Source organism: Exiguobacterium sp. SH0S7, from assembly GCF_004337195.1.
In the GTDB taxonomy this organism is placed as follows: Bacteria; Bacillota; Bacilli; order Exiguobacteriales; family Exiguobacteriaceae; genus Exiguobacterium; species Exiguobacterium aurantiacum_A.
Map to the genome: position 1 here is coordinate 1 of NZ_SJVA01000011.1, position 53,685 is coordinate 53,685.

Annotated in this window: 48 protein-coding genes, 2 pseudogenes and 1 riboswitch; of the genes and pseudogenes, 17 read left to right on the plus strand and 33 right to left on the minus strand. The window is 53.8% G+C overall.

From position 1 onward, the window contains the following. Positions 1-195 precede the first annotated feature (195 nt). From EVJ22_RS12715 to gatC, 7 genes are all read right to left on the minus strand, one after another. Positions 196-1,029: a DUF4839 domain-containing protein gene (locus EVJ22_RS12715; protein WP_158625531.1), complete on the minus strand. Its 834-nt coding sequence runs from the start codon at positions 1,027-1,029 to the stop codon at positions 196-198. A 373-nt stretch (positions 1,030-1,402) separates the two neighbouring features. Further along, positions 1,403-1,924: a DM13 domain-containing protein gene (locus tag EVJ22_RS12720; RefSeq protein ID WP_233589708.1), complete on the minus strand. Its 522-nt coding sequence runs from the start codon at positions 1,922-1,924 to the stop codon at positions 1,403-1,405. 177 nt (positions 1,925-2,101) lie between these two features. Beyond that, positions 2,102-3,463 carry a 23S rRNA (uracil(1939)-C(5))-methyltransferase RlmD gene (rlmD, locus tag EVJ22_RS12725; RefSeq protein WP_131444039.1) on the minus strand — a complete coding sequence of 454 codons (1,362 nt, stop codon included), beginning with the start codon at positions 3,461-3,463 and terminating at the stop codon, positions 2,102-2,104. Positions 3,464-3,559: 96 nt separating this feature from the next. Next, positions 3,560-4,561 (minus strand): diacylglycerol kinase, encoded by a 1,002-nt coding sequence (locus EVJ22_RS12730; RefSeq protein ID WP_071398068.1) that lies wholly within the window; start codon positions 4,559-4,561, stop codon positions 3,560-3,562. Positions 4,562-4,623: 62 nt separating this feature from the next. After that, entirely contained in the window at positions 4,624-6,054 is a 1,431-nt protein-coding gene (gene gatB, locus EVJ22_RS12735) for an Asp-tRNA(Asn)/Glu-tRNA(Gln) amidotransferase subunit GatB (protein WP_131444040.1), read from the minus strand. Between the two features lie 11 nt (positions 6,055-6,065). Next, the gene (gatA, locus tag EVJ22_RS12740; RefSeq protein ID WP_131444041.1) at positions 6,066-7,508 is read right to left on the minus strand and encodes an Asp-tRNA(Asn)/Glu-tRNA(Gln) amidotransferase subunit GatA; all 1,443 of its coding nucleotides are present in this window, start codon (positions 7,506-7,508) and stop codon (positions 6,066-6,068) included. A gap of 11 nt (positions 7,509-7,519) precedes the next feature. Continuing rightward, on the minus strand, positions 7,520-7,810 hold the full coding sequence (gatC, locus tag EVJ22_RS12745) for an Asp-tRNA(Asn)/Glu-tRNA(Gln) amidotransferase subunit GatC (RefSeq protein WP_016509877.1): 291 nt from the start codon (positions 7,808-7,810) through the stop codon (positions 7,520-7,522). A 215-nt stretch (positions 7,811-8,025) separates the two neighbouring features. Between gatC and EVJ22_RS12750 the strand changes: the two genes are divergently transcribed. After that, positions 8,026-9,732 (plus strand): methyl-accepting chemotaxis protein, encoded by a 1,707-nt coding sequence (locus EVJ22_RS12750; protein ID WP_131444042.1) that lies wholly within the window; start codon positions 8,026-8,028, stop codon positions 9,730-9,732. A gap of 36 nt (positions 9,733-9,768) precedes the next feature. Here EVJ22_RS12750 and EVJ22_RS12755 read toward each other — a convergent pair whose 3' ends face one another. From EVJ22_RS12755 to EVJ22_RS12765, 3 genes are all read right to left on the minus strand, one after another. Continuing rightward, positions 9,769-11,145, minus strand: coding sequence for an alanine/glycine:cation symporter family protein (locus EVJ22_RS12755; protein ID WP_131444043.1), 1,377 nt, complete (start codon positions 11,143-11,145; stop codon positions 9,769-9,771). Positions 11,146-11,384: 239 nt separating this feature from the next. Beyond that, entirely contained in the window at positions 11,385-11,822 is a 438-nt protein-coding gene (gene bcp / locus EVJ22_RS12760; RefSeq protein ID WP_071398073.1) for a thioredoxin-dependent thiol peroxidase, read from the minus strand. 12 nt (positions 11,823-11,834) lie between these two features. Beyond that, positions 11,835-12,638, minus strand: coding sequence for a hypothetical protein (locus EVJ22_RS12765; protein WP_071398074.1), 804 nt, complete (start codon positions 12,636-12,638; stop codon positions 11,835-11,837). Between the two features lie 170 nt (positions 12,639-12,808). Here EVJ22_RS12765 and pruA point away from each other — a divergent pair, with 170 nt between their 5' ends. After that, a complete protein-coding gene (gene pruA, locus EVJ22_RS12770; RefSeq protein WP_131438803.1) occupies positions 12,809-14,353 on the plus strand; it encodes an L-glutamate gamma-semialdehyde dehydrogenase in 1,545 nt (514 codons plus the stop codon). A 51-nt stretch (positions 14,354-14,404) separates the two neighbouring features. Here pruA and EVJ22_RS12775 read toward each other — a convergent pair whose 3' ends face one another. The 6 genes from EVJ22_RS12775 to EVJ22_RS12800 all read right to left on the minus strand — a co-directional run bounded on the left by EVJ22_RS12775 (position 14,405) and on the right by EVJ22_RS12800 (position 19,896). Further along, a complete protein-coding gene (locus EVJ22_RS12775) occupies positions 14,405-15,220 on the minus strand; it encodes a ZIP family metal transporter (protein WP_071398076.1) in 816 nt (271 codons plus the stop codon). Between the two features lie 129 nt (positions 15,221-15,349). Continuing rightward, positions 15,350-15,814, minus strand: coding sequence for a 6,7-dimethyl-8-ribityllumazine synthase (ribH, locus tag EVJ22_RS12780; RefSeq protein WP_070328590.1), 465 nt, complete (start codon positions 15,812-15,814; stop codon positions 15,350-15,352). Then, positions 15,814-16,995: a bifunctional 3,4-dihydroxy-2-butanone-4-phosphate synthase/GTP cyclohydrolase II gene (locus tag EVJ22_RS12785; RefSeq protein WP_131444044.1), complete on the minus strand. Its 1,182-nt coding sequence runs from the start codon at positions 16,993-16,995 to the stop codon at positions 15,814-15,816. Before EVJ22_RS12785 ends, ribH begins: the two co-directional genes overlap by 1 nt. Continuing rightward, the gene (ribE, locus tag EVJ22_RS12790) at positions 16,995-17,636 is read right to left on the minus strand and encodes a riboflavin synthase (RefSeq protein WP_070328588.1); all 642 of its coding nucleotides are present in this window, start codon (positions 17,634-17,636) and stop codon (positions 16,995-16,997) included. Before ribE ends, EVJ22_RS12785 begins: the two co-directional genes overlap by 1 nt. Continuing rightward, on the minus strand, positions 17,617-18,699 hold the full coding sequence (gene ribD / locus EVJ22_RS12795) for a bifunctional diaminohydroxyphosphoribosylaminopyrimidine deaminase/5-amino-6-(5-phosphoribosylamino)uracil reductase RibD (protein ID WP_131444045.1): 1,083 nt from the start codon (positions 18,697-18,699) through the stop codon (positions 17,617-17,619). The genes ribE and ribD overlap by 20 nt, the downstream gene beginning before the upstream one ends. A gap of 150 nt (positions 18,700-18,849) precedes the next feature. Further along, positions 18,850-18,992, minus strand: a riboswitch (FMN riboswitch). A 91-nt stretch (positions 18,993-19,083) separates the two neighbouring features. Continuing rightward, complete coding sequence (locus EVJ22_RS12800; protein WP_071398079.1) at positions 19,084-19,896, minus strand: undecaprenyl-diphosphate phosphatase; 813 nt, start codon at positions 19,894-19,896, stop codon at positions 19,084-19,086. Between the two features lie 451 nt (positions 19,897-20,347). Between EVJ22_RS12800 and EVJ22_RS12805 the strand changes: the two genes are divergently transcribed. Then, positions 20,348-20,989: a homing endonuclease associated repeat-containing protein gene (locus tag EVJ22_RS12805; RefSeq protein WP_071398080.1), complete on the plus strand. Its 642-nt coding sequence runs from the start codon at positions 20,348-20,350 to the stop codon at positions 20,987-20,989. A 46-nt stretch (positions 20,990-21,035) separates the two neighbouring features. On the opposite strand, the gene EVJ22_RS12810 is transcribed toward EVJ22_RS12805, so the two are convergent. Together EVJ22_RS12810 and EVJ22_RS12815 are read right to left on the minus strand one after the other, a co-directional pair. Then, positions 21,036-22,718 (minus strand): GGDEF domain-containing protein, encoded by a 1,683-nt coding sequence (locus tag EVJ22_RS12810; RefSeq protein WP_071398081.1) that lies wholly within the window; start codon positions 22,716-22,718, stop codon positions 21,036-21,038. 120 nt (positions 22,719-22,838) lie between these two features. Further along, the gene (locus EVJ22_RS12815; protein ID WP_070328583.1) at positions 22,839-23,669 is read right to left on the minus strand and encodes a DegV family protein; all 831 of its coding nucleotides are present in this window, start codon (positions 23,667-23,669) and stop codon (positions 22,839-22,841) included. Positions 23,670-23,846: 177 nt separating this feature from the next. Between EVJ22_RS12815 and EVJ22_RS12820 the strand changes: the two genes are divergently transcribed. The 3 genes from EVJ22_RS12820 (at position 23,847) to EVJ22_RS12830 (ending at position 27,693) form a co-directional block, all read left to right on the plus strand. Beyond that, positions 23,847-24,545 carry an ABC transporter ATP-binding protein gene (locus EVJ22_RS12820; RefSeq protein WP_071398082.1) on the plus strand — a complete coding sequence of 233 codons (699 nt, stop codon included), beginning with the start codon at positions 23,847-23,849 and terminating at the stop codon, positions 24,543-24,545. 12 nt (positions 24,546-24,557) lie between these two features. Beyond that, positions 24,558-26,882 (plus strand): ABC transporter permease, encoded by a 2,325-nt coding sequence (locus tag EVJ22_RS12825; RefSeq protein WP_071398083.1) that lies wholly within the window; start codon positions 24,558-24,560, stop codon positions 26,880-26,882. An 85-nt stretch (positions 26,883-26,967) separates the two neighbouring features. Further along, the gene (locus EVJ22_RS12830) at positions 26,968-27,693 is read left to right on the plus strand and encodes a DUF4261 domain-containing protein (RefSeq protein WP_233589709.1); all 726 of its coding nucleotides are present in this window, start codon (positions 26,968-26,970) and stop codon (positions 27,691-27,693) included. Positions 27,694-27,984: 291 nt separating this feature from the next. On the opposite strand, the gene EVJ22_RS12835 is transcribed toward EVJ22_RS12830, so the two are convergent. The 5 genes from EVJ22_RS12835 to EVJ22_RS12855 form a co-directional block, all read right to left on the minus strand. Beyond that, positions 27,985-28,890, minus strand: coding sequence for a DUF5996 family protein (locus EVJ22_RS12835; RefSeq protein WP_131444046.1), 906 nt, complete (start codon positions 28,888-28,890; stop codon positions 27,985-27,987). A gap of 106 nt (positions 28,891-28,996) precedes the next feature. Then, positions 28,997-29,320: a thioredoxin family protein gene (locus EVJ22_RS12840; RefSeq protein ID WP_071398084.1), complete on the minus strand. Its 324-nt coding sequence runs from the start codon at positions 29,318-29,320 to the stop codon at positions 28,997-28,999. 19 nt (positions 29,321-29,339) lie between these two features. Next, a complete protein-coding gene (locus EVJ22_RS12845) occupies positions 29,340-30,191 on the minus strand; it encodes a DegV family protein (RefSeq protein WP_071398085.1) in 852 nt (283 codons plus the stop codon). Between the two features lie 114 nt (positions 30,192-30,305). After that, a complete protein-coding gene (locus tag EVJ22_RS12850) occupies positions 30,306-30,722 on the minus strand; it encodes an RDD family protein (protein ID WP_233589710.1) in 417 nt (138 codons plus the stop codon). A gap of 19 nt (positions 30,723-30,741) precedes the next feature. Further along, positions 30,742-31,818, minus strand: a complete 1,077-nt coding sequence (locus tag EVJ22_RS12855; RefSeq protein ID WP_131444047.1) for a nitric oxide synthase oxygenase — start codon at positions 31,816-31,818, stop codon at positions 30,742-30,744. 599 nt (positions 31,819-32,417) lie between these two features. Between EVJ22_RS12855 and EVJ22_RS12860 the strand changes: the two genes are divergently transcribed. Both EVJ22_RS12860 and EVJ22_RS15730 read left to right on the plus strand, forming a co-directional pair. Further along, positions 32,418-32,870, plus strand: a complete 453-nt coding sequence (locus tag EVJ22_RS12860) for a hypothetical protein (RefSeq protein WP_131464160.1) — start codon at positions 32,418-32,420, stop codon at positions 32,868-32,870. A gap of 155 nt (positions 32,871-33,025) precedes the next feature. Then, positions 33,026-33,178 (plus strand): annotated as a pseudogene (locus EVJ22_RS15730) (transposase); the annotation flags it as partial. Here the strand turns inward: EVJ22_RS15730 and EVJ22_RS15500 are convergent. The 3 genes from EVJ22_RS15500 to pulA all read right to left on the minus strand — a co-directional run bounded on the left by EVJ22_RS15500 (position 33,159) and on the right by pulA (position 39,359). Continuing rightward, positions 33,159-33,329, minus strand: a complete 171-nt coding sequence (locus EVJ22_RS15500) for a hypothetical protein (protein ID WP_158625532.1) — start codon at positions 33,327-33,329, stop codon at positions 33,159-33,161. The pseudogene EVJ22_RS15730 and the gene EVJ22_RS15500 overlap by 20 nt on opposite strands. A 37-nt stretch (positions 33,330-33,366) precedes the next feature. Beyond that, positions 33,367-36,213 carry a sensor domain-containing protein gene (locus EVJ22_RS12865; RefSeq protein ID WP_071398088.1) on the minus strand — a complete coding sequence of 949 codons (2,847 nt, stop codon included), beginning with the start codon at positions 36,211-36,213 and terminating at the stop codon, positions 33,367-33,369. 227 nt (positions 36,214-36,440) lie between these two features. Continuing rightward, positions 36,441-39,359 (minus strand): type I pullulanase, encoded by a 2,919-nt coding sequence (pulA, locus tag EVJ22_RS12870; protein ID WP_233589711.1) that lies wholly within the window; start codon positions 39,357-39,359, stop codon positions 36,441-36,443. A 209-nt stretch (positions 39,360-39,568) separates the two neighbouring features. On the opposite strand from pulA, the gene EVJ22_RS12875 reads away from it, so the two are divergent. Continuing rightward, on the plus strand, positions 39,569-40,699 hold the full coding sequence (locus EVJ22_RS12875) for a GGDEF domain-containing protein (protein WP_131444049.1): 1,131 nt from the start codon (positions 39,569-39,571) through the stop codon (positions 40,697-40,699). Between the two features lie 30 nt (positions 40,700-40,729). On the opposite strand, the gene EVJ22_RS12880 is transcribed toward EVJ22_RS12875, so the two are convergent. Genes EVJ22_RS12880 through EVJ22_RS12905 form a run of 6 tightly spaced genes read right to left on the minus strand, consistent with a single transcriptional unit; the run spans position 40,730 to position 46,457 of the window. Further along, entirely contained in the window at positions 40,730-42,388 is a 1,659-nt protein-coding gene (locus EVJ22_RS12880; protein WP_071398091.1) for an FAD-dependent oxidoreductase, read from the minus strand. A gap of 14 nt (positions 42,389-42,402) precedes the next feature. Then, positions 42,403-43,689: an arsenic transporter gene (locus EVJ22_RS12885; RefSeq protein WP_071398092.1), complete on the minus strand. Its 1,287-nt coding sequence runs from the start codon at positions 43,687-43,689 to the stop codon at positions 42,403-42,405. 30 nt (positions 43,690-43,719) lie between these two features. Beyond that, on the minus strand, positions 43,720-43,998 hold the full coding sequence (locus EVJ22_RS12890; protein WP_071398093.1) for a Fe-S cluster assembly protein HesB: 279 nt from the start codon (positions 43,996-43,998) through the stop codon (positions 43,720-43,722). Then, positions 43,995-45,755, minus strand: coding sequence for an arsenical pump-driving ATPase (arsA, locus tag EVJ22_RS12895; RefSeq protein WP_131444050.1), 1,761 nt, complete (start codon positions 45,753-45,755; stop codon positions 43,995-43,997). Before arsA ends, EVJ22_RS12890 begins: the two co-directional genes overlap by 4 nt. An 11-nt stretch (positions 45,756-45,766) precedes the next feature. After that, positions 45,767-46,126, minus strand: a complete 360-nt coding sequence (gene arsD / locus EVJ22_RS12900; protein ID WP_071398095.1) for an arsenite efflux transporter metallochaperone ArsD — start codon at positions 46,124-46,126, stop codon at positions 45,767-45,769. A 13-nt stretch (positions 46,127-46,139) separates the two neighbouring features. Then, positions 46,140-46,457: an ArsR/SmtB family transcription factor gene (locus tag EVJ22_RS12905; protein WP_131444051.1), complete on the minus strand. Its 318-nt coding sequence runs from the start codon at positions 46,455-46,457 to the stop codon at positions 46,140-46,142. A 229-nt stretch (positions 46,458-46,686) separates the two neighbouring features. Here EVJ22_RS12905 and EVJ22_RS12910 point away from each other — a divergent pair, with 229 nt between their 5' ends. The 8 genes and pseudogenes from EVJ22_RS12910 to EVJ22_RS12945 all read left to right on the plus strand — a co-directional run. Continuing rightward, positions 46,687-48,168, plus strand: a complete 1,482-nt coding sequence (locus tag EVJ22_RS12910; RefSeq protein ID WP_084812940.1) for a SulP family inorganic anion transporter — start codon at positions 46,687-46,689, stop codon at positions 48,166-48,168. A 16-nt stretch (positions 48,169-48,184) separates the two neighbouring features. Continuing rightward, entirely contained in the window at positions 48,185-48,598 is a 414-nt protein-coding gene (locus tag EVJ22_RS12915; RefSeq protein ID WP_131444052.1) for a universal stress protein, read from the plus strand. Between the two features lie 130 nt (positions 48,599-48,728). Beyond that, positions 48,729-49,142, plus strand: a complete 414-nt coding sequence (locus EVJ22_RS12920; RefSeq protein ID WP_131444053.1) for a universal stress protein — start codon at positions 48,729-48,731, stop codon at positions 49,140-49,142. 111 nt (positions 49,143-49,253) lie between these two features. Then, positions 49,254-49,460, plus strand: coding sequence for a PLD nuclease N-terminal domain-containing protein (locus EVJ22_RS12925; RefSeq protein ID WP_131444054.1), 207 nt, complete (start codon positions 49,254-49,256; stop codon positions 49,458-49,460). Further along, complete coding sequence (locus tag EVJ22_RS12930; RefSeq protein WP_131444055.1) at positions 49,457-50,305, plus strand: ABC transporter ATP-binding protein; 849 nt, start codon at positions 49,457-49,459, stop codon at positions 50,303-50,305. Before EVJ22_RS12925 ends, EVJ22_RS12930 begins: the two co-directional genes overlap by 4 nt. Next, positions 50,305-51,063 (plus strand): ABC transporter permease, encoded by a 759-nt coding sequence (locus EVJ22_RS12935; RefSeq protein ID WP_131444056.1) that lies wholly within the window; start codon positions 50,305-50,307, stop codon positions 51,061-51,063. The genes EVJ22_RS12930 and EVJ22_RS12935 overlap by 1 nt, the downstream gene beginning before the upstream one ends. A 112-nt stretch (positions 51,064-51,175) precedes the next feature. Then, positions 51,176-52,810 carry a C39 family peptidase gene (locus EVJ22_RS12940; RefSeq protein ID WP_131444057.1) on the plus strand — a complete coding sequence of 545 codons (1,635 nt, stop codon included), beginning with the start codon at positions 51,176-51,178 and terminating at the stop codon, positions 52,808-52,810. A gap of 160 nt (positions 52,811-52,970) precedes the next feature. Then, positions 52,971-53,504 (plus strand): annotated as a pseudogene (locus EVJ22_RS12945) (exo-beta-N-acetylmuramidase NamZ domain-containing protein); the annotation flags it as partial. Between the two features lie 17 nt (positions 53,505-53,521). On the opposite strand, the gene EVJ22_RS12950 reads toward EVJ22_RS12945, so the two are convergent. Next, the coding region (locus EVJ22_RS12950) for an IS3 family transposase (protein ID WP_145963190.1) at positions 53,522-53,685 on the minus strand (164 nt) is incomplete at its 5' end.

Sequence of the window (53,685 nt, forward strand, 5' to 3'; positions counted from 1 at the left end):
TTGGCCGAAAAAGACCGTCTACATAGCATTTCTTCAATTTTATGCCGGGCAGAGCGCCTCGAGCTCGATGAACACAAAAAGAGACGAACCAAATCGCGATGGGCGATTTGGTTCGTCAACAGCCTGACGGGCTCCGTAGCCCGTCTTTTATTTTGGATATTTATGGAGCCGTTCTGGACAATCACGTGTATACGCTTATCTCATTTTAATCGACACAGGATTGATTAGGAACAAATTCGACTGTTCTTCATACTTATCAACTACGGCAGTAATCCGGATATGATAACCAATCCCGAACGGATCAGGGATATTGTCGCCTTCTAAGTTTAAATCATAATAGTTTACATCTCGAAGTTGGAAATTAGGGCCAGGCGGTTCGTTTTTCGTATCGTCGCCAACTAAAATCAAATAATCAAATCGGGTGTCATAGCTGCCATGCTTATTGACATAGGCTGTGTGTGCATCGAATTCAATCGTACGCCCTTCATATTGATCAGCAAACGTTGCAATCAAAGGATCTGCTTCAGAGTTAACACTGAGCAGTTCTTTTAAGTCTGGACTATTGTCCACGGTCAGCACGTCAGGTTCTTTCTTTTCTTCTGCCTCTTTGTCTGGTTGATCACTCGACTCACGATTTGCTTCTGTCTCCTCTGGCTTTTCCTTATTTTCTTCTACCGTCTCTTCTTTAAATGTATGATAGGTGATCACGACTTCAGTACCTTCCGGCATCCATTCATCTGGTGCGTACTCGACGTCGCCCCCGACAGCCACTTCCTCTACTTCCCCGTCTTCGGTGATCCAGCCCGTGATTAAATCTTCGACTTTTTCTGTTTTGACGTTTGTGAATCCATTCGACTTAAATTCGTCGACCACTTCTTTATAATTCCTTCCCTCTTGAACACTTGATGCTGAAGGGGTTTTCGCTTCCCCTTTATGGTCATTCGAGCCTTCACCACATCCTGTTAACATCACAATCAACGCAGATGACATCAAGACACTTCGTATTTTCCGCATTTTTTCTTCCTCCACCTTTAAACGAGTTATTTCGTTCTGGATTAACCGAACTCATTCTCCATATCTTTATAAAGTATGACAATCAAATAATAAAATTTCCATATTAAAATTATAATTTTATCTTTTTCAGAAAATATATTCCATTTGAGAACAAAAAAACCTTGAAAATGACATTCCAAGGTCATCTCCAAGGGAGGTTTACTCATTATTTTTGCTCAAGTTTGTTCACTAACTCAATTTAGCTAGGCGTACATATGATACCATTGTCGATTCCATGAACATGTAATCCATTTGTTGTTAAATTTACGTCTTCGCGATGGGCCCCATACTACGTTCAAAGTACGTCCAATCGCTCTTTTTGAATGATGCAGGTAAAAATATAAATCGATTATTGTGTCAGTTCACCAAAACCAAAATCCGCATCGAACGCCCGGCACCAGATCACGACGGTCGTGTATTGCGTGAGATCGACGTCTTCAGGGACTAAATAGTTTTGATTACCAGTATTCCCTTTTAATGAACCTAGGCTGATCCCTTCTGTCGTTTCCATCCCCGGCTGAATTAAATAGACAAATAAATCGGGTCCGTTTGTCGTTTGGAAATCTTCCAATCGCAGGTACACGCCATCATCAGCTCGAATCGTTTGAATAGTACCTGAAGTTTCATAGTTTTTTTCTCCATCCATGAAAACCCCTGCCAAGTCTGCAAACCCAGCAGCAGTTTCATCATCTTGATCAGATGACGGAGATTCCTCGACTTCTTTATCTTCTTCTACAGTTGTGTCTAGCGATGTCGGCGGAAGTCCTTCATCAACAGTCTTGTCCAAGAATATAGGAGAAATGAGCCACCAGCCAATTAACAGTACGGCTACCCCCACTATACCAAGGATCACTTTTGTCACGTTTTTCATCATCTTCGCTCCATTTCACTAAACATATCCTTCTCATTATTATTCGAGGATTCACTGTAAGACTTCACAAAAAATTGAAGGCGTATCTAACGCTGAATTTTCATCCGCATCCCCCTCTCAAACATGAAGGTACAAAAAGCCTCCGATTTCAACAAATCGAAGGCTTTTTCTTTCAGTTTATTCTATTTTTTCAAGCCACGCCACCGTCTCCACATGCGCCGTATGCGGGAACATGTCGACCGGTGTCACTTCGACGAGACGATAGCCGCGGTCGGCGAGATAACGCATATCGCGCGCCTGCGTCGCGACGTTACACGACACGTAGACGATTCGCTTCGGTGCCATCTCGACCATCGTCTCAAGGAACGACTCGGCACAGCCTTTACGCGGCGGGTCGACGACGATGACGTCCGGGTTGATGCCGTCTTGCTTCCACTTTGGAAGGACATCTTCAGCCGCGCCACAGGCGTACGTCACGTTATCGATCTCGTTGACGAGCGCGTTCTGTTTCGCGTCCTCGATTGCTTCCGGCACGACTTCGACGCCATACACGTGCGCTGCTTTCCGGGCGAGGAACAGACTGATCGTCCCGATGCCGCAGTAGGCGTCAACGACTTGTTCCGTACCGGTAAGTTGCGCATATTCAAGCGCCTTACCGTACAGCTTCTCCGTCTGGACCGGGTTGACTTGGAAGAACGAGTGCGGTGAGATTGTGAACGTCAGTCCGCCGATCTTGTCCTCGATCGTCTCGTGGCCATATAAGAGTTTGTTCGTCGCCCCTAGGATGACGTTCGTCTTGTCCGGGTTGACGTTTTGCATGAGCGATGTCACGTTGGGCAGACGCTGCAAGATGTCGGCGACGATCTCGTTCACGCCTTTGATTTTCGTCGTCTTCGTGATGAGGACGATCATCAGTTCACCTGAATGATAGCCGTAGCGGGCCATGACGTGGCGGATGACGCCGCGCCCTGTCTTCTCATCGTACGCTGGCACACCGTGCGCCGCGAGCACGTCACGGACGACTTGGACGGCCTCGTCGTTGCGCTCGTCTTGGATGAGACATTCCTTCATCTCGACGATGTCGTGCGAGCGCGGGCGGTAGAACCCGGCGACGAGACGATCTCCTTCTTGCTTGAACGGTACTTGCGCTTTGTTGCGGTAGCGCCACGGTTCCGGCATCCCGATCGTCTCGTGGACCGGCACGTCGAACTGGCCGAGTCGCTGCAGCGCCTCGACGACGCGGTCCCGTTTTTGACGGAGCTGGCCGTCATAGCTGAAGTGTTGGAGCTGACAGCCCCCACATTGATAAAAGATCGGGCACGGCGGTTCGACCCGGTCCGTGCTCGCTTGTTTCACTTCGATCAGCCGGGCGAAGCCGTACTGTTTGTTCGTCTTCGTCACAACAATCTCGACCGTCTCACCCGGGAGCGCGTTCGGCACGAACAACGTATAACCGTCGACGCGTGCCACGCCTGCCCCTTCGTGTGTGAGGTCATGGATGTGGACGTCGAGACGGTCGTTTTTAGTTACTGGTAGCATGAGTCTCTCCTTTCCCGATTCGAGAAGTACTTTATTCTGTCATTACCCGTTCAGAGGCCAACGAAAAGCTCGGCGTGAGCGCCACGCCGAGCCGACTTATTCTGCTTTCTCATTCGACACGTTGAACAGCTGTTTGATCATCTGTTCGCGTTCGTACTGAGCGTTCAACTCTTCCATCTCGCGGATTCGCGCGTTCGGTGCGAGTACCGTCAAGTGGCGGAACAAGTTCCGCATCTCACCCGTGCATTCGCCGCCGTACTCGCCGTCGATGTTGAGGCTCATCCGCTCAGTCGTCGTCTTCATCTTAACGTGGCCCGTCTTGACGTGCTCGACAAGCGGGCTCGACAAGTGTTCACCCCGGAGCAATAAACGGACGACGTGGATGAACTCGAACAAGTTACATTTCCGTAAGATGAACAAGTCAAACAAGCCGTCATTGAGTGACGCGTGTGGCGAGATCTTCTCAAAGCCTCCGACCGAGTTCGAGTTCGACGTGAGGAAGATCATCACTTCCCCGCTGAACGTTCCTTCGTCATGCTCGAGCTCGATGTACGTCGGTTTGATGAGTGGCAGCTTCTCCATCCCTTTGACGTAGTAGGCGAGCTGGCCGAGCGCCGTCTTCAACTTCGACGGCACTTCGTACGACAGCTCAGTCATGATGCCGCCGCCGGCGATATTGATGAAGTAATGGATGTCTCCCGCCTCGCCTTCGATCTCCCCGAGGTCGACCGGCATCTCGAAGCCGTCACAGATTACGTCGAGAGCGCCGACGACGCTCAAAGGGATCCGCATCGCCCGGGCGAAATCGTTCGTCGTTCCGACCGGGATCAGTCCGATTGTCGGACGTTCATCGAGCGGAGCGAGTCCCGAGATGACCTCGTTCAACGTCCCGTCACCGCCGGCCGCGATGATCAAGTCGAACTCGGCCGCAGCGGCCCGCTCGGCTTCGAGCGTCGCGTCACCGATCGCTTTCGTCGCGTACGTCGACGTCTCATAACCCGCATCCTCGAGGCGGTTCAATATATACGGCAGCTCCCGTTTGATCACTTCTTTTCCAGATGTCGGGTTATAGATGACCCGTGCGCGTTTTCGTTGCATATTGTTTCTCTCCCCTATGCTCATTTCGAGCGAAAAGCGAGACACAAGTGCCTCGCTGCTGCTTAACGTTTCGCGATCTCTTCGTGGAACAAGCCATCGAGGAGCGCCGGGTTCGCCATCCCTTTCGTCTGCTTCATGATCTGCCCGATGATGAAGCCTTTGGCACGGTCTTTCCCGTTCTTAAAGTCTTCGATCATCTGCGGATGCGCTTCGAACAAGTCGACGATGTAGCCGCGGAGCAAGTTCTCGTCCGAGATTTGGGCGAGACCGTTCGCTTCGACATACGCCTTCGGTTCGGCGCCTTCCTCGATCATGGCCGTGAACACGCGTTTCGCGATCTTCGAAGAAATTGTACCTTCTCCAATCAAACGAATCAACTCCGCGAGCGAGCTCGGCGTCAACTTCATCGTCTCGACCGTCTCGTTCGACTTGTTCAAGTGGCCGAGCACTTCGCCCATGAGCCAGTTCGCCGTAGCTTTCGGTTCGGCACCGGCCGCTGTCGTCGCTTCAAAGAAGTCCGAGAACTCGCGCGTCGACGTGAGCGCCTTGGCGTCATAAGCCGACAGGCCATAGTTGTTCATGTAACGTTCGCGACGTTCGACCGGAAGTTCCGGAAGCGTCTTGCGAATGCGTTCCTTCCACTCCTCGTCGATCTCGAGACGGACGAGGTCCGGCTCTGGGAAGTAGCGGTAATCGGCCGCCCCTTCCTTGACACGCATGAGGATCGTCTTCTTCGCCGCCTCATCGAAACGGAGCGTCTCTTGACGCATGACGCCGCCCGTGATGAGAAGTTTACGATGACGCTCTTCCTCGTAATCGAGCGCCTTCAAGACGTTCGAGAACGAGTTCAAGTTTTTGAGCTCCGTCTTTGTCCCGAACGGCTCTTGACCGAACGGACGGACCGAGATGTTACAGTCGCAACGAAGCGACCCTTCTTCCATCTTGACGTCCGAGACGCCCGCGAACGAGAGCACTTCTTTCAGGCGTTCGAGGTAAGCGACCGCGTCTTTCGGTGAACGCATGTCGGCCTCACTGACAATCTCGATGAGTGGTGAGCCGGTCCGGTTGAAGTCGACGACCGAATGTTTCTCGCCCGTATGGTTCATCTTCCCAGCATCTTCCTCGAGATGGACCCGCTCGATGCGGAACCGTTTCATCTCGCCATCGACTTCGACGTCGACGTGGCCGTTAAAGCCGATCGGTTGGTCGAACTGCGAGATCTGGTACGCTTTCGGCGTATCCGGATAGAAGTAGTTCTTACGGTCAAACTTCGTATCGGTCGCGATTTCACAGTTGAGTGCCATCGCGGCCTTGATGGCGAGGTTGACCGCCTCTTCGTTCAATTTAGGCAGAACGCCCGGGTGTCCGAGACAAATCGGACACGTTTGCGTATTCGTTTCGGCACCGTATGTGCGCGAGCAGCCACACCAAATCTTCGACTTCGTGCTCAGCTCGGCGTGCACCTCGATCCCGATGATCGTTTCAAAGTTCATCGTTGTCCTCCTTAAAGCTGTGGCATCTTAAAACCGCCGTTTGCTTGTTCAAAAGCATGGGCCACGCGGTAGAGTGTTGGTTCGCTGAAGTGGTTCCCGATGATCTGGAGACCGACCGGGAGGCCGTCTGAGAGACCGGCCGGAACCGAGATGGCTGGTACGCCAGCCAAGTTGACCGGGATGGTCATAATGTCGTTGGCGTACATCGTGAGCGGATCTTCGAGTTGTTCGCCGAGCTTGAACGCCGTCGTCGGCGCAGTCGGCCCGATGATCGCGTCATAGTTCTCGAACACGCGCGCGAAGTCTTGCTTCATGAGTGTGCGCACCTGTTGCGACTTCTTGTAGAACGCATCGTAATAACCTGAGCTTAACGCGTACGTCCCGAGCATGATGCGGCGTTTCACTTCTTCGCCGAACCCTTGCTCGCGTGAGTACGTGAACACTTCTTCGAGCGCATCGGCCTCGGCGCGACGTCCGTAACGGATGCCGTCAAAACGAGCGAGGTTCGAAGACGCCTCAGATGAAGCGAGTAAGTAGTACGTCGGGAGCGCGTATTTCACAGTCGGGAGCGATACCGTCTCAACGGCCGCACCGAGCGACTTGAGCGTCTCGACCGCTTGTTCGATTTGTTTGCGGACACCGTCTGATACGCCTTCTGCCATGAACTCTTGCGGCAGGGCGAACTTCATGCCTTTAATGTCGCCATGAAGTGACTTCGTATAGTCCGGCAGGTCGACTGTCGCCGACGTCGAGTCCATGTCGCAATGACCTGAGATGACGTTCAATAAATAGGCGTTGTCTTCGACCGAGCGCGTGAGCGGACCGATCTGGTCGAGTGACGAGGCGAACGCGACGAGACCGTAACGTGACACGAGACCGTATGTCGGTTTCATGCCGACGACGCCACAGTAGGCTGCCGGTTGGCGAATCGAGCCACCCGTATCCGAACCGAGGCTGAACAGTACTTGTCCGGCTGCGACCGTCGCGGCCGAACCGCCTGACGAGCCGCCTGGCACGCGCGTCGTATCCCACGGGTTGCGGACGACTTTGAACGCCGAGTTCTCGTTCGATGAACCCATCGCGAACTCGTCCATGTTCAACTTCCCGATCGTGACGGCACCGGCGTCGTGAAGACGCTCGACGACCGTCGCGTCATGGGCCGGGACGAAGTTCTCGAGGAACTTCGAGGCACACGTCGTGCGTGTCCCTTTTGTGACGATGTTGTCTTTGACGCCGATCGGCAAGCCGAAGAGCGGGTTGTCCGCTGTCTTGGCGAGGTCGTCCATCCGTTTCGCTTGCTCGAACGCGTCCTCGTTCAACGTGAGAAACGCACCGATTTTGTCATCGGTCGCTTCGATGCGGTCAAATGATTCTTTGACGAGGTCCGTTACCGTGACCTCACCTTCTTTTAATAAGGTATGTAGCTTGGCTACACCGTGATCGAATAGTGTCATGAAGGGCCTCCTTACTCAAAGACGGCTGGGACGCGGACTTGGCCGTTCTCCCAATCAGGCGCCATCCGTTCGACTTCCTCGCGGGGAAGTGACGGGCGGACCTCATCTTTGCGCATTACGTTTTTCAAATCTAGGGCATGGGTCGTCGGGATGACGCCCGTTGTATCAAGTTCATCGAGTTGCTCGGCGAACTCGAGGATTTTTGTCAATTGCTCCGTGAAGTGCGTCACTTCATCTTCCGTGATCGCAAGTCGGGCGAGTCCGGCGACGTGCCGAACTTCAGCTTCAGTGATTCGAGCCAAAGGTTCCACCTCCAACAGTTTTCAATACATCGTTCATTATCATACCACTTTTCCATAAGACAAAAAAGAAAATCCAATCCGGTCAAAGATGATCATTATTTGAAAGTTAGGGAATCGCGCTAGAATATTGACTCGTTTCAAAAAACGGCTATACGGTACACGGGCAATTCTCATTATGCTAAGAGAGTAGCAAACATTTCCCGAGGAGGATCATTATGTCAATCCGTAACAAATTGATCGTCGCCTTTACCGTCCTGCTAGTCTTATTACTCGGTGTGAGCGGCTATTCATTCTATGCGTTGAACGCCTCGAAGGCAGCCCAACAAGACATGAACGTCTCTTGGGTGCCCGGCATGGACCAAATTCATCAAGTCGACAAGCAGTTGCTCGGGATTCGCCAGCAGATGATGCGCCACGCTCTAGTCGAGGACGAGGTGACAAAGCAAAATGTCGAAATCAGCATTGAGACCGGCATCACGATTTTAAAGCAACAGCTGACCGGCTATGAGTCGACAATCAACAACAACAAGGCCGCCCGTGAACTGTTCGATCAGACGACGACACAATGGACCACATTCCAGACAAACATTGAGGAATTGATTCGCATCTCGAATGAAGAAGGACAAGCCGCGGCCGACGCCTACATCCGGGACACGGCCACCCCGAGCGCAGACGCCCTGTCGAATACGCTCGGTCTCCTCGTCAACTTGAACCGCGATGGGATTCGTTCTGACATCGAGACTGGTGAAGCGTTGTTTGCACAAGTCCAACTCACGCTCATCGTCATCATGATCGCCGCTATTCTGTTCACCGTACTCATGATGGTGTTCATCTTCCGCTCGATTTTCGAGCCGTTGAACGAGTTCAAACTGAAAATGCGCGAACTCGCGACGAGCCAAGGCGATTTGACGACGTCGATCCCGGTGAAGCGACGTGATGAGTTCTCTGGGCTCGCGCGCGACTTCAACCAATTCATCGCCAACCTGCGCCAGCTCATTTTGCAAGTGAACGGCGTCTCACGCGGGGTGACCGAGCAATCCACTCGCATGTACGACGAATTGAAAGCGCTTGATTCGTATATGACGACGACCGCCGCAACGACCGAGGACTTGACGGCCGGCATGCAACAGACCGCGGCGAGTGCCCAGGAAATGAACGCCTCCGCGTCGGATATGGAACGAACGCTTCACAACATCGTGACGATGGCGGCTGAACGAAAAACTGAGGCGGAACAAGTCGACGCCCGGGCCATGGCACTCCGTACCCACGCCGTCGAAGCGAAAGCGTCAGCGATCGACGTCTTGTCCTCGACACGACACAATCTCGAACGGGCCATGCATGACGCCAAAGCCGTCCGCGAGATCGCCACGCTCACGAACGATATTTTAGACATCGCGGCGCAGACGAACCTGTTATCGCTCAACGCCTCGATCGAAGCGGCACGAGCCGGTGAGGCGGGACGCGGGTTCGCCGTCGTCGCCGACGAGATCCGTAAACTGGCCGAGACGAGCCGGACGACCGTCGAACGGATCCAAGCAATCTCGACGACCGTGCTCCATTCGGTCGACCATTTGAACGAGACGTCGAGCGAGATGCTCGGTTTCCTCGATACGAACGTATTGAAAGATTACGACCAGCTCGAAGAAGCGGCCGAACGCTACAGCGAAGACGCCGGACGTTTTGAGGCGACCGCTTCTGAATTCGCCGAAGCGGCCACAGAACTCGAACAATTGACGTCCGGGATGATCGGTGTCATTCAAGACGTCGCCGTGACGGTCAATAACGGGGCACTCGGGACGCAAGACATCGCCGAGAAAGTGACGCTGTCGGTCGACCGGTTCAGTGAGTTGAACCGCGTCACCGAAGCGTCGCAACGGAAGATGGACGAGTTGAGCGAGTTGATTGGCCAGTTCAAAGTGTAAACAAAAGGACGCACTCCCTCGGGAATGCGTCCTTTGTCATGCGGCCGACTGTTGCCGCTCTTTCCGTATCTCAAGTTCGAACCGCTTCGTCTCGGCGACGACGACACCTGACAAGAACAACAGCCCAATCAAGTTCGGAATCGCCATCAGACCGTTGAAGACGTCGGAGACGGCCCAAATCAAGTTCAAGTTCGTCGTCATCGCACCGAGTCCGGCGACGACAATGTACACCATCCTGTACGGGACGATCGCCCGCTCCCCGAGCAGGTAATGGACCGAGCGTTCCCCGTAATAACACCAGCCGATCACGGTCGAGAAGGCGAAGAAGACGAGCGAGATCGTGACGATGAGTTCACCGATCGGGCCGAGGAAGTAAGCGAACGACGCTTGCGTCAGCTCGATGCCTTGTAGCCCTTCCGTATACTGACCACCCATGACGATCGTCAACCCGGTGATCGAACAGACGATGAGCGTGTCGATCAACACTTGTGTCATCGAGACGAGCGCTTGCCGTCCCGGGAAATCCGTCTTCGCGGCCGCGGCCGCAATTGGTGCCGACCCTAGCCCAGCCTCGTTCGAGAACACGCCACGCGCGACACCGTAACGGATCGCGGCACCGAGTGCCCCGCCGCCGATCGCTTCGGCACTGAACGTACTCGAGAAGATCGTCGCGAATGCGGACGGGATCAAGTCAAAGTTCATGACTAAAATGGCGAGCCCGGCCCCGACGTAAGCGAAAATCATGACCGGGACGAAAATCCCGACGACTTTCCCGATCGATTTGACGCCACCGAGGATGACGAACCCCGTCAGGATCATCATGATAATACCGGTCGCGAACATCGGGACACCGAACGACGTGTTCAGCGCTAAACTGATCGAGTTCGTCTGGACGCCGTTGCCGATACCAAACGCGGCAATCGAGGCGAACAAGGCAAACGTCATGCCGAGCCAACGTTTTTTGAGCCCGTGTTCTAAATAATACATCGGGCCGCCCGCAATCTCACCCCGCTCATCGACGGTACGATACTTGACGGCGAGGATCGCCTCGGCGTATTTTGTCGCCATACCGATGAATCCACTCAGCCACATCCAGACGATCGCCCCCGGTCCCCCGAGGACGATCGCGGTCGCGACCCCGACCATGTTGCCGGTACCGACCGTCGCTGCTAGCGCCGTCATGAGCGCTTGGAAGTGTGAGATGTCGCCGCGTTGCCGTTTTCGTTTTTCGGCTTCCGCCCCACTCTGCTTTTTCGGGATGAACGCTTCTTTCAAGCCGAACCCGAGCCGTGTCACCTGGATGAATCCGAGCCGGAACGTCAAGAAGATGCCCGTCCCGATCAATAATATGAGCAAGTGTGGTCCCCAGACGAGGTTCGATAGACTCGTCACCCAACTTTCAAACTGCTTCACATGATGTTCCCCCTATGTATGTATTCGCTTGATTACTGGTTTATATTTTTCAGAACATTCACAACTTCGTCAAGTCGACGCGGGGTGAAATCATACCGATTCTGCGTAATGTTTTTGTAATATATCTGTTCAACGCTCGGTTTTATCTTGTTTCTAACGTTAGTATTTGAAATAAAAATGTAACGATTCACTTCAGCAAAAAACCGACCTCCCCTATCGGGAAATCGGTTGGGTCCAACTTATTTGGCGAGCGCCGCGACGACCTCGTCGACGTGACCGTTCACTTTGACACTGCGCCACTCCTCTTCGATGTAACCGTCCTCGTTGATGAGGAACGTCGAGCGGACGATGCCGTAATACTCTTTGCCGTAATTCTTTTTCAACTGCCAGACACCGTATAGTTCTGACACTTCATGCGTGTCATCGACGAGCAAGTCGAACGGCAAATCGTTCTTCTCGATAAAGTTTTGATGCTTCTTCTGGCTGTCGGCCGAGATGCCGATGACGACGGCCCCGCTCATCTTCGGTGCGGCGTCACGGAAATCGCACGCTTCGGTCGTACAGCCCGGCGTCGCGTCTCTCGGGTAGAAATAGAGGACGACTTTCTGGCCACGATAATCTTCGAGTGCGACCATGTCCCCGTTTTGGTTCGGTAGTGTAAATGTTGGTGCTAACATCTGATTTCCTCCTTATCCGAACGACGGGTCGACGAGCTGTTCGTCATATCCGTCGATCGCTTGTTCTAGTTTTTGTTTGAGCGGGTCGAGCACTTCGAGATAGTCGACCGGGTCTTCCGTCGCGGCCGCATCGCGGAGCGCGGCCTCATTATCGATATACCACGTCTGATACGCTTTAAAATAATCGGTCATGATCGTTTGGTTTTCCGGTACGGTGAGCGTCTCTGACATGAGCAAGAAGACGTTATTGTCCGCCTCGAGCGCGACATAGTCCGTCTGGGCGTTGACCCGGTCGTAAATCGGTCCGGCCTCATCTTCCGGCACCTCGGCGAGACGGGCGTTCGCTTCAGCGTTCACCCCATACTCGCTCGCTTCAATCCCCGTCAACAACTCCCCGACCTCACCGATCACGTCAGCCGGGACCAAAGCCGGTGTGACGACGAGCGACCAATCGTCGCCTTCCTTGATCGCGACTTTGGCGAGCCGGTTCGGCAGTTCGTTCCCGTCACCATCCTCCATCTCATGGACGATATAGGCGACGTCCTCGTCCTCGTTCACCCAACTCTCGACGATGTCACCCGGCGTCAAGTCACGCGTCACGGCACCCGTCGCCGGGATGTCGGTCCGGGCAGCAGCGTAGTCGATGTCTGCGAGCGCCTCGGCGTCCCCGTCACGGAGCGCTTGTTGATACGATTCATACACCGTCTCGACCGCGTCCGGGAGCGGTCGTTTCGTCTCTTCGACCGGTGCTGCCTCTTCATTCCCGCAAGCGCCGAGCATGAGTGTGAGCGCAAGCGGCAACATCCATTTTCTCATCCAATCATTCCTTCCTCGATCGATCTCTTTTCACCATCCTACCACGACTGAATTTGGAGCGGAAACGACACGCTTTTCCGGAAAATTGTTTCACTAGGATTTCATGAAGAATTCCGATACAATACAGACGTAAGCGCTTAACTGCATAATCACTTTAAGGGGGAACGAGAATGATTCCATACAAACATGAACCATTCACAGACTTTACAAACAAAGAGAACGCTGCCTTAATTCAAGCGGCGATCGAGAAAGTGAACGGGGAGCTTGGTCAGGACTATCCGCTCGTGATCGGTGGGGAAAAAGTGACGACGGAAGGTAAGATCACGTCTTACAACCCGGCCAATAAAGACGAAGTCATCGGACACGTCTCGAAAGCGAACCAAGAACTCGCGGAACGTGCGATGCAAGAAGCGCTCAAAGCGTTCGACACGTGGCGTCACGTCGACCCGTCTGTCCGTGCCGACGTCTTGTTCAAAGCGGCGAACATCGTCCGTAAACGAAAGCATGAGTTCTCGGCCTACCTCGTCAAAGAAGCGGGCAAGCCTTGGAACGAAGCGGACGCGGACACGGCGGAAGCGATCGACTTCATGGAGTACTATGCGCGTCAAATGCTCGAACTTAAACCGGGTAAGAAAGTCGAGAGCCGTCCGGGCGAGTACAACCGCTATGACTACATCCCACTCGGGGTCGGGATTGTCATCAGCCCATGGAACTTCCCGTTCGCGATCATGGCAGGGACGGCCGTCGCGGCCATCGTCGCCGGTAACACGATCCTCTTGAAGCCAGCTTCGACGACACCGATCGTCGCGGCGAAATTCGTCGAGGTCATGGAAGAAGCGGGTCTCCCGAAAGGCGTCCTCAACTTCATCCCGGGACCGGGCGCTGAAGTCGGCGACTACCTCGTCGACCATCCGAAGACGCGCTTCATCAGCTTCACTGGTTCACGCGACGTGGGTCTCCGCATCAACGAGCGCGCCTCGAAGTTGAACGACGGCCAAATCTGGCTCAAACGTGTCATCGCCGAGATGGGCGGAAAAGACACGATCGTCGTCGACGAATCAGCGGACCTCGAACTCGCGGCCCAGTCGATCGTCAAATCGTCGTTCGGCTTCTCGGGACAAAAATGTTCAGCTTGTTCACGCGCCGTCATCGTCGACAGCGTGTATGACACGGTGCTCGACCGCGTCGTCGAATTGACGAACGAACTGTCAGTCGGAAACACGGAGCAGAACGAACACTTCATGGGACCGGTCATCGATGCGGCCGCGTTCAAGAAGATCACGTCGTACTTCGACGTCGCGAAAGAAGAAGGACGCATCGTCACGGGCGGTAAAGCGGATGACTCGACCGGCTACTTCGTCGAGCCGACGGTCGTCGCCGACGTGGCACCGAAAGCACGTCTCATGCAAGAAGAGATCTTCGGGCCGATCGTCGCCTTCACGAAAGCGAAAGACTTCAAAGAAGCGATCGACATCGCCAACAACACCGAGTACGGCTTGACGGGTGCGGTGCTGACGCGTGACCGCTCGAACCAAGAGTACGCACGCCAAAACTTCCACGTCGGCAACTTGTACTTCAACCGTGGTTGCACAGGCGCGATCGTCGGCTATCAGCCGTTCGGCGGCTTCAACATGTCAGGGACCGATTCAAAAGCAGGCGGACCGGATTACATCCAGCTCCACATGCAAGCGAAAACGACGTCAGAGACGTTTTAATCCAGGAAGGCACGACGGGACATCCCGTCGTGCCTTTTTTCTGTGTCGGCCTCACCCTAACGCCACGTCTAAAATCATCATGACGGTAAATCCAAGCATCAAGGCGATCGATGCCAAGTCCTTATGGCCATTCTCTTGCGACCCCGGGATGACTTCTTCGACGACGACAAAAATCATGGCCCCCGCGGCAAAGCTCAATGCGAACGGCAGTAGCGGCTCCATGACAAACACCGCCCAAACGCCGAATAAGGCGGCGACCGGCTCGACGACGGCCGACAGCTGTCCGTAGAAAAAACTCTTTCGTCGTGACATCCCGTCCCTCCTTAACGGCAGCGCCACCGCCACGCCTTCTGGAAAGTTTTGAATCCCGATCCCGATTGCGAGCGCGATGGCACCCGTCAACGAGGCCGATGGAAAGTCAGCCGCGACCGCCCCGAACGCGACCCCGATCGCTAGCCCTTCCGGTATGTTGTGCAACGTGATGGCTAAGACGAGCAACGTGCTGCGCTTTCGTTTGAACGGGCCGATCCCTTCCGCCTCACTGAGCGGGGAAGTCGGATGCAGGTGCGGAATCAGTTGATCGATGCCCCATAAAAAGAATCCGCCCATTAAAAAGCCGACCGCGGCCGGGAACCAGGCCGGCCAAGCGTCCTGTCCTGCCATCTCGATCGCCGGCGCGAGCAGCGACCAAAAACTGGCGGCAATCATCACCCCGCCGGCAAATCCGAGCATCCCGTCCATCAGCCGTTGATTGATCGATTTCGTCGTGAACACGACAGCCGCCCCGAGCGCCGTCATGCCCCATGTGAACAACGTCCCGAGCAAGGCCTGCATGGTCGGACTCAGTTGAGCCACCCCGTCCCACATCGCCATCGCCTCCCCTTAAGCTTTGTATGCGCGCCCTATTCTTTTCCCGTCGTCCCTGCGTCGCTAATCCCGATTTGAACAATCAAAAAAAGAGGAGAGCGACGTCGCTCTCCTCCGTTACAATTCTATTTAAAATGTGCGCATCAAGTTCGCCATCTCGATTGCCGCTGTCGCTGCTTCCCAGCCTTTGTTTCCGGCTTTCGTACCGGCCCGCTCGATCGCTTGTTCGATCGTCTCTGTCGTCAAGACGCCGAAGATGACCGGCACTTCCGACTGGTAGCTCGCTTGGGCGACACCTTTTGCTGCTTCGCTACAGACGTAGTCGAAGTGCGGCGTCGCCCCGCGGATGACTGCTCCGAGCGTGATGACGGCGTCATACTTCTTGCTCATCGCCATCTTTTTGGCGACGAGTGGAAGTTCGAACGCGCCCGGGACGAACGCGATCTCGACGTCGTCTTGCTCGATGCCGTGGCGCTTCAGCGCATCTTTCGCCCCGTCGAGCAAGCGCATCGTGATCAAATCGTTGAACCGTCCGACGACGATCCCGATTTTCAAGCCTTTACCAACCAAGTTACCTTCAAATGTATGCAACATTATTCTTCTCCTCCAAAATGATTCATTTTTTGTTGTTTCGTTAAGCGATAGCGTTCATTCTCGGCGTGCTCCCCGACGATGATCGGGACGCGTTCGACGACGGTGATGCCGCACGCCTCCAAGGCGTCGACTTTCTCCGGGTTGTTCGTCATGAGCCGCACGTTCTTGACACCAAGGTCACGCAACATGCCCGCGCTCACCCGGTAGTCACGCAAGTCGGCATGCAACCCGAGCGCGACGTTCGCCTCGACCGTGTCGAGCCCTTGCTCCTGCAGTTCATACGCCTTCAATTTATTCAGTAAACCGATGCCGCGCCCTTCTTGACGCATGTAGAGCACGACGCCGCCCTCTTCTTCAATTTTAGCGAGTGACGCATCAAGTTGCGGACCGCAGTCGCAGCGGTAAGAGCCGAACACGTCACCGGTCAGACATTCCGAATGGATGCGGACGAACGGTGCATGTTCAAGTTCGCCTTTGATGAGCGCGACGTGCTCGTCGCGGTCAAGGACGTTTCGATAACCGATCAGGCGAAACTCACCCTTAGCCGAGGGGAGATTGACGTCCGCCTCTCGTTCGACGAGGTCCGTCTCCATATAGCGGACGAGCTCCTCGATCGTGATAAATTTCAAGTCGTGCCGTTCCGAGACGTGGACAAGGTCCGGCACTCGAGCCATCTCGCCGTCTTCACGGATGATCTCGCAAATGACGGCGACCGGCTCACTCCCTGACAGTCGAGCTAGATCGACCGACGCTTCGGTGTGGCCGCGCCGCACCGAGACGCCGCCTTTTTTCGCGATGAGCGGGAAGATGTGTCCCGGCCGTTGAAAATCGGCCGGACGCGCGTTCGCATTGGCCAGCTCGCGGACCGTGTGGGCCCGTTCGCTCGCCGAGATGCCCGTCGTCGAGTCGACATGGTCGACACTGACGGTGAACGCCGTCCCGTGTGGATCGGTGCTGTTGTCGACCATCGGCGACAAGTCGAGCCGGACGGCGACTTCTTCCGCCAGGGCGGCACAGACGAGCCCTTTCCCTTCCGTGATGAGGAAGTTCATCGTCTCGGCCGTCATCTTATCGGCGAGGACGACGAAATCACCTTCGTTCTCCCGGTCATCGTCATCGACGACGATGATCGGACGCCCCATCTTCAAATCTTCGATTGCTTGTTCGATTGTGTGGAACATCACCATCCCGCCTTTCCGTATCCCATCGACGCAAGTGATTCGAGCGTCATGTCTTTTTGATTCACTAGCTTTTCCATATATTTAGCCAACATATCGCATTCCAAATTGACCTTATCCCCAGCCTGCTTCATCCCGAGCACCGTCTCACTGTACGTGTGCGGGATGAGCGACAGCGTGAAGCCGCGTTCAGTGACCTCATACACCGTCAAGCTCGTCCCGTCGACCGAGATCGAACCTTTAGGGACGATGAAACGGAGTAGCGACGGCTCGCAACTGATATCGATGTAGACCGCGTTCGCGAGCGGACGCTTCTTGACGATGCGCCCGACCCCGTCGACGTGTCCCGAGACGAAGTGACCGCCGAAGCGACCGTTCGCCGGCATCGCCCGCTCGAGGTTGACGTCCGTTCCAGGGCGGACCCCATCTAGACTGGACGCTTTGAGCGTCTCCGGCATGACGTCGACGGCAAAACTCGTTTGATCAAACGCCGTCACGGTCAGGCAAATCCCGTTCACCGAGATGCTATCGCCGAGCTTCACGTCTTCTAACACGATCTTGCCCGCGAGCGTGAGCCGTAGCGACGGCCCGTTCCGCTTCACGGCTTTCACACTGCCGATTTCTTCAACGATTCCCGTGAACATCGGACTCCCCCTTTCTCATGACGAGCTTGATGTCGGTACCGACCGTCTCGACCGAGCCGATCGCGAAGCGCTCGATCGCATCTAACGGTCCGGCTTGGCTCGAGCGATAGACGCCTCGGTTCCCACCGAACACGCGCGGTGACTGATACATGACCCATTCGTCGACGTATTGTCCGTCCAAGAGTGACGTCACGAGCGTCGGTCCCGCCTCGATGAGCAAACGGCCGACGCCGCGACCATGCAAGTCACGAAGGACGTTGTCGAGTGTCGAATAGTCGGCAAGCTCGATACCGTTTTGAGCGAGCTCGGTCCGTTTCACTTCATCATCGGACAGCGTATAGACGAGCACCGGCACATCTTTCGCGCTCCGGACGAGCTGACTCGAGAGCGGTAAGCGGAGCTCGCGGTCGAGGACGACCCGAAGCGGCTGACGTGTCGGCGTGTCGAGCCGGACGGTCAAGGCCGGGTCGTCGGCGAGCACGGTCCCGATTCCAGTCAAGACGGCATCGACCGTCGCCCGTAGTTCGTGGACGTCACGTCTCGCTTCAGTCCCGGTCACCCACTGGCTCTCACCCGCCTCGAGCGCGACTTTCCCGTCTAGGCTCGTCGCCGTCTTCAATACGACGTACGGCCGTTTCGTCTCAAGCGAACGTAGGAACGCCGGATTGAGCGCACGGGCCTCGGCTTCGAGCAGACCGACTTCGACGTCGATCCCCGCCGCCTTCAACCGGGCGACACCTTTCCCTGCGACGAGCGGGTTCGGATCCTTCATCGCGATGACGGCGCGCTTGATGCCCGACTCGATTAGCAAGTCGGCACATGGCGGTGTCTTCCCGTAGTGCGAGCACGGCTCGAGCGTGACGTAAATCGTCGCACCGTATGCGGACGCACCGGCCATCCGAATGGCGTGCACTTCGGCGTGCGGTTCACCGGCCTTCAAGTGGGCACCGAATCCGACGATGCGACCGTCTTTGACGACGACGGCCCCGACGAGCGGGTTCACACCGGTCTGTCCGGCAGCGGACTTGGCCAATTGGATTGCTTGTTGCATGTACTGTTGCATCGTTCTCCCTCCTTGTTTCGTACAAACAAAAAGACCCTAAGGATGTCCTTAGGGTCTCGGCGGGAGGTCTCAGTCGTCATTTGGCAGGCCAAATAAGCGTTTTCTTTACAGAAAAACGTACGACGAAGCACAGGTCACGAGGACCTGTCTTTTTTCCTTCTCCCATCCAGACTATACTGTCGGCTCTAGAGTCACACTAGATCCACCGTTCGCACACGTGCGCCCGGGTCACGGACTTAGGGCTCGCGCCCATCACCGCCGGTTGGGAATTGCACCCGACCCCGAAGGAATATTTGTTTGTACGCATTTACTTTAGCGCAAAAAAGAATCGAAGGCAAAAATAAAAGTGCAAAAAAGCGCCACTCCGATGAGCAGCGCTTCCAATCAAGCCAAGAACAAGACGACGAGCAAACCGACGATCCAGCAATAGAACGAGAAGTACTTGAGCTCACCCTTCGCCATGATGTGCTGGAACCATTTGAGCGAGATGGCCGTCAGCGCGTACGAGGCGATGAACGCCAAGACGAGCGGACCGAACAGATCACGCGTCGCTGGGTCGGTGAAGAGTGCCGGGCCGTCCAAAATCATCGTCCCGAGACTGACCGGGATGAACAAGAAGAACGAGAACCGGAGCGCCGACTCTTGTTTAATGCCGAGTAACATCGCCATGACGATCGTGGCACCCGAGCGGCTGATCCCTGGGATGAGCGCGACCGCTTGGGCGAGACCGATCAAGATGGCGTCACGTAACGTGATGCCACCGTCGCCTTTATTCCCGCGCATGTTGCGGATGAACCAAAGTGCGACCCCGGTCAAGATTAACGTATAGCCGACCGTCGCGACGCCGCTGAGCGTCTCACCGATCCAATCACCGAATAACACGCCGAGCACGCCGGCCGGTACGGTCGCGACGAGCAAGAGACCGATGAATTTGACGTCGATCATCGTATCCTCGCTGCGATCTTTCTTAAATAAGAACGTCCACAGACTGACGACGAGGCGGACGACATCTTGGCGATAAATCGTCAAGACGGCAAGGAGCGACGCAAAGTTGACGAAAATCTCGAACGACAGTCCCGGTAATTCGATGTTGAACAGCTCTTGGAAGATGACCAAGTGACCGCTCGACGAGATCGGGATCGGCTCCGTAAACCCTTGGACGAGACCAAGCAGCAAGTAAAATAACCATATTGTCATATCATAATATCCTCTTTTCTCAAATTCGCTCAATGCGGCTATTTTAGCAGAATCTCAGTTTCATTGACCACCCTTAAAAAAAAATTCGTATATTTTGAAAACTTTTATTGATTAGTCTGAAAATTAAATTTATTATAGAGGAGTACTCAACTGGACAACGGTGATGACCCCATTGTCCAGCTGGGTACATTTTTGTATGGAATTCATATAATTTACCAAATATAAAACTTTTTGTTTACAAATGAACCCATATAATATTAAATTTGTAATATACCTGTTACCTTTTTTTTCAATCTTTCATCCGACTTTAGACCTATCACGTCCCATTTTTAACATAAAAAACTTACAAAAGCGCTTATAAATCGTAAAAACTATCCGATAGTATGATTGTAGAAGCACTTTCGTCATCATTGTCGGTTCAGATATGAGTCCATGGAAGGAGGAACCATCATTGAGTCAAACGCTATCCACTAGTACTCATCACTTATCAACCGAACAGCAACGCATGATTCACTGTATTCGTTTGCTCGGGGATTTATTAAAGGAACGTCCTCGTCGCTCTGTCTATCGTCGTTTCGCGATGGAGCAAAACTGGCCGTCTCCCGAATCGATCATTCGACAGTTCGGATCATGGGCCGAGGCACTCGCTATTGCCGGCTATGAATGGCATGGGGAAATCGCCGTTGATTTACCCGATAAAATGCCAAAATATACACGCGATGATATCGTCGAGACGCTTGCCCTCTATTCACGGGACATGGGTTCGATCATCACGCTGAAGAAATATCAAGAATGGCGGAAACTACACCCGAAAGCACCGAGCCATTACCACATCGTCAAGACGTTCGGTTCGTGGCATGACGCCTGCGCCGAAGCCGGACTTGAGGCGAGCGTGACTTACTCGAAGTCAGAGTTGTCGAACGCTCTTCGAGAAGCGATTCATGAGATGGGCTTCTCTCTTTCATTCGAGGCGTACCGAGAATGGGCGAAACGCAACAACAAGCCATCTACGAAAGCGATCTTGCATCGTTACGGGTCTTGGTCCGCTGCCATCCATGCGGTCGAGTCCGACATATTCAGCCAGAAATCATAATCATTCATTCAAAAAGGAGAACCGTTTAACGGTCCTCCTTTTTTTTTCATTGAATTCGTTCGGTCGACGTGTCACGGTAATGGGCGACACGGTCGCGACCGTTAAACTTCGCCCCGACGTACATCGCCCGGTCGGCATGTCGCAACACCGTATCGAGCTCTTCGTACTCATGGATCGTCTCGATGCCGATGCTCGCGGTCACTTGAACCCGGATCCCTTCCGTCCCGAACGGATGTGACCGGAGCGCTTGGCGGATCTTCTCACCGGTCACAATCCCCGCCGCCTCGTTCGTCCTCGGGAACACGAAGACGAACTCTTCGCCGCCGTAACGCGTGACGAGGTCACTGCTCCGGACGAGCCGGTTGAACAGGACCCCCGCTTCAATTAACACTTCGTCCCCGAACGCATGGCCGTAGGTATCGTTGATCGATTTAAAATGGTCGAGGTCAACTAAGAAGACCGACAACGGATACGAAGCGACGTCGTTTAGCCGCTCTTTCGTCCAACGTTTCAACGCTCGTTGGTTCGGCAACCCGGTCAACGGATCGGTCAGACTCTCGTGCTGGAGACGATCCCGTTCATCGATCCGCTCGAGTGACCACGATAGCGTCTTGAGCAAACGGTGGATCTCGACCGCGAGTGCCTCATCATAGGCCCCGTTCGCCGTCGTCGAGATCATACAGCTGACCGCGTTCGTCGTGCTCGTCACCGGTTGAATGACGAGCGCGGAATGATGCAGTTCGCTTTGGTTCGCCTGAAGCTCCGGGTGCCACTCGTGGAGCGAATCGTACAGAAAGTATGGCTCGCTCGCGTCACGGTGCCGCTCAAGCGTATACGCATCAGCGACCGCTTCCGCTTTACGCCCCCGCACATCATAAAACGTTTGCTCCCCGTCTCGATTGATTTGAAGCCAACCGCGCTCGACCTCGACGATTTCCCGTAACCCGTTCCAAAACTTTTCAATTAACAACGCTTCGCTGTCGACGCGATAGAGCTGTTCTTTCAACCGCTCGATTTGATCGATCTTCGATTGCGTCTCTTCTGTCTGCGTCGCTTTCGACAACGCCAGCTTTAAAATCGACAAGAGCAGGAATGCTGCCATCAATCCGACATACCCGAACAGTTGGAACGCCTCGAGCGCGACCATCGTGAACAACAGCTCGAGCGAGATGACGAGCCAATCGAACCGTAACAGCCGCCACATGATCGGCAGCGGGATCCGCTCCCCGACCAAGAACCGGGACATGACGAAGCTGAAGCCGAGGACGAGATAAAGGACCGCTAAGAAGCCGAGGAGCGCCGCACCTTGCTCGAGCAAGTGGACGGTCGACCCGATCTCACCTCCAAATGAAAAGTAGACGAGACCCGGGATGACGAGTATCATCGCCTCGATCAACGTGTTGAGCGGATAAAAGTGTAAGAAGCGCCGGCGGCCGACTTTTTTGTTGAACGTCCGTGCCTGGAATGTCAACAACAGCAACTGCCCCATCAAAATTGCCGGGACGAGCCCGTACAAGAAGAACGTCATGAAGACGAACAGCTCGTGGAATGTGAAGTGCAGGTGCCGCCGCTTCAACGGGTTCATGACGAACAAGGCACCGAGCGTGTAGATGAACCAGAAGAACGCCCAATCGAACGTTTCCAGATCGGTCCACGTGTAATAGACGATCCCGATGAAGACGAGCGACCACGAGAGCCAGCTCCTTATGAGATACTTCCGAAACCGCATCGTCTTCCCCCTTTTCTTGTAACATTCTTTAATAGTATGAAGGGTTTTGGAGAAACATTCCAGTCGTTGTTTGAAAGTTGTGACAATGAAAAAACCGTGGCGTGCGCCACGGTCTGTCCGTTATTTCGCTTTCAAATAAGAAATGCCGATCGAGCCGGACCCGGTGTGGGCCCCGAGCAGCGGCGCGAGCGTGTCGACGCGGATCGGCACCTTGTCGCCGAGTTCCCGTTTCCACGACTCCGCAAGCTCTGGCACGTTCCCGTGGAAGATCGAGACGTCCGTGCATTCGCCTGACTCGATCGCCGCCCGGATGACCTCGAACAAGTGGGCTTGCGCCTTTTTATACGTCCGTACGGTCTGATACGGGACGATGAGCCCGTCCTCGAAGCGGAGCACCGGCTTCAGCTGCAGCATGTTGCCGATGAGCGCTTTTGATTTCGAGATGCGTCCACCTTTTTGCATTTGCGTCAAATTTTGAATCGTCAGTTCGATCCGGACGTCCTCGACGCGCTGTTTCATGTACGCCTCGACGTCATCAAGGGCGTCTCCGCGCTCGACGCGCTCGATCAGTTCCTCGAGCAACAGACCCATCGTATAAATACCCGACCGTGAATCGATGGCGAGCAGCTTGAACTCGGCGATCTCGGCCCCTTGGATCGACGCCGAGTACGTGCCGCTCAAGTCAGACGACAGGTGGACGGCGATGCCCATGTCATACTTCGGCTTCAACTCTTCATACAGCGTGGCGAAATCCCCGATTGCCGGTTGGCTCGTCGAGACGCGCTCGCCGGCATCGATCCAGTCGTACACCGTCTCGGCGTCGACTTCGATGCCGTCTTTATAAGGTTGATCGCCCTTGACGACGTAAAGCGGGACGATATGGATGTCTGGATGGTGTTTAATTGAATCTGGCAGGACGACCGTGCTGTCCGTAATGTAGGCAATTTTCATCTGAGCCTCTCCTTTAAAAACATAATTAGTACCTGGTAGTATTATTTTATCACAGGTGAAACGGTTTCACTAATTTTTCAAAAAATGTGTCCGTCTTCGTCAAACGTTCAAACCTCCCAGGTCCACAATCCGCCCGAAACGGGTAAAAGATAACATGGACAAAGGAGGCGCTTTTTTATGATTCGAATCGAGAACGTCAATAAAATTTACAAGACCGGTGATATCGAGACGGCCGCCTTGAAAGAGGTCGATTTGACGATCAATGACGGAGCGTTCGTCGTCATCCTCGGCCCGAGCGGCAGTGGCAAGAGTACACTCTTGAACGTCATCAGCGGGCTTGATACGGTCACGTCCGGGAACATCACGTTCGATGACACCGTCTTGACCGACTTGTCCCCGGAACAGATGACGGCGTTTCGGCGCGACCATCTCGGCTTCATCTTCCAACAATACAATCTGCTCCAAAACTTGACCGTCTACGAAAATATCCAGATTGGGGCCGACCTGTCACAGCAACCGCTCGGTATCGACGAGCTGTTAGAGCAGGTCGGGCTGACGGCCGCGCGTGACAAGTACCCGTACCAACTGTCCGGCGGTGAGCAGCAACGTGTCTCGGTCGCCCGGAGTCTCGCCAAAAACCCGTCGATCATCTTTTGCGATGAACCGACCGGCTCGCTCGACGAGGACAATTCGAAGAAAGTGCTCGAGCTGCTCGAGCGATTGAACACGACGTACGGCAAGACCGTCGTCGTCATCACCCACAACACCGGCATCAGCGCCATGGCCGACGACGTCATCAAGATGAACTCGGGACGCATCGTCGAACTGACGCACAACCCGGTCCGACAAGCCGCGCGCGACATCGATTGGGGTTAGGAGGTTTCGACCATGCTGTATAAAAACGTTTTGAAGACGCTCGTCGGCAAATGGATGCAGCTCGTCGCCATCGCCGTCATCATCGTCATGAGCTCGCTCACCTATACGATGATGTTCTACGGCATCAGCGGGATCGAGGTCCCGACCGAGGACTATTTGGCGTCGTCGAACCAAGAGGACTTCGCCGTCGAGATGCTCAACCGTGTCACCGCAGACGAAGCGAACGACCCCGAAATCGCCTCCCTCGTCGCCTCGGGCACGTATACGCTCGCCGACTTGAAACAGGTCGACCCGGAGCGCTTCGACGACTTGATCGGCGCCCGGATCGACGCGGTCGAGTCCGTCATGCCCGAGGCGACACTCGAACTTCGCGAATCCAAACTGATCACTTATCCATTAGCCGGCAGTGAACATCGGGGGCTCGTCTTAAAAGAAACAATGACGATCAATCAGTCTTACCTCGAAGCAGGATCGCGTCCGACAACCGACGACGAGGTCGCGCTCAACGCCAAATACGCCGAGAAGAACGGGATCGAGGTCGGTGACACGATCGACCTCGGCACGCCGTTCACGGTGAGCGGTTTCGTCTTGTTCCCGGACTATACGCTCCCGCTGTTCGATGAGAACTTCTTCAATCTCGACGCCGGGACGCAGACGCTCCTGCTCATGACGGACGAGGCGTATGAAGCGATCGTCGGCACGGAGTCGTTCCGGCTCTCAGGCGTCACGGACGGCGCGATCGACACAGCCGAGCTCCCGTTCGTCGTCTCGGTCATGGAGACGGAGAATATTATGCGCAGCGGGGCCATCTATAGTGAGATCTCGTCCGGGAAAGCGATGGCGCTCGGACTTAGTCTATTCATCGTCTCGATCGCCGTCATCATCGTCGCCATTCTCATCTCGAACATGCTCGAGGCCGAACGCGGTCAGATCGGGCTGTTGAAAGCGATCGGCTACAATCGGCGCCAGATCTCAACCCCCTACTTAGTGCTGATCTTGGTGTTCGCGACGCTCATGCTCGTCATCGGGTACTTCCTCGGCCTCTACTTCGCCGACCCGCTCAAAAACCTGTACCTCGACTTCTATCTGTTGCCATCGATCACGATCGCTCAAAACCCACTCGTCTTTTTGACCGCCGTCTTCGTCCCGCTCGTCTTCTTCGGCATCGTCGCCGGTGCCGTCATCTACAAGCTTATGGGCGAGAGCGCGCTCGCACTGTTATCACCGCGCGACAACATATCACTCAATCGGCTCAGCCGGCTCGTCAGCCGAATGCTAAGCCGGGCCAGCGGGAAAACGAAGTTCAAATATTTATACGCCGTCAAAAGCACGGGCAGCTTCATCATCTTCTTCCTCGGTATCTTGTTCTCGACGCTGCTCATCGTGTTCGCACTCATGATGAACGGGGCCGTCGACCGGATGACGGTCGGCGGATTGAACGACGTCGACTATGCGTATGAGGCGTACGCGAACACGGAATCGCCGCCAATGCTCGTCGACGGTCAGGAACCGTTCCTCGCCTATCCGTTCGCGTTCGTCGAGGATCAACTCGTCACCCTTAAGGGCTTGAGCGACGACAACACGCTCTACCGGTTGCAAGACCGGGACGGGAACGAATTGACCCCTGCAACCGATGGCGTCATCGTCACCGAACCGCTCGCCTTAAAACAAAGTTTTGACGTCGACGACGTCATCACAATCGAGCTCGACGGAGAGACGTTATCGTACCCGATCCTCGGCATCGCCGACGACTTCACGGGTGACGTCGTCTATTTACCGATTGAAATGCTCAGCAACGAACTGACAGACGGCACTTCGAGCGACTTGTTCAACGGCGTCTATGCCAGTGAACGTCCGGACGAGTCGGTGTATCCGACGATTCTGTCGCGCGACGGCTTGATCGAACAGTCCGAGTCGATCAACGAGTATATGAATTTAATGATGAACGTCATGATCGGCGGCTCCGCCTTGATCGCCTTCAGCATCTTGTTCGTCTTGACCGCGCTCACGGTCGAGAAGAACTATTACGTCATCTCGCTCCTCAAAGTGATGGGGTATAATCGACGTGAGGTCCGCTCGATGATCCTCGACAGCTATTTCGTCTACGCGCTCATCTCGGCACTCCTGAGCATCCCGATCGCCCTCGTCGTCCTCCGTATCATCATCGTCGTCTTCGCCGAGGACTACGGGCTCGTCTTGCCGCTCGAGTTTGAATGGATATACGTGCTCTATACGGTCGGGGCCGTCACGCTCTTGTTCTTCGTCAGCACGTTCGTCAGCCGGCGCAAGATCGATCAAATCCCGCTCCAAGAAGTGTTGAAGACATATCAAGAATAACTTTGCTCGAAATAGGGCATAATAACAGAAGAGACTAGGCCTCTCGCTTGAGGGGCCTAACTATTTGCAGAAGAGGATGATTCTAATGAACCGTACACAAGTGTTACTCGCCATCCCAGGAAACTGGCCATCGGCCGAGGCCGTGAGCGAAAAAATCAGTTTACATAGCGAAGGCTATACGATGGCCGGTCTGTTGCTGTTAGAAGACGAGACCGGAAAAGCGTTCACCGTCGAAGTCGTCGAACGCGACCCGGCGCTCGCCGAGGCGATGATTCACGCCAGCACGAGCGGCTTCACACCGAAAATCGCCAAAGGACTTACGCGTCACACACATATCGTCTATTTGATCGGCGACGTCAATGATGTGACAGACATCGCCGCGGCCCGTCGCGGGGCGAACGCCCTGTTGAACGCCGGCGGACTCGGTGTCATGGTCGAGACGGCAGGCGTCGCTTATTCGAAAGACGAATGGCAAGCGTCGAAAGAAGAAGACCTCGCCCTCGACTACTCGCTCCTCACCGCCATCACGGAAGAAGAGACGGCGTACGTGTCGTGGGGCATGAAAGCGTTCGGCCATGCCGACGTCGCCGTACCAGAAACACTCGAGATCGAAGACGCGATCCACGTCATCCATTCGTTCAACTTCCATTTGATCGCAGGCGGATCGATGTTCGGTGACGGCGACAGCTTCACGTTCGAGGACGGCAAGACGTTCACGGTCGAGATGGGCGAAGACGAGCGCACGTCAATCGACAACTTGCTCCATAACCCGTTCGGCTTGATCTACCTCGTACCACAAATTGCAGAATGACATGTCAATCGATTAATTTGGACCCACATCCAGATTGATCGATTTTTTGATATCGCTCGTCCTTCCGGCGCCCACGCTTTCCGCAGGCAATCCCGGAGCCGCATCGCGACTCGCGTCGCTGCTGGGTCTCCGTCGGATTGCATTCCTGCAGGGGTCGGGGCGCCATCGGACGAGCAACAAAAAGGTACTGTACAACTAATCGAACAGCTAATAGCCGAACGGAAAATCATCCGTGTCGGAAATGGGCCATCTACTCGCTACCAGCCCCTAAAGTAAACAAGAGCTCACAGATCATTCGTCTGTGAGCTCTTGTTGTTTCGGCATGTCGAGCGGCATAAAGTAATGGTCGCACCCTTCCCATTCGAGCTGTTCGCTCAAAATATCGAACGACGTCCGGAAGAATGCCTGCACGTCTCTCGTTTCCCCTACGTTCTCAAGAGATAAAAAGAACTCGCTCTTGCCGGCATCATAATAGGCGTCTTGCGGTTTGAGCCGCTCCGTCCCGATCTCCGTGTACTGGAACGGGTAAGGCAAGATGAAGAACGTCGGAATATCGACCGCTTCATCACCGAGCCAAAACCCGAACTCGACCATGTGCTCGTCAAACGCTGCCTTCTCGATGACTTTATCTTCCGGGAACGGCTCAGGCCGTCCATAGACGATGAGCGACGACACGTCAAACGTTCCCCAAAACAGGCCTGGCTTCACTTTCCGACAGCGGAGCGGTGCGAGAAATGCCGTTTGCTCCCGCGCGGCGTATTGAAACAGACGGATGCCTCGTTGCGCCGCCATAGCGTCATAGGCGAGCGGTGTCTCGTCCCGGTCCAGATAACGTAACTCCCGCATCTCTTGCGTTCTCGGATTGAGGGCGACCGAGACGCCGTTTGCGCGCAGGGCACCCATGATTTCTTCATAGTACGTACTGATCGACTTGCCTGCTTCGAGCGGGAATACCGACGTGTCGGCACCGACTTGGACTCTGATATGAGATTGAAAGACATCGACGTCGAGTTGTAGCCACGTCTCCCCTTGCACGAGCGGGCCAGTCGAAAAGCCGCACAGCGCAACGGGCAACGTGACGTGTGTCCATTGTGGCTCTTGCGGAGCCAAAGCCAACTTGATTTTCCCCAAGATTTGCGACAGCAAATGGAGCGTGAGCTTTGTCTCAGCCCATTCCGAGTGGCGTATCATCTCCATCACACATTCCTCCGTTCCTTCGTTGCAAAAGTGACAGAATCACTTCATTAATTCCCGTTACATCATCACGACAATCAAAAAAATCCACAGACACACGTCTGTGGATTTACTTTCTCATCTCTTGGAGCCGTTCGAGTTGGTGGGTCAACTCACCGATTGGCACGAACCGGGCCCGGCGGAGCATCTCTTTGCCGTCGATGAAGAACAAGATGACCGGTACGGTGAAGATCGAATAGGCGCCGGCGATATCCGGCACCTCGTCCGAGTCGACCGCGACCGCTTCGATGTCAGGAAAATGCGTCAACATGTCCTCGACTTGCGGCTTGAGCGAGTGACAGACGCTGCATCCCGGATGCGAGACATAGACGAGCAACTGCTCGGCCTCGGCGACCCGTTCGTTCAACATCGAAAGTGTGTTCACAGCCTCCATGCTGTCTCCCCCTTTCAACTTAAGCGTCGAGCCAAAGCACACCGACCGTCTCAAAGCCGGCATGGACCGCAATCGACGGACAGAAACGTGTCTTCACGACATCAATCTCCGGCAATTTCGCTTGGATGAGCGCGACGAGGTTGTCTTGCATCTCTGGCGCGAGCGCCGTCTGTACGAAGACACGGTTGTTATGGATCCCATTCGCCGCATGAAGACGTTCGAGTTCGGTGACCATCTCAACGTACGCTTTTTTGATCGAACGCACTTTTTTGAACGGGATGACTTTCCCAGATTCGTCGAGCGTGATGATCGGTTTGATGTTCAAGATGTTCGCGAGGAACATCTCACCTGATGACACACGTCCGCCCCGGCGCATCGTCTCCATGTTCCCGATGATCATGAAGAAGTTTTTCTTGTCACGCCACGCTTCGAGAAGAGCGACGATTTCCTCGACCGATTTGCCTTCTGCCTCGGCAGCGAGACCGAGACGGACGAGCTCTTGCTGCGCCTCGAGCGCTGCGTGCGAGTCGACCGTGTAAACTTTAAATCCAGCCGCCTCAGCCGCTGCACTCGAGTTTTTGACGGTGCTGCTCAGTCCGTTTGAACAGTGGACGGCGATGGCGCAATCGTACCCTTCTTCTTTTAAGCGCTCGTAACGCGAGATGAAGTCACCAAAAATCGGTTGCGACGTCTTCGCTTCTTTCTTTTGGTCGATCATGTAGCGGTGCAATTCCTCAATCGAGAGGTCGACTTCACTGTAGCCGCTCCCGTCGACGATCAATTGGATCGGGACGATCTCGACGCCGAGCTGGGCGGCCTCCTCTTTCGAGAAGTTGGCCATACTATCGGTGATCCATGCAATTTTTGTCATAACAAATAGTCCTCCAGTAGTCGTTCAATTTTTTCCTCTTTCATTATAACCCATTTCCCCCGCCACTTCCCCGAAGAAAAAAGCAGAACGATTGCGGAATCGTCCTGCTCCCGTTCATTTTGTCGAAATCAGTTTCGTGTGGGCGAATTCATCGTGCGGAAGTTCGAGGTCTTTATTCGACTTCATCTGTTGAAGCGCACGAAGAAGTGGTAGACCAAGCGTCGCCGGATAAACGACGTCCTTGTAGAGCGTCCGTTTCATGACTTGCTCGAAGGAAAGCGGTCGACCGTCTTGGCTCACGACTTTAATGCCGACGATTTTGTCGCCGATCGTCTGCCCGTCCCGGTTCAGCAAGAAGTAGGCTTCTCCTGCGATGGAGACGAGTGTCGGTAAGTAATAATTTTTTACTTCTTTACCCGGCCAAATTTTTTTACGGATTGTTTTTTCCACGAGTTTCGCGGGTGCTTCCAATAGGACTTTATCGATTCGACTTGCTACAGCGCGTTTCCAGATTGGGACTGCCACGTTCATCATCCTTTCATTTCGTTTCCTAGCCTTTAGATTCCTCTTTTGGCTTGGCTTGAAACGCTGAAAACGGACAACCTGACCGCGCGAACAAGTTCGGCGTCACAATCTTGTCATCATAGTGTCGATGAAAGACGTGGGTCGAGGCCGGTGACAGCGGCGGGATGAGCCAACTCCACTGTCCGGTCACGTCACGACCGGCGTCCGTCTCATTTTTCTCGAACCGTTTAAATTGTTTCGCCGCTGTATGATGGTCGACAATCGTCACGCCGGCGCGCTCGAACGATTGCAAGACGGCGACGTTCAGCTCGACGAGGGCGCGGTCACGCCAGAGCGTCCGCTCTTTTGACGTATCGAGACCGAGTGATGCCCCGACAAGCGGGAGCAGGTTGTAGCGCTCGACGTCGGCGAGGTTGCGCGCCCCGATCTCTGTCTCCATGTACCACCCGTTGAACGGGACCGATGTGAAGCGGTGTCCACCGATTTCAATCTCCATGTCAGCGATGGCCGGGACGGCGTGCCACTTGACGTCACGTCCCCCGAACAAATCGACGTCGTCATGGCGAATATCGACCTCAAGCACGGCATCGGCCGGCAGTTCATACATGCGGATTTCGTTCCCGTCTGTAAGCAAGAGCGGTAACAGATCGAAAGCAGTACCGGCCCCGGCCCAACCGAGACGCATCGCTTGTCTCGTCATCGACAGCGATAGCGGGTCACCGACGATGCCGTCTGTCGTCTCGTACGCCGCGTAACGGATGAGTTGCGTGTTCAAAATCCGAAAATGGTTCGGGAGGACGGTCATCGTCGAGCGGATCTTTCCGCCGTTCGTCGCGTAGCGAAGATGGGCGACGATTGCTTCAAACACCTCGTCGAACGTCTCCACGTCACGCGCGTCATGGAGGGTGAGTGTCTGCCAAAACAAGCGGCCGATGCAGCGGTTCGAGTTGCGCCATGCGAGTTTTGCCCCGGACGCCAATTCGTCCGTCGTGAGCGTGTACGTCCCGGTCCGATCGATTTCGGCTTCGATCTCCCGTAACCGTTCAGTATGCTCCCCTTCAAGTTGTGAGAAAAAGTGGCGGGCTGCCTGTAGTCGATCCATCGTTTCTGTCTCCTCTTCTAATCTGTCCCTTCCATCTTAGAGAAAACTGCGTCCCGTTTCTAGTTTTAGAGCGCACAAAAAGCGAGCCGGCAAATCCGGCTCGCTCAGGCCACACTAAACCAACTATTTGAAGGTTACCAATGACCCCAGCATTAGAACCGGTTTTGTTATATGCCTGCCATACAAATTTCGAACAATAGTTACTTGAAACAGAATTAAGACCTGTCGAAAAATAATAATACGAAACCTTACTGATATTGTTTACAGCCCAAGTGCCAGCTTTTACAGCTACTGTAGTATTTGCATGACGATAAATACGAACTTCTCCACCACTTTGATTTGAACGGTGTTGAGACAAAGTACGAGTTTTTCCAGGTTCTGTATCGAAAGGAAGAACTTCTATTATTCGAAACTAATACATCACCCGACTTCACAACAATGGTACTATTCGGGTATCTAACTGTGTCGCCTGAGTTAGGAACAGCGTATGTAAGACCGCCTGGATTTTTTACTCCGATATCAAATATATTTGGCGAATCGACAGCAGGCTTCATCAATAAATTCTTCAGAAACAAGGTTTTCATGATTATCGGCTGGATATGGATCATCACCTTCTGCTTTCGTACTTAAGGGGTTTAAAACTAAACCAAAAATCAATAGCAACGAAAAAACTCTATTTACCTAAAAAAGGAAGGTTGCCTTATATGACATCTAAAAAACCTTTGCCAAAGTTCCAAATATTTTTTGCTTTATTGACTTTAGGAGGCCTACTATTTCTTTTCAACGAGATACATCAGCGAGAAGTTATTTTAAACGAAACATTAGAAAACAACTTTTCGATAGAAAAAAATGCCTATGATGTTGAGTACGGAATTAATCAATTTGGATACTTATATCGTTTGAAATTCAAAGACGAGAAAAGAGTCGACTATGAATTCTTCGTCAAAAAAAATAAAGAAAAAGAATACGTTGTAACCTATTACGGTCATAATTCCAAAGGAGACTCGCCTTTAAAAGAAGATGAATTCACAACCTTGAACGAAGGATACTAATTTTCAATAGGAGGTCAAGAGATGCATTTTTGACTGCATCTCTTGACCTCCTATTTTCTTTTTTTACGTATGTTGGATAGGCTACAATCAGTTGGATATAAAAGTAGAGGTCGATTAGCCTGAAACAACTCATCCATACGAGGAGAACATCAGACATGCCAAAAAGAGCGCACCGCACCTATACAGATAAATTCAAAGCACAAGTCGTCTAGCTTTATTTCAACGGAAAGCCAAGGATTGATATCATCCGAGAGTATGACCTGTCACCGTCAGCCCTGGGCCGCTGGATCAATCAGAGCCGTGCGACCGTTTGCGTTGCTCGTCCGGCGGCGCCCCGACTCCTGCAGGAGAGCAATCCAACGGAGACCCAGCAGCGACATAAGTCGCGATGCGGCTCCGGGATTGCCTGCGGAAAGCGTGGGCGCCGGAAGGACGAGCGATTCTATTGATGTTAGTCAACAAGCTGAGCGAGCCGGCAAATCCCGCTCGCTTTGTCTCATCCTTCGACTAAATCTTTCGCTTGTTGAATCGTGAAGCCGCGCGGTTTGTCACTCTCGAGCGCGGTCAGCCGTTTCTCGAGTTCGACGGTCTGTTCGTACGTCGCTTCATACTGGTACAATCCGTTCGCGAGCTCGGTCAATCGCGTCACTTGAATCGGTAGCGACGGCTGCCCGTCATCAAGCAAGATGACGAGGTTGATGTCACTATCGACTGGTAACCGGATCGAGCCATAGAAGGCGATCGCTTTAAAGCCGCGCTTCATGATGACGATCGGCGATGTGCCGACCGCGACGGCTTGATTGCGTAGGCGCGTGATCGTGATACCGGCGTGGATCAACCGGTTCGCCGGTTGGATCGTCTCGACGTACTCTTCGATCGGAATGAGCGTTCCCGTCTCGAGCGCTTGTTCAAAATCGGATTCTCGCAACGGTCGGCTGAAAATAAAACCTTGAATGACGTGACACCCGAACTCACGGAGTCGAAGTAAGTCATCCATCATCTCGACACCCTCGACGACGACGTTCATCCCGAACTCTTCGGCGATGAGGAGCAGACTCCGGATGATGCCTTGGGCTTTTCGGCTTTGGTTGACGTTGTGTGCGAAGATGCGGTCGATCTTGATCGTCTGGGCACTGTACGCCTGCAAGTAAGCAAGCGACGAATACCCTTTACCGAAGTCGTCAAACGCGATCGGGATACCGAGGCTGTTCAACCGTTCGAACGCTTGTGTGATCTGCTGGGCGTCGTCTAACAGTGACGTCTCCGAGATCTCGACTTCGAGATACGACGCCGGGACGTGGAAGCGGTCTAACATCTCTTCGAACACGCGTTCAAACCGTTCTTGATACAAGTATTTGGCTGAGACATTGATCGAGATCGGGACTCGATGTTTGAGCGATGTGATATAGCGGCACACCTCTTCGATCAACCAGTTCGTCAAATCGAGATGGAGGCTGCTTTCCTCGGCGAGCGGAATAAACTCGGCCGGTGAGATCGAGCCCCACGTCGGGTGCGTCCAACGCATGAGCGCCTCGGCTCCGACGATTTGACCGGTCCAGGCGTTCACTTTCGGTTGATACATCAAATAGAACTCGTTGTTTTGCAGCGCACCTCGCATATCGCGCAACAGCTCGTAGCGTTTGAGTGACTCGATGTCCATTTGCGACGAATACAGTTCGAGTTGCGTCCCGAACTTTTTATCGGCCCGGTTCATGGCGACACATGCGTGCTTGATCAATTCGCTCGCCTGTGCCCCGTCTTCAGGATAGCGGCTCACGCCGATCGAGATACGCGCGAACAAGTCGTACACGTCAATATGGAATCGATATTTCGACAACGTTCCTAACTCTTTCCCGAGCGCGAGCACTTCTGGGTCTTCCATCCGGCGCGGCAACACAATCAAGACGTTATCCGCATCGAGATGACCGAGCAAGGCGTCTTTTGGCAACAGACGAATCAATTGGTTCACCGTCGCGACACGCCACTCGTCACCGAGCTCGTAGCCGAACGTATTGTTGATTTCGGCAATCCGGTTGAACGAAAGCGAGAACAATGTGAACGGGTCGCGTTTGCGCGTGAGTTGATAGACCGATCCTGTGATCGACTCACGGTTTGGCATGTTCGTGATCGGGTCGAGCGAGGCGAGGCGCCAAATCTCTTGTTGCTGCTCTTTCAGTTGGGTGATGTCTTTGACGAGCGTCCGAAACCCGATGACGATGCCGTCTTCAGAAAAAATCGGCTCCCGGTTCTCTTCGATCCATTTGACATTGCCTTTCGCATAGATACGATACGAGAACGTTGTCGTTTTACCGCTGAGCGTCACTTCTCGGGCTTGGTTCACTTTCGGCACGTCGTCAGGAACGACGACACGCTGCCAATAGTCAGGGTGTGTGTTGAACTGGTCTTCCGTATAGCCAAAGATGTGCGAGAAGCCCGGCGTCAAAAATTTGAACTGTTTCGTCTCGAAATAACGTTCAAAAATGACCGAGTCGACGATTTCGCACAACTGCTTCACTTTGGACTGCTCCATCGTGAGCGCTTCTTCGACTTTGACCAAATTGGTGACGTCAAACATTGCCCACGTCACTGATTTTCGATCTTTTGACATACCGACTTTGACGATCAAGTCCAAATATTTTTGTTGCTTCGGATTGAACGCCTTGATTTGAGTCTCATACTCTTGCACGTCAGCATCGTGGATGAGCGTCTCGATGGCTGCCGCAAATTCTGGACGGTAATCCTCATGGATCATGTTACGGAAATGTTCGCGTTTCATATCTCCAAGTTGCCGCTTAGATAACCCGAGCAGTTCACCCGTCTGCGGTGAATGGTAAAACTCGCCGGACTCGAGATCAAGTTCGATCAGGATGAGACCTGGGATGCGCTCGAACAGCGTCCGTCCCACTTTCATCCGATTGTATCGTTCACGCAGTTCCATCTGGGTCGTCAAGTCTTTGACGACACCGTACAATCCGGTGATGACCCGGCCGGTATAGAGCGGCGTGTTCGTGACTGACAGATGGATGCGTCGCTTGTCCGCATTCAACGCTTTCAGTTCATAATGAACGGTCTCCCCTTGGAGCGCCCGCTGATGAAAGGCGTGAACACGTTCACTTTCTAGTTTTGGAAGCCAGGATGCAGGATGGACGAAACGTTCCTCTTCCCCGCTAAAGAGGAGCGACAACTTTTCGTTCGAGTCGACGAAGTTCAAGTCTCGATCCAGGACGTACACTGCGTCCGGATATTGATCGAGCAGTAACGGATCGATATTGATTCGTCCATCGTGCTCGGCCTGCTCAACGTTTGATTCTAATACATGCTTCCAATTACGGAAGAAGCCCATGTGTACCACTCCTTCGTGTGACAAATGTCACGTTTCGATACGTGTTAACTTGATTATACAAGATTGATTAGTTGAAAATGCTTCCGCATTTTTCAAATAAGGGAAATGAACCGAATCACAGACATATATTCAAAAAAATGTCATGTCTTAATATACTGTTTACCTACTCCTCTACACGATTGCAACGTAAAAAAAGACCACGGATATGTGCTCCGTGGTCTCGCGCATTATGGTTGCTTTAAGACGAACGTTGAGTAGGCCGGAACGTTGACCGAACCTGACACTCGTTTAATTGTTTTCGTGCCCGCCTGCTTGCCGTTCACAATGATGTTCCATTGTCCTTTCGGAAGCTTCACTGTCACTTGCGACGGGTTAGCGTTATGCGTCACAAACAAATCTTTCTTCTGGCTAGGTGCTTTGTCATCGATCAAATACGTGATGACGTTCGCTTCTGCTTGATAGAACTTCAAGTTTTTCTTGATATCGGTCGCTTTCGTCATGCGAAGGCCCGGGTTTTGTTTACGCATCTCAATCAAGCCTTTCATGTACTGGACGTCCGCCTTACGGTCGGCGGCGCGTTTCCAGTCCATTTGGTTGATGCGGTCTGGCGATTTGTACGAGTTATGGTCGCCTTCTTTCGTCCGCATGAACTCTTGGCCGGCATGGAGGAATGTCGTCCCCTGACTCGTCAAGAGGATGCTTGACGCAAGACGGTGCATTTTCGTCTTGTTCAACTCTGAAGCGATTGGATTTGTGAGTTCAAGCTTATCCCAAAGCGTATGGTTGTCATGCGCTTCGACGTACGTGATTGCTTGCGTCGGCTCTTTCGTGAAGCCTTTGATCTCGGCGTTATAGTCGATTTCACCGACGATTCCTGTTTTGATGCGGTTCTCAAGACCGTCTTTGCCGTTGATGAATCCTTTATCCGTGTCGATAAAGACGCTGCCTTTCAAGCCGTCACGGATGTTGTCGTTAAAGTGCGCGACGCCCGGCATCTTATAGGCGTTCTTTTGGTTCGCTTTCAATGCGGGGTCGAGCGGTGTGCTTAGGTCCCAACCCTCGCCGAAGACGAGGATCGATTTATCGACTTTGTCTAGTGCTTGACGGACTTGGTTCATCGTCTCGACGTCGTGGATTCCCATGAGGTCGAAGCGGAACCCGTCCCAATGATATTCTTTCGCCCAGTAGACGACTGAATCGACGATGAGTTTTTGCATCATCTTGCGCTCAGACGCGGTGTCGTTGCCGACGCCCGTCCCGTTCGCGAAGTCTCCGCCGGCCGTGTAACGGTAGTAGTAGCCTGGTACGATCTTATGAAGGTTCGAGGCTTGCGCATCGAACATATGGTTATAAACGACGTCCATGACGGCACGCAAATTGTTGTCGTGGAGACCTTGGATCATTTCTTTCATCTGCATGATTCGAACTTTTGCGTCATAAGGGTTCGTCGAGTATGAACCTTCCGGCGCATTATAGTTTTTCGGGTCATAGCCCCAGTTGTATGTCGCGTTCGGTTTCGTCTCGTCGACCGAGGCCGTGTTGTAGTCATACACCGGGATGAACTGGACGTGCGTCACACCGAGGTCTTTGACGTGATCAAGTCCTGTCTTCGTCGCCGTCTTTTTGCCGTCTACAAGGAGACGCGTACCCGGTTCAACGACACCTAGGTATTTGCCTTTATTCGCTATGCCTGAATCATACTTATCCGATGTGACGTCAAAGATTGAGAAGTCACGGACGTGTGTCTCGTAGATGATCGCGTCCGTCGCGTTTTGAAGCTTAGGCTTCATCGAGTTCCACCGTTTCGGTTTCGTCTCGTTCAAGTCGACGATGACCCCTTGGTCCCCGTTGACGCCGACCGCTGTCGCATACGGATCGACCGCACGGACGCTGCCTGACGCATGCTTGACGTTGTACGTGTAGCCGATGCCGTCGAGGTCGCCGCGGACTTCAGCAGTCCACGTGCCGCGTTCGCCGCGCTTCATCGCAATCGTTTTCTTGATATCCTTGTCGTTCGCCGGACGGTCTTTCGGCATGTTCCACAGCTCGAGTGAAACGTCTTGAGCCGTCGGTGCCCAAAGCACGAAGTTCGTCTTCGACTGCTTGTACGTGACGCCGAGCTTGCCGTCATACGCGTATTTCGCATCGAATTCCGGTGATCGGAGCACGTCGCCTGCTTGCAGTACTTTGTCCCCGAACGTCGGGTGCGACGCCGTGATGACTTGCGCCAAGTCGAGGTCAGCGCTGAAGTTAACTGTGACCGATTTGTCGCCAGCCTTCTCGACCGACTCGACTGCCGCGCCATCGACCGTCAATTCACTAAGGAACTGCTCATCGACCGCCCGGTTAAGCGTTAGTTCCGCCTGACGGAACGTGTTTGCCTCGAACGAGACGATCTTTGGTGAGCGGTCGATTTCAGGCTCTGAATAGTAGATCGTCGAATCACCTTCGACGAGCCAAATCTCTTTCGCCGTGCTGAGCGCGAAGCGATCTTCGCCGTCTTTATCAGACCATTCGCCTTTTTTCGTGATCAGACCGATGAGTTGTTTCGCATCCGGGTTCGCAAACTTCACGTTCGCGACACCGCCGTAGGCGTCCGTCTCATCGAAGTTGATGCTTTGACCGTCGCCACCATCCGGCCACGTCCAAACACCCCAGTCCGTGTATGTATTGTCATAGCGGAAGTAGTGGACTTTCATGTCGACTTCCGTCTTCGCCGTCTCCCCGTCCGGGTTCGACGTGTAGATTTTCGTGTCGCCCGACTTGATCCACACTTCGGCGACACCGTCCTTGATCATATCTTTCGTGATCAGGCGGTCGCTTTCCGACCCTTTATCCTTGTCCCAATTGTCCGTTCGGACGATGAGACCGATCTGTTCAGGTGAGTCGACCGGGAATTCGTAGGCCGCCACCTTGCCGTAATCGTCCTCGCCGTTAAAGGCGAAGCCTTTGTTCGGGAAGTAATCTGGGCCATTCGCCCAAAGCCATAAGTTCCAATCCATTTGATTGTCCGGCGCTTCTTGATAGTGGACGACGACTAGTGTCGACTCTTTATCAAGGGCAGACGCTGACATCGGAAACATCGACAGAATCAGTGCAAACGTTAGCACAACTGCCCATACCGGTTTCCATTGTTTGTTGACCATGTGGGTCCCTCCTTGTAGCATGAATTTAGGAAAACGCTTACATAAAAATTGTAAACGTTCGCTTCCTTAATTTCAATTCTTTTCTAAATGAACAACTAACGTTTCCCATATCAAGCCACTTGTTGGTTCGAACTCATTTTTCCATCACAAAATGATTGCTTTTTTATCCTCATCTGCCGAATATAGAAAATAGGGGAGGAATTTTTAAAATGTCGATGACCAATTTAATCAATAACTTGATTGCCAACGCCAGCTTACTGCTGATCGGCCTTTATATGATCTCGCGCCTCACGAAGCTCGGGTTCACGAGCAAGCTCCCGTTAAGACGGCAATTTACGATTTCACTACTCCTCGCCGGCCTGACGATCGTGATTACATTGCACGGTGTGCTCTGGAACGCCCAAGCCGACTTTCAGTATGGGTTTGTCCCCATCATCATTGCCGGTCTTTATTTTGGCCTCCAAGGCGTCCGGATCACGTACGTCTCGAGCATCTTGCTGCTCCCGTTCATCATATCGGATACGTTGCTGTTAATCGTTTTTCTCGACTATACGGTCGCAGCCACAACTGCAGTCGTCTATATGAAACTCCGGGAGCGGATCAAACCGACGCGGGACATTCGCATCGTCAACGTCATCAGCCTCGGTTTCATCACCTTGTTCTCGCTCTTAAATTTTAGTACCTATGCCGATCCAAAAATGTACGTCTACACGTTGATCGCTTTCGTCACGATTGGATATTCAACCGGTTTCGTCCTTCATATCGTCTATGGGGGCATCCGTAAGATGCAGCGCTCGGAACGGCAGATCACAAAATATCGCGAAGCCGCCTACACCGACGCCTTAACGGGTCTTGGCAACCGTCGTCGCTTCGAGGAAGAGATGAAGCGCGTTGACGAGGAAGTGTTCTCGAGTCCATATGACATTACGCTACTCTTACTCGATATCGATCATTTTAAATCGGTGAACGATACGTATGGTCATGACGCCGGTGACGCCATCTTGATCGAGCTTGGCAAACGGCTCACCGAGACGGCCCGTGCCGATGATATGGTGTGTCGCCACGGTGGCGAAGAGTTCTCGGTGCTGTTGTCGGACTGCAACTTGTCGCAAGGGTTCGTCATCGCCAATCGCTACGTGCGTCAAATCGCGGAAAGTCCGTTTTCACTTCCGGACGGCAAGCAGCTCGATGTCACCGTCTCGATCGGCGTCACGAGTACGTCCGAACCAAAGATCGCCACGTCCGAACAGCTCATCAAAAAGTCCGACCTCGGTCTCTACGTCGCCAAACATAGCGGTCGCAACCGGGTCAGTAAATGGAATCAGCACCATGCAAATTAGACCCGACTCATGCGAGTCGGGTCTAATTGATTAGTTACCGTATTTTTTAAACAACTGATAGTTCTTGTTGCCGCCTGACAAGTTATAGACGTCGGTGAACTCGAGGTTACGGAGCACATTTTGCGCCGCGTTCCCAGTGACGCCACCGTTGCAGTAGACGACCGTCGGCTTGTCTTTATCGAGGTCTTTTGACGCCTCGCGAAGCTTGCCGAGCGGGATGTTGACCGCATTGTCAACGCACGCCTTCTCAAACTGCGCCGCTTTCCGTGTGTCGATGACCTGGATGTCCTCGTCCGCGTCGATCCGCTGCTGTAGCTCAGCCGGCGTGATGAGACGGGCCGACTTGTTCATGCTGTTCGCCAGTGCCATCCCCGTGTACATGACCGGGTCTTTCGTCGTCGAAAACGGCGGTGCGTACGCGAGGTCGAGGTGGAACAAATCATCAACTTTCGCTTTGAACGTGATCGCCGTGACGAACACGTCGATACGTTTGTCGACACCTTCGAAGCCGACGATTTGGACGCCGAGCAGTTGACGTGTCGCCCGGTCGCCGATTGCTTTGATCGTCATGTCTTTCCCGCCCATATAGGCCGGTTTGTCCGGTTTCGTGTTGTGGAGCACTTCGACGTCGTAGCCGAGCTCACGCGCTTCACGCTCCGAGAGACCTGTCTGCGCGACCGCGAGACCGAACACTTTGAAGATGCCCGTTCCGAGGATGCCACGGTGTTCGAGTTCCCCACCCGTGAGCAGGTCACCTAGCGCACGCCCCATCTTGTTCGCCGTCGAGCCGAGCGGACGCCAAATCGGTTTACCCGTGACGAGCGAGACGCTTTCAGCGACGTCGCCGGCAGCATAGACGCCGTCCACGTTCGTCTCCATCCGTTCGTTGATGGCGATCGCACCCGTCTCACCGATCGTGACACCGATCGACTTGGCGAGTTCCGTGTTCGGACGGACACCGACCGATAGGATGACGAGGTCCGTGTCGATTGTCTTCCCGCTCTCCGTGACGACGCGTTCGACGTGACCGTCGCCGACAAGCTCTGTCACGGTCTCACCGAGCAACAGCTCGATGCCGTTCTTCTCGAGGTGGTCCTCGACGCGGCACGCCATGTCTTTGTCGAGCGGCGGCATCACTTGCGGGATGCGCTCGATGATCGTGACGTCGATGCCACGAAGTTTGAGCTGCTCGGCCATCTCAAGACCGATGAAGCCAGCCCCGATGACGGTCGCATGTTTCGGGTTCGTCGCGTCGACGAAGTTGCGTGTCGCTTCCGCGTTCTGGATGTTGCGGATCGGGAAGACGTTATCTGACTTCACGCCCGGGATCGGCGGGACGATGCTCGAGGCGCCGGTCGCGAGGACGAGGACGTCATAGCTGTCCGTGAACGTCTCACCTGTCTCCAGGTTTTCGACCGTGACCGTCTTCGCGTCTGCATCAATTGCCGTCACGTTATGACGCGTCATGACATCGATGTTGTAACGCTTTTTGAAGAAAGCGGCGTCGCGTGGTGTCAAGTCATCGCGTGACTCGACTTCGCCTCCGACGTAATATGGAATCCCGCAACCCGAGTAGGAGATATCGTAATCGCGGTCGTAAATCGTAATTTGTGCGTCTTCGTTGTTACGACGTGCTTTCGCCGCGACCGATGTACCGGCAGCGACTGAACCGATGATGACTAACTTCATAAAAAATCCACTCCTCAATATAGTAGTAAGCTGATATACAGGCCGAGCAACGTGATGGCAAGCGTTGGGATCGTCAAGATGATCCCGACTTTAAAGTATTGTCCCCAACCGATCTTGAGTCCTTTTGAGCGGAGCACGTGAAGCCACAAGAGCGTCGCGAGCGACCCGATCGGTGTGATCTTCGGTCCGAGGTCGGAACCGATGACGTTCGCATAGATGAGCGCTTCGCGAATCTGACCCGATGTATTCGTCAAATCGATGGCGAGCGCGTCGATCATGACGGTCGGCATGTTGTTCATGACCGACGATAAGATTGCGGCCAAGAAGCCCATCCCGAACGTGGCCGTTAACACGCTACCTGAGAACCAGTCGATGAAGTTGGCGAGCACTTGCGTCAGCCCCGCGTTTTGTAGGCCGTAGACGACGATGTACATCCCGAGCGAGAAGAAGACAATCGCCCATGGCGCGCCTTTAACGACTTGCTCCGTCTTCACAGCAGGCGAACGGTTCGCCATGATCAGGAAGAACAGGGCGATGACACCGGCGACAAGTGAGACCGGGATGCCGATGATGTCGCTCGTGAAGTAGCCGATGACGAGCAGAGCGAGGACGACCCACGACAAGCGGAACATCTTATGGTCTTTAATGACCGTGCTCGGCTCGACGAGTTTTGACAAGTCGTACTGCTTCGGGATGTCTTTTTTAAAGTACAAGTACAAGACGAGCAGGCTGCCGGCGACGGCGAACACGTTGACGAACACCATCCGCGCCGCATACTCGGCAAAACCGATGCCGAAGAAGTCGGCCGAGACGATGTTGACGAGGTTCGAGACGACGAACGGCAAACTTGCCGTATCGGCGATGAAGCCCGAGGCGATGACGTACGCCAAGACGACGGCGTCCGGTAATTTAAGCGCCCGTACCATCGCGAGTACGATCGGCGTCAAGATGAGCGCCGCCCCGTCGTTCGCGAATAATGCGGCGACGAGCGCACCGAGAAGCGTGATGTAGACGAACAGTTTGACACCGCCGCCCCCGGCGATTCGAGCCATATGTAAAGCGGCCCACTCAAAGAATCCGATCTCATCCAAAATGAGCGAGATGAGAATGATGGCGATAAACGTAAACGTCGCGTTCCAAATGATGCCCCATACCGTTCCGACGTCATCAAAATTGACGACCCCAGTGATGAGGGCAATGGCCGCCATCCCCATCGCCGAGTAACCGATGCCGAGGCCTTTCGGTTGCTTGATGATGAGGAAGAGCGTCACTAAAAAGATGATACTAGCAATCCACTGCACAATGAGTTCCTCCAATAATCTCTATTTTTGTTAGCACGTTTCTTGAAGACCACGGAGCACGAGGCTCGCGCTGTCTTCTGTCATTTCGACGTCGAGCGTGACGTTCTCAGCCATCGCTTCTGCGTCTTTCGAGACAGCGAACGTGAGGCCGTCATAATCTTTCACGTCGTCCATCGCTTCCGGAGCGGCGATATGCAGACCGAGCGTCGGTCCGCAGCACCCTGCTTCCGTACAGATCCGGACTGATTTCACTTCTTCATCCTCGAGTGCTGTTTTCATAAAATCGATCGCTTCATTCGTGATGTTCATTTGACTTCCTCCTTCAATAGTTGAGATAACGCCGGATAGCCGACCGGCAAGTGTTGTTGCCACGAGAGCAGCGTCGGGCGCGGATACGCGTTCACCCGTTCGAGCCAAGTCGCCTCGCTCGCGACTTTCGCCGTGAGCAGTTTACTTTCGACGTCGAGCGGTGTGAACGATTGGTTGACGACCCAAGCGAACGGACGGATACCGGCCCGTTCCAAGTCGGTGACGAGCCGCTCGGCTTCATATACCGGTGTCGCTTCAGGGAGCGTCGTGATGACAACGTGTGTCTGTTTCGGGTCACGAAGTTTCGGCAACAGTTCGCGGACCGCTTCCGGGACGACACCGGTCGAGCGTTCGAGCTCTCGGTGATAGCTCTCGGTCGCGTCGAGCAAGAGCAGTGTATGTCCGGTCGGTGCCGTGTCGATGACGACGAACCGGTCTTTCGCTTTGGCGACTTGACCGGCGAAAGCACGGAAAACCGCGATCTCTTCCGTACACGGCGAACGCAAATCTTCTTCAAGCATCGCGTGCTGTTCATCGGTCATGTCCCCCGCTTCACGGAACACGTCGGCCCGATAGTTCTCAATCTCGACTTTCGGGTCGATCGCGTCGACCGTGAACGTGGCGGGCACGTCCTCACCGATTGTGAAGGCGACGTGTGCCGCCGGGTCGGTCGTCGTCAAATGGACGGCGTGGCCGCGTTCGCTTAAAGCGACGGCGAGGAGTGAGGCGAGCGTCGTCTTGCCGACCCCACCTTTCCCCATCGTCATGATGACGCTCGGACCGTCCGCTTCGACTTCATCGACGAGCGTATCAATCGAACCGTAACGGCTCGCATCATACGTCATATCCGGTACGTCGACCGTCTCCCCGTTCACCCAGCGGCGCAACGCCGGGACGCCGACCAAGTTCTCATAGGCGTATGGGAGCGTGAACGTCTCGAGCGTGTCGACGCCTTGTGGCAAGTTGGCGAGCGCGTCTTGTTGGCGCTCGATGAACCGTCTCGTATAACGGTCCGTGCCTTCCGCCGGATCGACGACACCGTTGATGACGAGCTGCATCCGCTCGATCCCAATTGCGTGGAGCTCTGTCGCGGCACGACTCGCCTCGACGAGCGTCGACGTCTCAGGACGGGCGACGAGTAGCAGTGTCGTCTCGTCCCCGTTCGAAAGCGTCTCGACCGCCCGTTTATATTGGTGTTGCTTGTCTGATAATCCAGCAAGTGGTCCAAGGCACGAGACGCCGGTCGTGTTCGTCTCTAAAAATTCGTCCCACGCGCTCGGGAGCGTGAGCAACCGGAGCGTATGCCCGGTCGGTGCCGTGTCGAAGATAACATGGTCGTAAGTGTCACGGGCCGTCTCTGACGTCAACAGCTCGGTGAACTGGTCGAACGCCGCGATCTCAACCGTGCAGGCACCGGACAGCTGCTCTTCCATCGACTGGATGGCGACGTCCGGGAGCACGCCGCGATACGGGCCGACCATGCGTTCCATGTACGCTTTTGCCGCTTCTTCCGGGTCGAAGTTCGCAATCGACAGCTCTGTCCCAGGGACTGCTCGCGGTGTCTCGTCAAGTTCCATCTCGAACACGTCCTGCAAATTGCTTGCCGGGTCGGTCGAGACGAGCAAGACGCGCTTGCCACGGTCAGCGAGCGTCAAGGCGAGGCTCGAGGCGGTCGACGTCTTCCCGACGCCGCCTTTCCCGGTCAAAAACATGTAACGGGTCGGCTCAATCGTATTAAAATCAAAGCGATTCATCATGACGCGCCTCCTTATTTTTTAAGCGTGATGCGGACTTTCGGTTTCTCGCCGTCTTGTTTCGCGAACGCCGTGACCGGTAGACCAGTCAGTTCGGCGATCTCTTCGTTCGTCATGTAGGCGCCGCGTTTGACGATCTCGCCATCGATGACGGTGAGCGGGAGCGTGTCGAGCCCTTTCGTGATCTCGGATTGCACGTTTGCGTTTTCAACGAAACGGTTCGGCTCCGAGGCGAGGTTATAACGCTCGACGTCGAAACCGCGTTGTTTCAACACGTAATGGATCGTCGCGATCCGCGTCAGTTCCGGATCGATCGATGGGCCACATAGTCCGGTCGGACAGCACATGGCCGGTTCGAATACTTCAAGTTTCATCGTTTTTTCCTCCTTAAATGGCACACTCGGCGTCACAGTCACAGCTCGCATCGACCATCTCGACTTGTGCGAGCAGATCGACGACGATCGAATAGAACGGGCTTGTCTCGTTCAACCGGTAATGGATCCATTGCTTGTCCCGGCGCTCGAGCAGCAGTCCTGCTTGACGCATCATCTTCAAATGACGGCTGATCGCCGGCTGCGAGATGTCGAAACAGTCGACGAAGCTGCAGGCACACTGTTCCCCGCCCTGCATTTGCTTGAGCATCGTCAACCGTGTCGGGTCGGCGAGCACTTTGAGCACTTTACTTAAATCATCTATCGTATGCATCGTCATTCTCCTTTACCCCGTGTATAACAAAATCGTTATATAACCTCTACGTTATGAAATTACCATAGTTTTTAATGATAAGCAATTGTCTTTTCTGAAAAAGTTCGTTATGATAAAACACGTTGTGAAAACATGTGTCGGTTTAACCGCTTCCTTCATATAATGACGCATTTGATCTTCGTGAGACTCGGAGGTCAAAGTCAAAACTATAAAGAGAGGTGTGTTCTTTTTGGAAAAATTGAATACTGTCAAACAAGAATGGCTCGGTAACGTCCGGGCTGACGTCCTTGCGGGGATCGTCGTCGCGCTCGCCCTCATTCCTGAGGCGATCGCATTCTCACTCATCGCTGGACTGAACCCGATGGTCGGTCTATACGCTTCATTCATTATCGCCATGGTCATTTCGATCACGGGCGGTCGACCAGCGATGATTTCAGCTGCAACCGGGGCCATGGTGCTCCTCGTTGTCGATTTAGTTCGAGATTACGGTCTCCAATATTTATTAGCAGCCGGTATTTTAGCCGGTATCATTCAAATCGTGCTCGGGTTCTTTGGTATAGCGCGTCTTATGAAGTTCATCCCGCGTGCGGTCATGGTCGGCTTCGTTAACGCCCTCGCTATTTTGATCTTCCAAGCTCAATTACCAAACTTTGAAGGCGAGAGCTGGATCATGTGGGCAATCGTCGCCGCATCACTCGTCATCATCTTCTTGTTCCCACGTATCACGGGCGCGATCCCGGCACCGCTCGTCGCCATCGTCGCGATGACGCTACTTGCTGTCTTTATGGGACTCGATACGAAAAACATCGGTGACCTGGGAACGATCTCAGCAACGTTGCCGGAATTCTTATTCCCTGACGTTCCGTTCACGCTCGAGACGCTCATGATCATCTTGCCGTATGCCTTCTCGCTCGCCTTCGTCGGCTTGATCGAGTCGTTGCTCACGGCTCAAATCGTCGATGACATGACAGGAACGGATTCGAACAAGAACCGTGAGTCAAAAGGTCAAGGGATCGCCAACATCATCGCCGGTTTCTTCGGCGCGATGCCAGGTTGTGCGATGATCGGCCAATCGGTCATCAACGTCTCGTCAGGAGCACGTGGCCGTCTATCGACGTTCGTCGCTGGACTCGCGTTGTTCATCATGATCATGACAATCAGTGACGTTCTTATGTTGATTCCAGTCGGCGCCCTCGTCGGTGTCATGTTCTTCGTGTCGTATGCGACGTTTGACTGGGGCTCGCTCAAAGCACTCCGGACGGCACAAAAGTCGGATACGGTCGTCATGCTCGTCACCGTGCTCGTCACTGTGCTCACACACGACTTGTCAATCGGTGTATTCGCCGGGATTTTAACAGCTGCGATCTTGTTCGCCGCGAAAATCTCGAAAGTCGAACTCGACCGCAACGTCGAAGCCGGCCACGCCCACTACGTCGTGAACGGTCAATTGTTCTTCGCCTCAACGTCTGACTTCGTCAACCAATTCGACGTCGAAGAAGATATCGAGGCAGACATCAAACATGTGACAATCAACTTCTCGAACACCCACCTTTGGGACGACTCGGCCATCGGCGCCATCGACAAAGTCGTCTTCAAATATCGTGCGAATGGAATCGAGCCAGAGCTCTTGAACTTGAACAAAGATTCAGAGAAGCTGCTCAATACGCTTGCGCTTCACTTGAAACAACAAGATGCAGGCATCGGACATTAATTCGGGAGGGATTCACATGACAAAAATCTTCTTAGCCGTTGACGGATCGGACCATTCGATGCGTGCGACTGTGAAAGCGATCGAGCTCGCGAAAGTCTCGAGCGCCAAAATTGATGTCGTTCACGTCGTCAGTTCGAAAGAGTCAAAAGAAAGTGCCCTACAATCAACAGGCAAGATCGACTTGGAGGCGAAACGGATGCAGCGGATGCAACGTTTCTTCTCGGCGATCGAAGCAGCCGGACTCGAGTACGAATATATCGAGCTCCGTGGTGAACCGGACGTCGAGCTCGTCAAGTATGCGAACCATGAACCGTTCGAATACGTCGTCGTCGGCTCGCGCGGCTTGAACACGTTCCAAGAGTTCGTGCTCGGCAGCGTCAGCCATAAGCTGGCCAAACGCGCGCTCGCGCCGGTCGTCATCGTCCGATAATCAGACTGGAAGTGAACCTCAGCGTTCACTTCCTTTTTCTGTATCTCGAATGGACACAATTGCGAATGCGCTTTCATAAAAAATCGCATATACTTGTAGTAGCAAGCGTACAAGAGGAGGCGTTGAAAGAATGGGTAAAATCTTTTTAGCGGCAGATGGCTCGGACCACTCGAGACGGGCTTTAACAAAGGCAATTCAACTCGCCAAAGCGTCAGACGCATCGATTGATATCGTTCACGTCGTCAGTGCGAAAGAATCGAAAGAGGCCGCGCTCAACTCGACCGGCAAGATTGATCTCGAAGCGAAACGAAAACGCATGATGCAACCGTTGTTCGATACGATCGAAGCGGAAGGCATCGCCTATGAATACGTCGAACTCCGCGGCGAACCGGACGTCGAGCTCGTCAAATACGCCAATCGTGATCCGTTCGAATACGTCGTCGTCGGCTCGCGCGGCCTCAATACGTTCCAAGAGTTCGTCCTCGGCAGCGTCAGCCATAAACTCGCTAAACGGGCGCAAGCACCGGTCATCATCGTCAAATAACTTGCTCCCTTTCTCAACTCGAGAAAGGGATTTTTTGTGTTCGATACAGGAATAAAGTCCTATGTGTGGAATCAACTAATATATGTACAGCTAACTAAGGAGGGAGACTCTATGGAAATTATGAATGACCCGAGCACGCTGCTTTTAATTTTATTGCCTTTATTGTTACTGCAACTGATCCTCCTCGTCGTCGCCATGATCGATTTACTCAAGCGACAAGAGACGAACGGTCCGAAATGGGTGTGGCTTCTCGTCATCGTCTTTATCAACATCCTCGGTCCAATCGTCTATTTCCTCTGGGGACGGACAAAACAATGAACGCGAGCCATCTCACAAAACGATTCGGCGCGTTCACCGCGCTCGATGACGTCAGCTTCTCGTTGCGTCCGGGCTGCACGTCGCTACTCGGCGAGAACGGTGCCGGCAAGACGACGCTCCTCAACATGATCGCCCGTGTGACGACGCCGACGTCCGGACAGATCGAGGGTCACGACACGATCCGGGTCGGTTATTTACCGCAACGGCCGGCGCTCTATCCTTCCCTCACACCGGTCGAGACGATTAAATATGCGGCCGACTTGACGGGCACGACCGGCGTCGACGCCGTGAACCTCTTGAAACGCGTCGGCTTAGAACCGGTGGACCGCCCGGCGGCGCACTTGTCAGGCGGGATGCGGCAACGACTCGGCATCGCCCAAGCGCTCGTCCATGACCCGGAACTATTGTTGCTCGATGAACCGGTATCAGCACTTGACCCGCGCGGCCGCCGGGAAGTGCTCGATCTCTTGAGCGACTTGAAACGCGAGCGAATGATTCTCTATTCAACGCACGTGCTCCCTGACGCCGAGGAAGCGAGCGACTGGGTGCTCCTGCTCCGTCAAGGACGCCTGCTCATGGAAGGCACCGTCACCGATTTGCTCGGGGCCAAATCGTCCATCCAACTTCGCCTGTTCGATGACACGACGACGGCAGACGATTGGAGCGCGCTCACGGGTGTCGTCCGTGTCTCGCGAACGGGGACGACATGGACGTTCGAGACGACCGATAAAACGATGTCCGAGCGGGCGATTCTACAACGCGTCCTCGCCCAAGGACTGATGATCCAATCGTTCCACGTCGGTCATCCGTCGCTCGAATCACTGTTTTTGGAGGTGAACGCTTAATGAGGACGGCCATCTTTAAACAAGAATGGAAAGAATCGTGGCGCAATAAACGGCTCGTCTGGGTCCCGGTCGCCCTGATGTTGCTCGCCGCGATGCAGCCGCTCACGCTCTACTTCTTACCAGACATTTTAGCGTCAGGCGGCAACTTGCCGGACGGGACCGTCATCGAGATCCCGACGCCGACACCGGCCGAAGTACTCTTATCGGTCAGCGAGCAGCTGCGACAGATCGGCCTGCTCGTCGTCTTGCTGTCGGCGATGCATACGTTCAGCCAAGAACGTACACTCGGTACGCTCGCTTGGCTCAAGTCGCTCAACATTCCGGCTTCTCGCATCGTCATGAGTAAATGGGCACACTACACGTTACTCTCCGCCGTCTCCATCTTGCTCGCCCAGGGCACTGCCGCCTATTATACGGTCATCTTGTTCGACTCGTTCGATGTGACGGACTTTGTCATTTCCACAGGTCTATTGATTGTCCATTTCGTCGTGCAGCTATCGATCTTCTTCTTATTTGCCGCGCTGCTCGAGAGCGGGCTCGTCGCCCTCGTCATCACACTCGGTCTCCACTTCGTCTTATCCCTCCTGCTCAGTTGGATCGATTGGGACTGGATGCCTTGGAACCTTGGCGGATTGTCCGGTGAAGCACTCATCCAAAACGTCGATTTCGTTTGGCCGCTCGTCACTAGCATTGTCTTGATCGGACTAGTGTTATTCGTCGCGTCCAAGCGCTTATTATTTTTGAGTCGAACGTCCTGATTATTCGTTTTTGTGAAATAGGTCTTTCGTCGATGCATGTGCCCTTGAGTTTCGACGTATAATAGAGTTACAAGATTATACAATTTTGTATATTGAATACGGGGGAAATTGAATGAAATCGAGCTATTGGTTTAAAGGAACGGTACTTGCCGTCAGTTTGTTTGCCCTACCGAGTATTGGGCACGCCGAAGCCGGGTTTCAGATGACAGCAAACGGAACGGTATATACGACGGCCGATGGGACGACGTTGACCGGTTGGCAAGAAATCGAAGGCAAGACGTACTACTTTGATGCGTTCGGTGTCATGGTGACGGGCTGGCAGACGATTGACGACTCGATCTATTATTTCGAAGCGAACGGTGTCCGAGTCACAGGACTTTATCCACTTGATGGCGCTACATATTTGTTCGCTGCTGATGGGAGACGGTTGACCGGCTGGCAACAGCTCGAAAACAACGTTCATTACTTCAAGTCAGACGGGACAATGGCGCTCGGTTTCATGACGATTGACGGGAAACGCTATTACTTTTCGCCTGACGGACAGCGTTTGAGCGGTTGGCAAACCATCAATGGTGCCAAGCATTACATCTTCACAGACGGAACGATCCGAACCGGTACATATACGATTTCCGGGAAAAAATATTTATTGCTGAAAGACGGAAAGATGGCGACCGGTTGGCAGCAAGTCGGGACACGCCATTACTACTTCGGCTCGGACGGTGCAAGGAGACATGGACTGAAGAAAGTCGGCACCACGATGTACGGTTTCCATGAGACATACGGCTACCGGCTTCAAGGCGTGCAAAAAGTCGCCGCCCGCTATTATTACTTCGGTACGGACGGGAAACGCCGCTACGGACTTCAGACGATTCAAGGTAAAGTTTACGGATTCCATCCCGTCTATGGCTATCGTCTCCAAGGCAAGCACAAGATCGGTTCATACTATTACCACTTCCACTCGACCGGTGTCCGTGAGACCGGCTGGAAGTATACGACACAGTACGAGTATTACGCACCGATGTTGACGAAGAAAACCGATTGGCAAGCCATCAGCGGCAAATGGTATTACTTCGATGCATCCGGTGTCATGTACAAAAACAAAAAAGTTGGCAACGCTTCGTTCGACGCGAGAGGCGCCTACAGCAATCCCCTCTCCGTCTATAAGATGAGCGTGCCGCTCTACCGCCAGTTCCCGATGGGGTATCCGTCCGGATGCGAGTTCTTCTCGCTCAAGATGGCGCTCGAGAAGAAGGGCCGCGTCGTCAGCGCCGAGACGCTCTACCGCGAGATGCCGAAAAGCATGTGGAACGCCCGCTACGAGAACCGGCTCTATCGCTGGGTCGACCCGAACGTCATGTTCACCGGCGACCCGAAAGGCACGCTCAGTAAATATCGTAACTATGGCATTTACCCGAAAGGCATGATCAACTTCTCGAGCAAGTACCGTCCGGTCAAGGATCTTTCGGGCCAAGGCCTCGCCTCGATCGAGCGCGAACTGTCGCTCGGCAACCCGGTCATCGTCTGGGCAAGCGTCGACTTTAGACAACCGTACGGATACTTCAATTGGTATACCGCCTCGAACCAAAAATTCACTGGATTCACCAACTACCACGTCATGCTCGCGACGGGCTATGACAAAAACAACCTGTACATTAACGACCCGTACCGCGGTCGCCTCACTATCCCGAAAACCCAAGTCAGCTCTGTCATGGGTGCGACCGGATGGAAAGCACTCGCCGTCCGTTGATTCATGAGCCACCGAGAAATCGGTGGCTTTTTTAGGTATAACGAATCAAATTAAGAAATCAAATTTCCCATTTATAACTAATATTATTGAATTGAAAGTACAAAGTGCTACACTCTGGATAATCGTTAAAGCGCTTACACTTTCTAGAGGAGGAACTCTTATGAAGAAATGGATTGGTGGCCTCGCTGCCCTGACGCTCGTCACATCGTCCGTCGTCTTGCTCGACGCCGATGCCAAGTCGAAACCGAAGAAACCGAAAGTCGAGCTCGGGGTCGACCGGTTGATGAACGACCCGGAACTGCTCGCCGGTAAACGCGTAGGTCTGATCACGAACCCGACCGGTGTCGATGCCAACATGACGAGCATCGTCGACTTATTTCACAACTCCGACGACTTTGAACTCACGGCACTGTACGGACCGGAGCACGGTGTCCGAGGTGATGCCCAGGCCGGCTCGACGATCAGCTCGTATATCGACGACGTGACCGGTCTTCCGGTGTATAGCCTGTACGGGGCGACGAAAAAACCGACGGCCGAGATGCTCAAAGACATCGACGTGCTCGTCTTCGATATTCAAGACGTCGGCACCCGTTACTACACGTACATCTACACGATGGCGTACGCGATGGAAGCTGCGGCCGAGAACGACATCCCATTCGTCGTCCTCGACCGGCCGAACCCGCAAGGCGGCCTTGGATTGTCAACACTTAATTAGACAATTTCGAAGAGGTATCTTTGTTTGTACTCCCTCGGCGTTAGGTAGCCCAATGTTCCATGGACTCTGATGTTATTGAACCAATGTATGTAATCACGTAATTCACGGTCGAGGACCGTTAGGTTCGGGAAGTTTCGCTTTCTGACGAACTCTGTTTTGA

Bases quoted from the DNA above. Each gene is read 5' to 3' on its own strand.
- EVJ22_RS12865 (WP_071398088.1), bottom strand. From the start codon at position 36,213: ATGGGCTTCTTCCGTAATTGGAAGCATGTATTAGAATCAAACGTTGAG.
- EVJ22_RS12765 (WP_071398074.1), bottom strand. From the start codon at position 12,638: ATGAGAAAATGGATGTTGCCGCTTGCGCTCACACTCATGCTCGGCGCT.
- EVJ22_RS12720 (WP_233589708.1), bottom strand. From the start codon at position 1,924: ATGAAAAACGTGACAAAAGTGATCCTTGGTATAGTGGGGGTAGCCGTA.
- EVJ22_RS12890 (WP_071398093.1), bottom strand. From the start codon at position 43,998: ATGAACATCACGAATGAAGCGATCGATTTTATGAAAACAGCACTCGAG.
- EVJ22_RS12930 (WP_131444055.1), top strand. From the start codon at position 49,457: ATGAACGCGAGCCATCTCACAAAACGATTCGGCGCGTTCACCGCGCTC.
- EVJ22_RS12940 (WP_131444057.1), top strand. From the start codon at position 51,176: ATGAAATCGAGCTATTGGTTTAAAGGAACGGTACTTGCCGTCAGTTTG.
- ribD (WP_131444045.1), bottom strand. From the start codon at position 18,699: ATGCAACAGTACATGCAACAAGCAATCCAATTGGCCAAGTCCGCTGCC.
- EVJ22_RS12810 (WP_071398081.1), bottom strand. From the start codon at position 22,718: ATGCGGTTTCGGAAGTATCTCATAAGGAGCTGGCTCTCGTGGTCGCTC.
- EVJ22_RS12840 (WP_071398084.1), bottom strand. From the start codon at position 29,320: ATGGAGGCTGTGAACACACTTTCGATGTTGAACGAACGGGTCGCCGAG.
- arsA (WP_131444050.1), bottom strand. From the start codon at position 45,755: ATGATGAATCGCTTTGATTTTAATACGATTGAGCCGACCCGTTACATG.
- EVJ22_RS12775 (WP_071398076.1), bottom strand. From the start codon at position 15,220: ATGTGGGACGGGGTGGCTCAACTGAGTCCGACCATGCAGGCCTTGCTC.
- EVJ22_RS12785 (WP_131444044.1), bottom strand. From the start codon at position 16,995: ATGTTCCACACAATCGAACAAGCAATCGAAGATTTGAAGATGGGGCGT.
- EVJ22_RS12820 (WP_071398082.1), top strand. From the start codon at position 23,847: ATGATTCGAATCGAGAACGTCAATAAAATTTACAAGACCGGTGATATC.
- EVJ22_RS12875 (WP_131444049.1), top strand. From the start codon at position 39,569: ATGTCGATGACCAATTTAATCAATAACTTGATTGCCAACGCCAGCTTA.
- bcp (WP_071398073.1), bottom strand. From the start codon at position 11,822: ATGTTAGCACCAACATTTACACTACCGAACCAAAACGGGGACATGGTC.
- EVJ22_RS12935 (WP_131444056.1), top strand. From the start codon at position 50,305: ATGAGGACGGCCATCTTTAAACAAGAATGGAAAGAATCGTGGCGCAAT.
- EVJ22_RS12855 (WP_131444047.1), bottom strand. From the start codon at position 31,818: ATGGATCGACTACAGGCAGCCCGCCACTTTTTCTCACAACTTGAAGGG.
- EVJ22_RS12925 (WP_131444054.1), top strand. From the start codon at position 49,254: ATGGAAATTATGAATGACCCGAGCACGCTGCTTTTAATTTTATTGCCT.
- EVJ22_RS12905 (WP_131444051.1), bottom strand. From the start codon at position 46,457: ATGCATACGATAGATGATTTAAGTAAAGTGCTCAAAGTGCTCGCCGAC.
- gatA (WP_131444041.1), bottom strand. From the start codon at position 7,508: ATGACACTATTCGATCACGGTGTAGCCAAGCTACATACCTTATTAAAA.
- EVJ22_RS12850 (WP_233589710.1), bottom strand. From the start codon at position 30,722: ATGAACGTGGCAGTCCCAATCTGGAAACGCGCTGTAGCAAGTCGAATC.
- arsD (WP_071398095.1), bottom strand. From the start codon at position 46,126: ATGAAACTTGAAGTATTCGAACCGGCCATGTGCTGTCCGACCGGACTA.
- EVJ22_RS12835 (WP_131444046.1), bottom strand. From the start codon at position 28,890: ATGGAGATGATACGCCACTCGGAATGGGCTGAGACAAAGCTCACGCTC.
- EVJ22_RS12845 (WP_071398085.1), bottom strand. From the start codon at position 30,191: ATGACAAAAATTGCATGGATCACCGATAGTATGGCCAACTTCTCGAAA.
- EVJ22_RS12920 (WP_131444053.1), top strand. From the start codon at position 48,729: ATGGGTAAAATCTTTTTAGCGGCAGATGGCTCGGACCACTCGAGACGG.
- EVJ22_RS12830 (WP_233589709.1), top strand. From the start codon at position 26,968: ATGAACCGTACACAAGTGTTACTCGCCATCCCAGGAAACTGGCCATCG.
- pulA (WP_233589711.1), bottom strand. From the start codon at position 39,359: ATGGTCAACAAACAATGGAAACCGGTATGGGCAGTTGTGCTAACGTTT.
- pruA (WP_131438803.1), top strand. From the start codon at position 12,809: ATGATTCCATACAAACATGAACCATTCACAGACTTTACAAACAAAGAG.
- ribE (WP_070328588.1), bottom strand. From the start codon at position 17,636: ATGTTCACGGGAATCGTTGAAGAAATCGGCAGTGTGAAAGCCGTGAAG.
- EVJ22_RS12800 (WP_071398079.1), bottom strand. From the start codon at position 19,896: ATGACAATATGGTTATTTTACTTGCTGCTTGGTCTCGTCCAAGGGTTT.
- EVJ22_RS12880 (WP_071398091.1), bottom strand. From the start codon at position 42,388: ATGAAGTTAGTCATCATCGGTTCAGTCGCTGCCGGTACATCGGTCGCG.
- EVJ22_RS12915 (WP_131444052.1), top strand. From the start codon at position 48,185: ATGACAAAAATCTTCTTAGCCGTTGACGGATCGGACCATTCGATGCGT.
- gatB (WP_131444040.1), bottom strand. From the start codon at position 6,054: ATGAACTTTGAAACGATCATCGGGATCGAGGTGCACGCCGAGCTGAGC.
- EVJ22_RS12825 (WP_071398083.1), top strand. From the start codon at position 24,558: ATGCTGTATAAAAACGTTTTGAAGACGCTCGTCGGCAAATGGATGCAG.
- rlmD (WP_131444039.1), bottom strand. From the start codon at position 3,463: ATGCTACCAGTAACTAAAAACGACCGTCTCGACGTCCACATCCATGAC.
- EVJ22_RS12750 (WP_131444042.1), top strand. From the start codon at position 8,026: ATGTCAATCCGTAACAAATTGATCGTCGCCTTTACCGTCCTGCTAGTC.
- EVJ22_RS12730 (WP_071398068.1), bottom strand. From the start codon at position 4,561: ATGCAACGAAAACGCGCACGGGTCATCTATAACCCGACATCTGGAAAA.
- EVJ22_RS12815 (WP_070328583.1), bottom strand. From the start codon at position 23,669: ATGAAAATTGCCTACATTACGGACAGCACGGTCGTCCTGCCAGATTCA.
- ribH (WP_070328590.1), bottom strand. From the start codon at position 15,814: ATGTTGCATACATTTGAAGGTAACTTGGTTGGTAAAGGCTTGAAAATC.
- EVJ22_RS12860 (WP_131464160.1), top strand. From the start codon at position 32,418: ATGGATCATCACCTTCTGCTTTCGTACTTAAGGGGTTTAAAACTAAAC.